Origin of the sequence: Azorhizobium sp. AG788 (assembly GCF_943371865.1) — a bacterium.
In the GTDB taxonomy this organism is placed as follows: Bacteria; Pseudomonadota; Alphaproteobacteria; order Rhizobiales; family Xanthobacteraceae; genus Azorhizobium.
The window spans coordinates 1-57,467 of the sequence record NZ_CALRWL010000001.1 but is presented as its reverse complement, the minus strand read 5'-3'; the positions used below and the strand labels follow the sequence as shown (position 1 = coordinate 57,467).

Annotated in this window: 51 protein-coding genes (1 of these 51 running past the window's edge); 15 read left to right on the top strand and 36 right to left on the bottom strand. The window is 66.9% G+C overall.

Annotated features, from left to right (window positions below; translation table 11 throughout):
* The 3 genes from AAG816_RS00255 to AAG816_RS00245 form a co-directional block, all read right to left on the bottom strand.
* Positions 1–499 carry the 5' end (the start) of a methyltransferase domain-containing protein gene (locus tag AAG816_RS00255; RefSeq protein WP_341987268.1) on the bottom strand. Its footprint begins 3,671 nt before the window's first position, so the window shows 499 of its 4,170 coding nt (coding positions 1–499); it begins with the start codon at positions 497–499; its stop codon lies beyond the left edge, outside the window.
* Positions 500–750: 251 nt separating this feature from the next.
* Positions 751–1,431: a sulfite oxidase-like oxidoreductase gene (locus AAG816_RS00250; RefSeq protein ID WP_341987267.1), complete on the bottom strand. Its 681-nt coding sequence runs from the start codon at positions 1,429–1,431 to the stop codon at positions 751–753.
* A gap of 203 nt (positions 1,432–1,634) precedes the next feature.
* Positions 1,635–2,642, bottom strand: coding sequence for an LLM class flavin-dependent oxidoreductase (locus AAG816_RS00245; protein ID WP_341987266.1), 1,008 nt, complete (start codon positions 2,640–2,642; stop codon positions 1,635–1,637).
* 388 nt (positions 2,643–3,030) lie between these two features.
* Here AAG816_RS00245 and atzF point away from each other — a divergent pair, with 388 nt between their 5' ends.
* Entirely contained in the window at positions 3,031–4,824 is a 1,794-nt protein-coding gene (gene atzF, locus AAG816_RS00240) for an allophanate hydrolase (protein ID WP_341987264.1), read from the top strand.
* 45 nt (positions 4,825–4,869) lie between these two features.
* On the opposite strand, the gene AAG816_RS00235 is transcribed toward atzF, so the two are convergent.
* The 14 genes from AAG816_RS00235 to AAG816_RS00170 form a co-directional block, all read right to left on the bottom strand.
* Positions 4,870–5,505 (bottom strand): GntR family transcriptional regulator, encoded by a 636-nt coding sequence (locus AAG816_RS00235; RefSeq protein ID WP_341987262.1) that lies wholly within the window; start codon positions 5,503–5,505, stop codon positions 4,870–4,872.
* Positions 5,506–5,699: 194 nt separating this feature from the next.
* Entirely contained in the window at positions 5,700–6,089 is a 390-nt protein-coding gene (hpxZ, locus tag AAG816_RS00230) for an oxalurate catabolism protein HpxZ (protein WP_341987260.1), read from the bottom strand.
* A gap of 8 nt (positions 6,090–6,097) precedes the next feature.
* Entirely contained in the window at positions 6,098–7,528 is a 1,431-nt protein-coding gene (locus AAG816_RS00225) for an AtzE family amidohydrolase (protein ID WP_341987258.1), read from the bottom strand.
* Positions 7,525–7,740: an AtzG-like protein gene (locus AAG816_RS00220; RefSeq protein WP_341987256.1), complete on the bottom strand. Its 216-nt coding sequence runs from the start codon at positions 7,738–7,740 to the stop codon at positions 7,525–7,527. The genes AAG816_RS00225 and AAG816_RS00220 overlap by 4 nt, the downstream gene beginning before the upstream one ends.
* Positions 7,741–7,748: 8 nt before the next feature.
* Positions 7,749–9,527 (bottom strand): ABC transporter ATP-binding protein, encoded by a 1,779-nt coding sequence (locus tag AAG816_RS00215; protein ID WP_341987254.1) that lies wholly within the window; start codon positions 9,525–9,527, stop codon positions 7,749–7,751.
* An 11-nt stretch (positions 9,528–9,538) separates the two neighbouring features.
* Positions 9,539–10,432: an ABC transporter permease gene (locus tag AAG816_RS00210; RefSeq protein WP_341987252.1), complete on the bottom strand. Its 894-nt coding sequence runs from the start codon at positions 10,430–10,432 to the stop codon at positions 9,539–9,541.
* Positions 10,429–11,442, bottom strand: a complete 1,014-nt coding sequence (locus AAG816_RS00205) for an ABC transporter permease (protein ID WP_341987250.1) — start codon at positions 11,440–11,442, stop codon at positions 10,429–10,431. The genes AAG816_RS00210 and AAG816_RS00205 overlap by 4 nt, the downstream gene beginning before the upstream one ends.
* Positions 11,443–11,626: 184 nt before the next feature.
* The gene (locus AAG816_RS00200; RefSeq protein WP_341987248.1) at positions 11,627–13,249 is read right to left on the bottom strand and encodes an ABC transporter substrate-binding protein; all 1,623 of its coding nucleotides are present in this window, start codon (positions 13,247–13,249) and stop codon (positions 11,627–11,629) included.
* Positions 13,250–13,588: 339 nt separating this feature from the next.
* Positions 13,589–14,434, bottom strand: coding sequence for a CDP-diacylglycerol--serine O-phosphatidyltransferase (pssA, locus tag AAG816_RS00195; RefSeq protein ID WP_341987247.1), 846 nt, complete (start codon positions 14,432–14,434; stop codon positions 13,589–13,591).
* 7 nt (positions 14,435–14,441) lie between these two features.
* Positions 14,442–15,143, bottom strand: a complete 702-nt coding sequence (locus tag AAG816_RS00190; protein ID WP_341987245.1) for a phosphatidylserine decarboxylase — start codon at positions 15,141–15,143, stop codon at positions 14,442–14,444.
* A gap of 152 nt (positions 15,144–15,295) precedes the next feature.
* Entirely contained in the window at positions 15,296–17,014 is a 1,719-nt protein-coding gene (locus tag AAG816_RS00185) for a hypothetical protein (protein WP_341987243.1), read from the bottom strand.
* A gap of 155 nt (positions 17,015–17,169) precedes the next feature.
* Entirely contained in the window at positions 17,170–19,149 is a 1,980-nt protein-coding gene (locus AAG816_RS00180) for an ABC transporter ATP-binding protein/permease (RefSeq protein WP_341987241.1), read from the bottom strand.
* A gap of 11 nt (positions 19,150–19,160) precedes the next feature.
* Positions 19,161–19,562 (bottom strand): metalloregulator ArsR/SmtB family transcription factor, encoded by a 402-nt coding sequence (locus AAG816_RS00175; RefSeq protein ID WP_341987240.1) that lies wholly within the window; start codon positions 19,560–19,562, stop codon positions 19,161–19,163.
* Positions 19,559–19,693: a hypothetical protein gene (locus AAG816_RS00170; protein WP_341987238.1), complete on the bottom strand. Its 135-nt coding sequence runs from the start codon at positions 19,691–19,693 to the stop codon at positions 19,559–19,561. The genes AAG816_RS00175 and AAG816_RS00170 overlap by 4 nt, the downstream gene beginning before the upstream one ends.
* Before the next feature lie 72 nt (positions 19,694–19,765).
* On the opposite strand from AAG816_RS00170, the gene AAG816_RS00165 reads away from it, so the two are divergent.
* Positions 19,766–20,377: a TIGR00730 family Rossman fold protein gene (locus AAG816_RS00165; protein ID WP_341987236.1), complete on the top strand. Its 612-nt coding sequence runs from the start codon at positions 19,766–19,768 to the stop codon at positions 20,375–20,377.
* A gap of 82 nt (positions 20,378–20,459) precedes the next feature.
* Here AAG816_RS00165 and kdgD read toward each other — a convergent pair whose 3' ends face one another.
* The 5 genes from kdgD to AAG816_RS00140 form a co-directional block, all read right to left on the bottom strand.
* A complete protein-coding gene (gene kdgD, locus AAG816_RS00160) occupies positions 20,460–21,407 on the bottom strand; it encodes a 5-dehydro-4-deoxyglucarate dehydratase (protein ID WP_341987234.1) in 948 nt (315 codons plus the stop codon).
* 128 nt (positions 21,408–21,535) lie between these two features.
* On the bottom strand, positions 21,536–22,429 hold the full coding sequence (locus AAG816_RS00155; protein ID WP_341987232.1) for a LysR family transcriptional regulator: 894 nt from the start codon (positions 22,427–22,429) through the stop codon (positions 21,536–21,538).
* A gap of 261 nt (positions 22,430–22,690) precedes the next feature.
* Entirely contained in the window at positions 22,691–24,190 is a 1,500-nt protein-coding gene (locus tag AAG816_RS00150) for a tripartite tricarboxylate transporter permease (protein WP_341987231.1), read from the bottom strand.
* Positions 24,191–24,260: 70 nt separating this feature from the next.
* Complete coding sequence (locus tag AAG816_RS00145) at positions 24,261–24,710, bottom strand: tripartite tricarboxylate transporter TctB family protein (RefSeq protein ID WP_341987229.1); 450 nt, start codon at positions 24,708–24,710, stop codon at positions 24,261–24,263.
* 7 nt (positions 24,711–24,717) lie between these two features.
* Positions 24,718–25,698 (bottom strand): tripartite tricarboxylate transporter substrate binding protein, encoded by a 981-nt coding sequence (locus tag AAG816_RS00140; RefSeq protein ID WP_341987227.1) that lies wholly within the window; start codon positions 25,696–25,698, stop codon positions 24,718–24,720.
* 305 nt (positions 25,699–26,003) lie between these two features.
* Between AAG816_RS00140 and AAG816_RS00135 the strand changes: the two genes are divergently transcribed.
* From AAG816_RS00135 to AAG816_RS00120, 4 genes are all read left to right on the top strand, one after another.
* Positions 26,004–27,197, top strand: coding sequence for a hypothetical protein (locus AAG816_RS00135; protein ID WP_341987226.1), 1,194 nt, complete (start codon positions 26,004–26,006; stop codon positions 27,195–27,197).
* Complete coding sequence (locus AAG816_RS00130; protein ID WP_341987225.1) at positions 27,194–27,895, top strand: hypothetical protein; 702 nt, start codon at positions 27,194–27,196, stop codon at positions 27,893–27,895. The genes AAG816_RS00135 and AAG816_RS00130 overlap by 4 nt, the downstream gene beginning before the upstream one ends.
* A 60-nt stretch (positions 27,896–27,955) precedes the next feature.
* The gene (locus tag AAG816_RS00125; RefSeq protein WP_341987223.1) at positions 27,956–28,687 is read left to right on the top strand and encodes a hypothetical protein; all 732 of its coding nucleotides are present in this window, start codon (positions 27,956–27,958) and stop codon (positions 28,685–28,687) included.
* Between the two features lie 72 nt (positions 28,688–28,759).
* Positions 28,760–29,458 (top strand): hypothetical protein, encoded by a 699-nt coding sequence (locus AAG816_RS00120; protein WP_341987221.1) that lies wholly within the window; start codon positions 28,760–28,762, stop codon positions 29,456–29,458.
* A 27-nt stretch (positions 29,459–29,485) separates the two neighbouring features.
* Here AAG816_RS00120 and cimA read toward each other — a convergent pair whose 3' ends face one another.
* The 3 genes from cimA to cysS are packed head-to-tail and all read right to left on the bottom strand — an operon-like array spanning position 29,486 to position 33,008.
* Entirely contained in the window at positions 29,486–31,111 is a 1,626-nt protein-coding gene (gene cimA, locus AAG816_RS00115) for a citramalate synthase (RefSeq protein WP_341987219.1), read from the bottom strand.
* Positions 31,108–31,617, bottom strand: coding sequence for a GNAT family N-acetyltransferase (locus AAG816_RS00110; RefSeq protein ID WP_341987217.1), 510 nt, complete (start codon positions 31,615–31,617; stop codon positions 31,108–31,110). The genes cimA and AAG816_RS00110 overlap by 4 nt, the downstream gene beginning before the upstream one ends.
* Positions 31,614–33,008 (bottom strand): cysteine--tRNA ligase, encoded by a 1,395-nt coding sequence (cysS, locus tag AAG816_RS00105; RefSeq protein ID WP_341987545.1) that lies wholly within the window; start codon positions 33,006–33,008, stop codon positions 31,614–31,616. The genes AAG816_RS00110 and cysS overlap by 4 nt, the downstream gene beginning before the upstream one ends.
* A 468-nt stretch (positions 33,009–33,476) precedes the next feature.
* Between cysS and AAG816_RS00100 the strand changes: the two genes are divergently transcribed.
* The gene (locus AAG816_RS00100) at positions 33,477–33,863 is read left to right on the top strand and encodes a hypothetical protein (protein WP_341987214.1); all 387 of its coding nucleotides are present in this window, start codon (positions 33,477–33,479) and stop codon (positions 33,861–33,863) included.
* Positions 33,864–33,929: 66 nt separating this feature from the next.
* Here AAG816_RS00100 and AAG816_RS00095 read toward each other — a convergent pair whose 3' ends face one another.
* Positions 33,930–34,469 carry a CreA family protein gene (locus tag AAG816_RS00095; RefSeq protein WP_341987211.1) on the bottom strand — a complete coding sequence of 180 codons (540 nt, stop codon included), beginning with the start codon at positions 34,467–34,469 and terminating at the stop codon, positions 33,930–33,932.
* A gap of 163 nt (positions 34,470–34,632) precedes the next feature.
* On the opposite strand from AAG816_RS00095, the gene AAG816_RS00090 reads away from it, so the two are divergent.
* Positions 34,633–35,730, top strand: coding sequence for a TRAP transporter substrate-binding protein (locus tag AAG816_RS00090; protein WP_341987210.1), 1,098 nt, complete (start codon positions 34,633–34,635; stop codon positions 35,728–35,730).
* Positions 35,731–35,851: 121 nt separating this feature from the next.
* On the top strand, positions 35,852–36,976 hold the full coding sequence (locus tag AAG816_RS00085; protein WP_341987209.1) for a DUF2865 domain-containing protein: 1,125 nt from the start codon (positions 35,852–35,854) through the stop codon (positions 36,974–36,976).
* A 60-nt stretch (positions 36,977–37,036) separates the two neighbouring features.
* Here the strand turns inward: AAG816_RS00085 and AAG816_RS00080 are convergent, their stop codons facing one another.
* From AAG816_RS00080 to AAG816_RS00070, 3 genes are all read right to left on the bottom strand, one after another.
* Positions 37,037–38,392 carry a glutamate--tRNA ligase gene (locus AAG816_RS00080; RefSeq protein WP_341987208.1) on the bottom strand — a complete coding sequence of 452 codons (1,356 nt, stop codon included), beginning with the start codon at positions 38,390–38,392 and terminating at the stop codon, positions 37,037–37,039.
* A gap of 131 nt (positions 38,393–38,523) precedes the next feature.
* A complete protein-coding gene (locus AAG816_RS00075; protein ID WP_341987205.1) occupies positions 38,524–39,381 on the bottom strand; it encodes an SH3 domain-containing protein in 858 nt (285 codons plus the stop codon).
* Between the two features lie 90 nt (positions 39,382–39,471).
* Positions 39,472–40,893 (bottom strand): short-chain fatty acyl-CoA regulator family protein, encoded by a 1,422-nt coding sequence (locus tag AAG816_RS00070; protein ID WP_341987203.1) that lies wholly within the window; start codon positions 40,891–40,893, stop codon positions 39,472–39,474.
* A gap of 293 nt (positions 40,894–41,186) precedes the next feature.
* On the opposite strand from AAG816_RS00070, the gene AAG816_RS00065 reads away from it, so the two are divergent.
* From AAG816_RS00065 to AAG816_RS00040, 6 genes are all read left to right on the top strand, one after another.
* Positions 41,187–42,719: an acyl-CoA carboxylase subunit beta gene (locus tag AAG816_RS00065; RefSeq protein WP_341987201.1), complete on the top strand. Its 1,533-nt coding sequence runs from the start codon at positions 41,187–41,189 to the stop codon at positions 42,717–42,719.
* 147 nt (positions 42,720–42,866) lie between these two features.
* Complete coding sequence (locus AAG816_RS00060) at positions 42,867–44,894, top strand: acetyl/propionyl/methylcrotonyl-CoA carboxylase subunit alpha (protein ID WP_341987199.1); 2,028 nt, start codon at positions 42,867–42,869, stop codon at positions 44,892–44,894.
* 18 nt (positions 44,895–44,912) lie between these two features.
* A complete protein-coding gene (locus AAG816_RS00055) occupies positions 44,913–46,763 on the top strand; it encodes a methylmalonyl-CoA mutase subunit beta (RefSeq protein WP_341987198.1) in 1,851 nt (616 codons plus the stop codon).
* Positions 46,764–46,820: 57 nt separating this feature from the next.
* A complete protein-coding gene (gene scpA, locus AAG816_RS00050; RefSeq protein ID WP_341987197.1) occupies positions 46,821–48,977 on the top strand; it encodes a methylmalonyl-CoA mutase in 2,157 nt (718 codons plus the stop codon).
* Positions 48,978–49,210: 233 nt separating this feature from the next.
* A complete protein-coding gene (locus AAG816_RS00045; protein ID WP_341987196.1) occupies positions 49,211–50,005 on the top strand; it encodes a methyltransferase domain-containing protein in 795 nt (264 codons plus the stop codon).
* Positions 50,006–50,076: 71 nt separating this feature from the next.
* The gene (locus tag AAG816_RS00040) at positions 50,077–50,973 is read left to right on the top strand and encodes an MBL fold metallo-hydrolase (protein WP_341987194.1); all 897 of its coding nucleotides are present in this window, start codon (positions 50,077–50,079) and stop codon (positions 50,971–50,973) included.
* Positions 50,974–50,979: 6 nt separating this feature from the next.
* Here AAG816_RS00040 and AAG816_RS00035 read toward each other — a convergent pair whose 3' ends face one another.
* The 7 genes from AAG816_RS00035 to AAG816_RS00005 form a co-directional block, all read right to left on the bottom strand.
* On the bottom strand, positions 50,980–52,134 hold the full coding sequence (locus tag AAG816_RS00035; RefSeq protein ID WP_341987193.1) for an MFS transporter: 1,155 nt from the start codon (positions 52,132–52,134) through the stop codon (positions 50,980–50,982).
* The gene (locus AAG816_RS00030) at positions 52,131–53,459 is read right to left on the bottom strand and encodes a protease (protein ID WP_341987191.1); all 1,329 of its coding nucleotides are present in this window, start codon (positions 53,457–53,459) and stop codon (positions 52,131–52,133) included. Before AAG816_RS00030 ends, AAG816_RS00035 begins: the two co-directional genes overlap by 4 nt.
* A gap of 221 nt (positions 53,460–53,680) precedes the next feature.
* Positions 53,681–54,328 (bottom strand): DUF938 domain-containing protein, encoded by a 648-nt coding sequence (locus AAG816_RS00025; RefSeq protein WP_341987190.1) that lies wholly within the window; start codon positions 54,326–54,328, stop codon positions 53,681–53,683.
* Positions 54,329–54,479: 151 nt separating this feature from the next.
* Positions 54,480–54,944 (bottom strand): chemotaxis protein CheD, encoded by a 465-nt coding sequence (locus AAG816_RS00020; protein ID WP_341987189.1) that lies wholly within the window; start codon positions 54,942–54,944, stop codon positions 54,480–54,482.
* Positions 54,945–54,994: 50 nt separating this feature from the next.
* Complete coding sequence (locus AAG816_RS00015) at positions 54,995–56,104, bottom strand: chemotaxis response regulator protein-glutamate methylesterase (protein WP_341987188.1); 1,110 nt, start codon at positions 56,102–56,104, stop codon at positions 54,995–54,997.
* Positions 56,101–56,958: a CheR family methyltransferase gene (locus AAG816_RS00010; RefSeq protein WP_341987187.1), complete on the bottom strand. Its 858-nt coding sequence runs from the start codon at positions 56,956–56,958 to the stop codon at positions 56,101–56,103. The genes AAG816_RS00015 and AAG816_RS00010 overlap by 4 nt, the downstream gene beginning before the upstream one ends.
* A gap of 155 nt (positions 56,959–57,113) precedes the next feature.
* Positions 57,114–57,467: methyl-accepting chemotaxis protein (locus AAG816_RS00005; protein ID WP_341987185.1), on the bottom strand; the 354-nt coding region annotated here is incomplete at its 5' end.

Sequence of the window (57,467 nt, the reverse complement as noted above, 5' to 3'; positions counted from 1 at the left end):
CGAGCAGTTCGGCAAATTCGCCCTGATCCAGTTCCTTGACGTGGAACTCGTTCGGGGCCTTGAACTGGTTGTAGACTTCGCGGCTCGGGGTCGAGACCACGAACAGACCGCCGGGCTTCAGGACGCGCCGCACTTCCGCGATCACCCGCTCCTGCCGGTCCACATGCTCGATCATCTCGAACGAGACCACCACGTCGAAGCTGGCGTCCGGAAACGGGAGATCGTGCGCGCTGCCGACCTTGAAGATCACTCGCCCGTCCACGCCGTGGCGCGCCTGCGCAGCGGCGACCGAATCCGCATCCACGTCGAGGCCCGTCACATGGCTGGCACGCTCGCCCAGCAGCCCGGTCCCGTAGCCCTCGCCGGAGCCGAGGTCGAGGACCCTCGCTCCCGATACGCATTCACGGCAGATGGCATAACGATGAAGGTGCTCGTAGGCGATCTGACCTTTCAGACCCGGCTCAAAGCGCTCCAATTGGTCCACGAGTACCTCGTTCATCGTCTTAATTGGCGCTTGGCTGGCGCGGGAAAATCAGTTGGCCACTCTTTATCCCAACAGGATTTTGTTTGCCACTGCCCTTCCTGCGACAGGCCCGCCCGGCCCCGTGGGCGCGTTCCAACCATCTACGGCGCACCGGAACGGCTCCAGAAACGCGAAACCCCGCCGTGGGAGCGGCGGGGCGACAGGGCGGGAGCCATGCCCCGCGCGCGCAGGCACGCGCGGGGCGAAAAGGGCCAGAGCGGCGGAGGCTATTCCTCGGAATAGCGCTCCTCGGCCCACGGGTCGCCGCGCTCGTGATACCCGCGCACCTCCCAGAAGCCGAGGCGATCAGCGGGGATGAACTCGATGCGCTTGAGCCACTTGGCGCTTTTCCAGAAATAGAGATGCGGGATCACCAGCCGCAGCGGCCCGCCATGGGCCGTGGACAGAGGCTGCCCCTGCCAGCTGTGGGCCAGGATCGCATCCTCGGCGGCGAAATCCGCAATGGGGACATTGGTGGTGTAGCCGTCATAGCTGTGCAGGGCGACGAAGCGCGCATCCATGCGTGGCTCCACCATGGCCATCAGGTCGCGGGTCAACAGGCCGTCCCAGCCATTGTCATAGCGTGACCAAGTGGTGACGCAGTGAATGTCTGTGACCAGGTGGGTTTGCGGCTGGCTCTGGAACGCCGCCCAATCCCAACTTGCGGGATGGTCCACCAGCCCGTCCACATCCAGCCGCCAGGTGTTCAGCGGCAGCTCCGGCTGGAGGCCGAGATCCAGCACCGGCCAGTCCTTCACCAGATGCTGGCCCGGTGGCAGGCGCTCGTCGCCCGCCCGCGTCACCCGGCCGGTGAGGAAGCGCCCTTCCTTGGCCCAGCGTTGCTTGGTGGCCGTGAGCTTGGTCTCCGGCGCCTCCGCAGGAGAAGGGGTGCGGGGGGTATCAGTCATCGAACGTCTCCGTGCGGGGGCGGGCCGCCTGACTTGTCGGACCAGGGGACGGAAAGCTAGCGGATAAAGCCGGATATGGGATTCCCAAAAGCCATGACAATCTTCGCCGTCCGGTGATCGCTTGGCCGGCTGAGCCTGATCACCGCGGAATGCAGGCCGGCGCTGAGGGTGGCACGCGAACGCGCACGCCCCCAGCGCAGGTCTCAGCAGAACGCCGGCTGCGCCATCGCCGCCACGTCGAGGCCGCTGAGGATTTCATAGGAGCGCAGGCGTGCCCCATGATCGAAGATGGCCGAGGCCACCATCAATTCGTCCGCCCCGGTCTCGGCGATCAGCGTCCTCAGACCACGGCGCACCGTCTCCGGGCCACCGACGATCGCCCGCCCCAGCATGCCGCGGACCTGAACCTTTTCCGAAGGGCTCCAATAGGTCTCGATGTCGTCGATGGGCGGCGGCAGCAGGCCCCGGGTCCCGCGGAACATGTGGGTGAAGCTCTGCTGGGTGGAGGTGAACAGGCGCTTGGCCTCTGCATCCGTCTCCGCCGCCACGACCGGGACCCCGACCATCGCATGGGGCTTTTGCAGTTGAGCCGAGGGCTCGAACCGCTCGCGATAGGTGGACAGTGCTGGGAGCAGCAGCTCCGGCGCGAAGTGCGAGGCGAAGGCATAGGGCAGGCCCAGCATGCCGGCCAGTTGCGCCCCATAGAGGCTGGAGCCGAGAATCCACAGCGGCACCTGAGATCCGGTGCCCGGCACGGCGCGGATGCGCTGATCCGGGCGGTCAGGGCCAAGCAGGGCCTGAACCTCCAGCACGTCCTGGGGGAAGGTGTCCGCGGCGGTGGGATTGCGGCGCAGGGCGCGCATGGTCATCTGGTCGGTGCCCGGCGCCCGGCCCATGCCGAGGTCGATCCGGCCCGGATACAGCGCATCCAAGGTGCCGAACTGCTCGGCGATCACCAACGGCGAATGGTTCGGCAGCATGATGCCGCCTGCCCCGACCCGAATGGTGCGGGTGCCGCCGGCCAGAAAGCCCACGACCACCGATGTGGCCGCGCTGGCAATGCCGATCATGTTGTGATGTTCGGCGACCCAAAATCGCGTGTAGCCCCAACCTTCCGCATGCTGGGCCAGATCAAGGCTGCGCAGCAGTGCATCGCGGGGCGTGCCGCCCTGGGGCACCGGGGCGAGGTCGAGGATGGAAAGTGACGTCATAAGCGATAATCCCGTGCCAACCCCGACAAGCTCTAGAGATCAGGTGCGTGGCACGGGATTACAAGATGGGGCGCCCGCAGCCCTGCGCGCCGCAGCATGCGTGGGAGGCACACCTCATCGCAGGCTGCGTCCCGCCCCGGCGGAGCAGCCGTCACGGACTGCGGCAATGTGCATGCAATAACGATTTATTAGATCATAAATTATGCATCTGATTATTTTTTACGCTTCTATTTTCCTCTGTCGGCGGATCCGCAGGGGCGCCCCATCGAGGCGATAAGTTTCAACCCATTGGCAATCCGTGACTTTCCCTCCTATGGGCCGCGCCGCGGTGGTTCAGCGCGACTGGCGCGGTTCCTGCTTAAGTCAGGCAAAGCCCTCAGGAGCCTTCATGGACACGATCGCCTCTCTTCTCGCAGCCCATCGCCGCGGCACCCGCAGCCCGAGCGAGACCGTGCGCGCCACCTACCGGCGCATCGCGGACCATGGCGACCCGGCGATCTTCATCACCTTGCGCCCCGAGGCCGATGTGCTGGCGGAGGCCGCCGCCCTTGAGAGCCAAGGCGCGGCGCACCTGCCGCTCTACGGCATCCCGGTGGCGGTGAAGGACAATATTGACCTGGCGGGCACGCCCACCACCGCCGCCTGCCCCGCCTTCGCCTATGAGCCGGCAGCGGACGCCGTCGCGGTCGCACGGCTGAAGGCGGCCGGTGCGCTGATCGTCGGCAAGACCAATCTGGACCAGTTCGCCACCGGCCTCGTAGGGGTGCGTTCGCCTTATGGCATCCCGCGCAACGCCTTCAAGCCCGACCTGGTGCCCGGCGGCTCGTCATCCGGCTCGGCAACCGCGGTCGCGGCGGGGATCGTTCCAGTGGCGCTGGGCACCGATACCGCTGGGTCGGGCCGGGTGCCGGCCATGTTGCAGAACATCGTGGGCCTCAAGCCCAGCCTCGGCCTGGTGCCGAACACCGGCCTCGTGCCCGCCTGCCGCAGCCTGGACTGCATCTCCGTGTTCGCCCTTACCGTCGATGACGCCATGGCGGTGCTAAGCGTGATCGCCGGCTTCGAGCCATCGGATGCCTATTCACGGCCCCTCCCCCTGGCGCCGCTGGCACCCATGCCTCCGGCCCCGGTGCTGGGCATCCTGCCGCCCGCGCAACGGGAGTTCTTCGGTGACGCCGATGCGGCGGAGGCCTATGAGGGCGCCCTCACCCGGCTGCGCAACCTGGGCGCCCGTCTGGTGGAGATCGATTTCGCCCCCTTCGCGGAAACCGCCCGCCTGCTCTATGAAGGCCCGTGGGTGGCCGAGCGCTGGATCGTGGCGGAAGACCTGCTGACGCGCGACCCCGACGCGGTCCATCCGGTGACCCGCACCATCACCGAAGCCGGGGCGACGCCCACGGCGGCGGATGCCTTCCGCGCCTTGTATCGGCTTCAGGCGCTGCGCGCCGCCGTCAAGCCCGTCCTGGCGGAGCTCGATGCCATCGTCGTGCCGACCGCGCCCACCGCCTATACGCTGGAGGCGGTGCTGGCGGACCCCATCCGGCTCAATTCCCGCCTCGGCACCTACACCAATTTCGTCAATCTGCTGGATCTGTGCGGCACCGCCGTGCCGGCGGCGATTGCCGCTACCGGCATCCCCTATGGCATCACCTTCCTCGCTCCCGCGGGAGCTGACGCCGCCGTGGCGGCCATCGCCCGCGCCTTCGCGGCGGACGCAGCCCTGCCGCTGGCGGCCAGCGGCGAAACCGTCGCCTTTCCGCCGCTCGCGACGGCGCCCGATCCCGATCGCCTGGATGTCTGCGTGTTCGGCGCCCATCTGTCGGGCCTGCCCCTCAACGGAGAGTTGCAGGCCTTTGGCGGCCGTTTTTCCGCCAACGTCACCACAGCCGCCCATTACCGGCTCTCGCTGCTGGCGGGCGAGACGCCGCGACCCGGCCTCGTGCGGGTCCGGCGCGACGGTGCGGCCATTGCCGGCGAGGTCTGGTCGCTGCCGTTGGATGGGGTCGGCCGCCTACTCGCCACCATTCCCGCGCCGCTGGGCCTCGGCTCGGTGGAACTGGCGGACGGCACACGGGTGGCGGGCTTTCTCGCCGAGGCGGGAGAGGTCGCCGATTGCCCGGACATCACCCGCTTCGGCGGCTTTCGGGCCTATCTGGAGAGCCTCAGCGCACCAGTCGCCTGATCACGGGGGGCGCCCGGTGCGGCGCCCTCCCCCCAGAGCGATGGCTCACACGCTCTCGGCGTAGCGCTCATAGGCGACCTCGACGGTGAGGATGTGGCTGCGCATGGTCGCGGCCGCCTCCCCCTTGTCGCCGCGCAGGATCGCCCGCACCACCGCATCATGCTCCGCATAGGACAGCGCCAGGCGCCCCAAGGTGCGGAACTGGGCGCGGCGGAACGGCTGCAAGCGCGCCCGCGTGGCCAGCGTGATCTCCGCCAGATAGGAATTGTGCGCACCGCCATACAGGAAGGTATGGAACCGCTCGTTGAGGAAGGTGTAGTGGGCCTCATCGCCCCGCCGCGTCAGGTCCGCCAGTTCGGCGTGGATGGCTTCCAACTGGCCGCGCTCGGCCTTGGTCATGTGGACGGCGCACAGGCCGGCGCACAGCGCCTCCAGTTCCGCCATCACGTCGAACATGCCCCGCAGCCGGTCCAGGGAGGGCTTGGCCACCAAGGCACTGCGGTGCGGGCGGGTTTCCACCAGGCCGGAGGCGGCCAGATCCCGGATCACCTCCCGCACCGGCGTGCGCGAGACCCCATAGCGCTTGGCCACCTCCATCTCCTCCAGCGCCGTGCCCGGCGCCAGGCGGCCACGCACGATGTCGTCGGCGATCTGGAGCCGTAGCTCCTCGGTGCGGGTCACGGCCCGGCTGGGGCCGCGGCGCCGGCGGAGGCGGGAAGACGGGGCGACCGTAACGGTCTCTGAACCTGGGATGGACATGGGACTTACAGAATTACCGGGATTCTCTGCCGGGGTGAAATCAAGCCGCCCGGGCGGCACGGCACCGGGCGGATCAGCACGGACGCCTCACCGTAAAACGGCGTCTGATCGGCGCGTCAGGCGATGGGATCGGGAATGACGCTCACATGGGCGGCGACCACCTTCCAGCCATTGGCGAACCGCACCCAGCTCTGCTGCTGCCGTCCGCTGCGGCCCGGCGCGCCCTCGCGGGTGAACACCGTGGAAGCGGTGGCGAAATCCCGCCCGAAGGTGGTGATCACCGTCCGGCCCAGGGTGCGCGCCAGCCCCTGGGCCGGCCGCGCCGACCGGAAAGCCCGGATCTCCGCAATGCCGTAGAGGTTTTCGCCGCCGCCATAGCGGATGGTTCTGGCGTCGTCCCAGAACAGATCGTCCAGGGTGTCCACGTCATTGGAGACCAGCGCCGCCTCATAGCGGGCGAAGGCGGCTTCCATTTCGGCCATCGCGACCGGATCGTTGATCTGCACGCTTGCTCCTACAATTGCGCCACCGGCGCGCGCACGGCGCCGCTGGCTTCCAGATGCCGCGCCACCCGCAAGGCCACATCCTCGCGCCAGGGCGGCGCGATCACCTGCACGCCGATGGGCAAGCCCTCATCCAGCCACACCGGCACCGCCGCCACCGGCAGGCCGATGAAGGAGATCGGCTGGGTATAAAGACCGAGGTTCGGCCGCACCAGCATCGTCTCCCCATCCAGCTCGAACGTGGTCTGCCCCAGGCGCGGGGCGCGGCAGGGGGTGGAGGGGGCCAGCAGCACATCCACGTCCCGGAACAGCGCCAGCATCTGCGCTTGAAAGTGACGCCGGAACCGCTGCGCGCCCGCCACCCAGGCGGCGGGAATGGCAAGGCCGGCGATCAGCCGGTCCCGCACCGCCGGGTCGAAATCCTGCGGCCGCTCGTGCAGGCGCCGGGCATGCAGGCTCGCGCCCTCGGCGGCGGTGATGATGTAGGCCGCCGCGCGGGCGCGGGCGGCATCGGGCACGTCTACGGTGCGTGTCACCCCGAGGGCTGCCGCCACATGGTCGACGGCGGCGAATGCCTCCGGCATTCCCTTGGTGCGGAAGTAGCCGCCGGCAACGGCGATGCGCAGATTGGAGATGCCCGCATCCAGCGTGCCCGCCACGGGCGCAACCGGGCGGTTCGCCTGCACGGGATCGTCGCCATCCAGGCCCAACATGGCGTCATAGGCCAGCGCCAGATCCGCCACGGTGCGGGCGAACGGCCCCAGATGATCCAGCGCCGAGACGAAGGGAAACGAGCGCGCCCGCGACAGGCGGCCATAGGTGGGCTTCAGCCCGAAGATGCCGCACAAAGACGACGGCACGCGGATGGAGCCGTTGGTGTCCGAGCCCAGGGCCAGCGGCACCAGCCCGGCGGCGATAGCCGCCCCCGAGCCGCCGGACGAGCCGCCGGTCATATGGTCCAGATGGTGCGGGTTGCGGGAGGCGCCGTCATGGACGTTCTCGCCGGTGAAATCATAGGCATATTCGCCCATGTTGAGACCGCCCACCAGCACCGCCCCGGCCGCCTCCAGTCTCTCCACCAGCGCCGCATCGCGGGGCGCGGGCGGCAATCCGCGGTTGATCTTCGACCCGGCGCGGGTGGAGAGCCCGGCAATGTCGAACAGATTCTTCACCGCGAACGGCACCCCGGCCAGCGGGCCGAGCGCTTCGCCCGCCGCGCGGCGGGCATCGAGCGCATCCGCCGCGGCGCGGGCGCGGGCGGCGGTCACATCGGTGAAGGCATTGACCTTGGGATCAACAGTGGCGATGCGGGCGAGCGTCGCCTCGGTGACGGCGCGGGCGCTGACCCGGCCTTCGGCGACCGCTGCGGCAATGTCGGAGGCCGGGGCGGTGGCGAGCACGGCCACGTCATCGATGGGGGCGGCGAGAGGGGATGCGCTCATGCCCGGAACACCGCGGCGGGATCGCACTCGTCGCCCAGATCCAGCGACAGCACCAGATGGGCGGCATCCGCGATGCTGCGCAGATAAGACAAGGCCTCGATGCGCCAGGCGTCTTCCAGCGGCACGCCGAAGGCGGCGACGCTGCCGGACAGCAAGGCCGCCAGGGCGTCGTCGCCGGCGGGGGGGACGGGATCGGACGGGTCTTGAGCCATGAGGATCCTCACACGGGCGGATGGGGAATGGCGGCGATCAGTTCGCGGGTATAGGCGTCCTTGGGCGCCTCCAGCACCTGCTCGGACGAGCCCTCCTCCACCACCCGCCCCTGACGCATGACGATGACGCGGTCGCACAAGAGCCGCACCACATGCAGATCGTGGGAGACGAACAGATAGCTCATGCCCAGCGTCTGCTTCAGTTCCTCCAGCAAGTTCAGAACCACCGCCTGCACCGACACGTCCAGCGCCGCCGTGGGCTCGTCCAGGATCACCAGATCGGGCTTCAATGCGATGGCGCGAGCGATGCCGACGCGGGCCTTCTGGCCGCCGGAGAGCTGGTGGGGAAAGCGATCCAGCAGGTCGGCCGGCAGGCCGACCATACCCGCCAGTTCCTCCACCTTGGCCCGCAGCGCACTGCCACCGCCGAACTTGCCCATGCCGCCCATGCGCAGCAACGGGTCGGCGATGGCGCGCTCCGCCGTGTAGCGCGGGTTCAGGCTTTCGGTGGGGTCCTGAAACACCATCTGGATGCGGCGGCGGATGGGGTGGTGGGCAAATTCCCGCGCCGGAATGGCGCCGATGTCGGTGCCGTCGAAGGTGATGCGCCCGGCAGTGGCATCGATCAGCCGCATGACGATGGTGGAAGTGGTGGATTTGCCACAGCCGCTCTCGCCCACCAGGCCGACGCTCTCGCCCTTCTTCACCTCGAAGGAGATGCCATCTACCGCGCGGAAGATGCTGTCCTCCGCCGGTGCCTTCTTGCCGAACAGGCCTGCCAGCATGGCGGTGGGCGCGCCCTGGCGGGGATATTCCTTCAGCAGATTCTCCACCTTGAGCAGCGGCTCACCGGCGGCAGCTTCCGCTGCCTGGGTGGCGATGGCGGCGGCGGAGCGCTCGGGGAGCTTGGCGGCTTCCTCCTCGGGCAGGAGATCGCGCAAGGTGATGCCGGGGCGGGGCGTCGCGCGCATCAATTTGCGGGTGTAGGGGTGCTGGGGATTGCGGAAGATCTGCTCCGCGGGGGCCGTCTCCACCACCTTGCCCTTCTGCATCACCATCACCGTGTCGCAATAGGTGGCGGCAAGCCCCAGATCATGGGTGATGAGCAAGGTGGACATGCCCCGCGCGCGGGTGAGTTCCGTCACCAGATCCATCACCGCCTTCTGGGTGGTGACGTCGAGACCGGTGGTGGGCTCGTCGGCGATTAGCAATTGCGGCCGGCAGGCCAAGGCCAGAGCGATGACGATGCGCTGGCACATGCCGCCCGACAGTTCGAACGGATAGGCGTGATAGCGTTCCTCCGGCCGGGCGATGCGCACCTGGTTGAGGATGTCGATCACCTTCTCCTTCACATTGCCCGGCTGGGCCTGGACGTGCTGGAGCAGGACGTCGCCGATCTGGTGGCCGACCTTGCGGATCGGGTTCAGGGCGGCGCGCGGGTTCTGGAAGATCATCGACATTTCGCGCCCGCGCAGGTCGCGCATTTCGCGCTCGGGGGCATGGGCCACGTCGATGCCCGAGAAGGAGATGGAGCCCTCCGCAATGCGCCCGGCGCGGTCGAGGATGCGCATCACCGTATAGGAGGTGACCGACTTGCCCGAGCCGCTCTCGCCGACGATGCCGAGGGTCTCGCCCTTGGCCACGGTGAGGTTGACCTTCTCCACCGCCGTCACCACACCGCGCCGGGTGGCGAATTCCACCGTAAGGTCGCGCACCTGCAACAGCGGGCCGTGCGCTTCCTCCGTGGGAGCGAGAGACGTGATCTCCGGATCAATGACGCCGTGCATGGGTGTCGTCCTCACGTGCGGCGCTGGGGATCGACGATGTCGCGCAGACCGTCACCCAGCAGGTTGAAGCAGAACACGGCGAACATCAGGGCCAGGCCCGGAAACAAGGCGATCCACCACTCGCCGGAGACGATGAAGGTCGCCCCTTCCGCCACCATGATCCCCCATTCGGAGGTGGGCGGGCGCACGCCGAGGCCGATGAAGGACAGGCCGGCGGCATTGAGGATGGCATAGCCCATGGTCAGCGACATCTGCACCATCATGATCGGCAGGATGTTGGGCAGGATCTGGGTGAGCAGGATGCGCCATTCGCTGTTGCCGGTGAGCCGGGCCGCCTGCACGAACCCCGCCTGCCGGCGGATGGCGGCTTCGGAGCGGGCGACGCGGGCATAGAGCGGGAAGTTGATGATGGCGGTGGCAATGACGATGTTGGTCACCGTATTGCCCAGCGCCGCCACGATGCCCATGGCCAGCACGAACAAGGGGAAGGCCATGATGGTATCGCAGATGCGCCCGACGATGCGGTCGGTCCAGCCGCCGAAGAAGCCCGCCGCGATGCCGGCGATGCCACCGGCGGCGAACACCAAAGCCACCGAGAATATGGCGATGGCCATGTCCAGGCGGGTGGCCACCACCACGCGGGAGAAGATGTCCCGGCCCAATTGATCGGTGCCGAACCAATGGGCGGCGGACGGCGGCTTCAGCGCCGCCATGGTGTCCGAGGCCAACGGGTCATAAGGCACGATGAACGGGCCGATGAGGGCCGCCAGCACCAGCACCAGCAGCATGAAGAAGGCGAGCCCGGTGACCGGATTGTCCGAGATCACATAGCGCGCGTGCTTGAGGGTGGCGGCAAGGCCGCTGGACGAATGCGAGCGGCGCTCGGGGGCGGTGGCGAGGGTCATGCTTCACTCCGCGCGCGCGGATCGATGACGCCATAAGCGAGATCAATCACCAGGTTGAGGGCAACGTAGAGAATGGCCATGGCCAGCACGAACCCCTGCACCGGCGCGAAATCGGAGGTGATGAGCGCCTCCACCGCATAGGAGCCGATGCCCGGCCAGGCGAACACCTTCTCCACCAGCACATTGGCGCCCAGCAGGAAGGAGAACACCATGCCCAGCGTGGTCACCACCGGCAGCATGGCGTTGCGGAAGGCATAGGTGAGGATCACCGTGCGGGAGGTGAGCCCGGCGGCGCGCGCCGTGCGCACGAATTCGGACGACAGCACCTGAAGCATGGAGGCGCGGGTGATGCGGGCGATGGGCGCCAAGGCGAAGATCGCCAGCGTCAGCGTCGGCACCACCAGCTGGGCGGCGGCGGCGCGGAAGGTTTCCAGATCTCCGGCGATCAGGCTGTCGATCAGATAGAAGCCGGTGACCGTATCGGGCGCGGTGAAGAACACATCGAGCCGCCCCAGCGGGGCCGGTGCCCAGCCCAGCTTGAAGTAGAACACATAGACCAGCAGCAGGCCGGTGAAGAACACCGGCAGCGACACCCCCGCCGTGGTAATCAGCCGGCAGGCATGGTCGATCCACGAACCCTGCTTCACCGCTGCCGCGATACCGAACGGCACCGCGATCAGCAAGGCGACGATCAGGCCAGACAAGGTCAGTTCGGCGGAGGCCGGCAGCCGGGTGGCGATCTCATGGGCCACCGACTGGCCGGTGGAGAGCGAACTGCCCAGATCGCCCTTGGCCAGGGCGGAGACATAATCCACGAACTGTACCGGCAGCGGTTTGTCGAGGCCGAGCTTGGTCTTGATCTCGGCAATGGCCTGCGGCGTGGCGGCCGGGCCGGCAAAATAGGCCGCCGTGTCGCCGGGCAGCACGCGCGTCAGCAGGAAGGTGACGATCACCACCCCGATGAGGCTCGGCACCGCGGTGGCGAGACGGCTCGCGATCAACTTCAGCACGGCACCCTCCTCCTGTTGTCCTCGACCTCTGGCCCTGACAGCCGTCGCGTGTGCCCGCTCCAGGGCACACGCCGATCACGCTGCGTGCAATTTCGCCCGTGGGGAGGCAGGGCCGGCGGGGAGATGCGCCCGCCGGCCCTGCCCGTCCCGCCGTTCCCCCGCAGGAACAGCAAGGTTCGTGCCGTCAGCCCTTGGCGAGGGCGCGGTAGTCCAGCCGGCGGTGGAACCAGTATTCGTAGCCGGTGACGTTCTTCTGCATGGCCACGTTCACATAAGGCTGGAACAGCGGCACCCGGGGCACATCCGCAAACGCCAGATCCACCATGCCGCGCACGTCGGTGTCATAGGCAGCCCTGTCGCCGCTGGCGGCGGCGGTGCGGGCGCCGTCGATGAACGTATCCATGGCGGCGGACTGATAGCTCGGGGTGTTGAAGACCGAATTGGAGCCGTGGTAGCACCAGAAAAAGAAGTATTCCGGATAGTCGAGCCAGCCCGAGAACACGTTGGTGAACAGCGGCAGCTCTTTCTTGTTCAGCTCCGTGCGCCAGTTGGCACCGGGGATCTTGTTGATGGTGGTCTTGATGCCGATCTGGGCCAGGCTCTCCTGAAGGAGAATGCACAGCGGCTCGTTGATGCCGGCAAAGCCCAGATCGAACGAGATGGTGGTCTCGAAGCCATTGGGATGACCGGCCTCGGCCAGCAGCGCCTTGGCCTTGGCGATGTCTGTGTCATATTTGGTGGCCTGCGGCCACGCCACCTGGGTCTTGGCATCGGCGGGGGCGCCGAACATGGGCTTGGCGAGGCCGAACAGCACCGCATCCATGATCTTCTGATAGGGAATGGCGTAGGCGATGGCCTGGCGCACCTTCGGATTATCGAACGGCGGCTTCTTCACATTCATGCCGATGTACTGGACGCCGTTGGAATAGGGCGTGGAGATGATGGTGAGCTTGCCATTCTCCTTCAGCTCGACGAAATCCTTGTTGGGCAAGTCGTAGGAGATGTCCGCATCGCCCCGCTCCAGCAGCGCCCGGCGGTTGCCGGCGGAGGGCACCATGCGCCAGATCACCCGCTTCACCTTGGGCAGCGGGCCGCCCTTCCAATTGTCGAAGCGCTCGAACACCACCTCGGTGCCCGGGGTCCATTTGGTCACCTTGTAGGCGCCGGAGCCCACGGTGTTCTGCTTGGTGTATTCGAGGCCCCAGGGGTCCTGGGCGGTGGCATTCTTCTTCACCAGTTCGGAATTGATCACGCAGGGCACGATCACCGCCAGATCGGGGATGGTGAGGCGGTCCTTGCGGATGAAGTCCACGCGGACGGTTCGGTCGTCCACCACCACGAACTGCTCCGGCTTCTCAAGCGATCCCGCCTTCATCTGGAAGGTGGGAAAGCCGCCCACGGAGACCGCCCGGTCCAGCGACCATTTCACGTCCTTGGCGGTGACCGGGGTGCCGTCCTGGAAGGTGGCATCCTTCTTCAGCTTGAACGTCACCGACATGTCGCCGATGCTCATGTCCTCGGCCAGTTCGCCTTCGAACTTGTCGCGATCGTAATAAGGGGTGCCGTTCACGTCCTTCATGGGGTGAGTGATGAGGCGGTCGTAGCAGTTCCAGCTGGCCTCATAGCCCGGCACGTTGGTGCCCACGCCGTGAATATCGAGATTGTTCGGCCCACTCTCGGAGACGATGAGCAAGGTCTCGTTGCGGGCCTGCGCCTGCGCCGACGAGAAAATGGCGGGCGCCGCCACGGCGGCTCCGGCCGCAGCGGCAGTGGCGGTGGTGGAGGTCAGGAACTCACGGCGATTCATGGGCAGGGTCCCGTTTCTGGCGAACTCCTGCTGAGCTATTCAAGCGCCGTGCCAATTGCATACTTGTTTTTAATTCTCTATATTTTTCATATAATTATGTGCATTTCCCTCCTCGAGAATGCCGCATTAGACCATCGTATATGCCTATATCTTAGGCGCTATCGTGTATTTGCATGCAAGTTGCGCGGGCACAGCGCTGCTGCGGCGGCATCGCCAACGTGTTCCCTGCCGCTCCGATGACCGGGAGACGATAGATCTCGCTGGAAAGATGGGTGTGCCGGCTCGAAGACCTGCCGTGCCCCGGCCGCCCAGGGGCGGCCGCGGCGCTCGGCGTCGAGATCAGGGCGCCGAGGGGGGCACCGGGTGCTGTGCCGCCGACGCGCCCGCGGCCACATGGTTCGCCAGCAGGCGGCGATAGCGCAGCGCCGAGAAGGGCAGCATGGCCAAATACAGCACGCTGCCCGCCGACAGCACCAGCCAGGGATAGCTGGCCAGCAGCCCGGCAAACACCGCAAACAGCACGAACAGGGGCAGCACCATGTCCCGCCGCACCCGCTTGCCCAAGGTCTTGCCGGACCAGGCCGGCACCTTGGAAATCATCAGCACGCCGATGGCGAGGCAGAAGACCAGCGCCAGCGGCGCGCTCAAGGCGCCGTGGGGCATGCCCAGCAGATCCAGATAGACCGGCAGCAACACGGTGATGGCCCCCGCCGGGGCTGGCACGCCGGTGAAGAAGTCCGCGGCAAAGGCCGGGCGGTCCGGATCGTCCAGCATCACATTGAAGCGGGCGAGACGCAGCGCCGCGCAGATGGCGAAGATCAGCGCCGCGATCCAGCCGATGGACCCAGCTTCGTCCAGGCCCCACAGATAGAGGATCAGGGCCGGCGCGCAGCCGAAGTTCACGAAGTCCGCCAGGCTGTCCAGTTCCGCGCCAAACTTCGAGGTTCCCTTCAGCGCCCGGGCCAGGCGCCCATCCACCCCATCCAGGATGGCGGCGAACACGATGGCCGCCAGCGCCAGTTCCAGCCGATGCTCGATGGCCATGCGCACGGCGGTGAGGCCGGAGCACAGGGCCAGCAGCGTGACCATGTTCGGCAGCAGCAGCCGCATGGGGATGCGCCCGAAGCGCGGCTGCGGCGGGGTCGGCGCGCCGTTGGGATCGAAGGGCTGGAACGGAGCGGTCATGGCGCCCTCACGAAACCCGGAACGCGATATCCCGCGCCGGCGGCGCGGCGAAATCAGCCAGCACGGTCTCGCCCGCGGTGGCCACCTGCCCAACCGAGACCAGCACACGGGTGCCGGCAGGCAGATAGACGTCCACCCGCGAACCGAAGCGGATCAGGCCGAAGCGCTCGCCGGGGCTCAATTCCTCGCCCTCATGCACGAAGCTCACGATGCGGCGCGCGATGAGGCCGGCGATCTGCACCACGCCCACCGGGCCATGGGCACCGCGGATGATGAGGCCGTTGCGCTCATTGTCCTCGCTCGCCTTGTCCAGGTCCGCATTCAGGAACAGGCCGGGCTTATAGGCGATCTTTTCGATCCGCCCGCCCATGGGCGCCCGGTTCACATGCACGTTGAATACATTCATGAAAATGGAGATGCGCAGCAGCGGCACGTCGGACAGGCCGAGTTCCCTAGGCGGCAGCGCGAGGCCGACCTGCGAAATGCGCCCGTCGGCCGGCGAGACCACCAGCCCGTCCCGCAGCGGCGTCACGCGCGGGGGATCGCGGAAGAACAGGGCGGTCCAGATGGCCAGCCCCACGGCGATCATGCCGAAGAAAGTTGACACCATGAACAGCCCGAGGGCGATCACCACCGCAATGCCGATGAAGGGATAGCCTTCCCGGTGAATCGGCACGAGGGAGTTTCGGATCGATGTTACGAGGGACACGCCTGTCTCCGAATGGGCGCCGCACGGCGGCCTGGGCTGAGGCACAGGTAGTCACCCCCTGCCCCCTCGTCAAATGACGATGCAAAATAGCCCGCACGGTGTTGCGTCGCGCGGAGCCGCCGCGGGCGGCCAGACCCCACGCCGGGCCGGCCTCACCTCACCAGGCGCGCCGGCACCAGGAATTTGGCATCGATTACCTCGATACCACACGCCTCGTGATAGGTGTGAATGCCCGTGGCCACGGCGCCGTGGAACGGCGGCACGTCGGCGGGGGTGATCTCCATCACTTTGTGCTCGCCATAGTCGTCCGCTGTCAGCACGTCGACTGCATTGAACTCTATGGCCCGGCCATAGGTGCCCGAGCAATCCTGGCTGGGACGATAGAGGACGCCGTCGCGGCGGAACAGAGGTCCCGCGCCGCGGGCGTTGCGCACGTCGTAGGACAACGGATTGCTGGGGTGCGCGCTCCACGGACCTGCCAAGTGCGTGGCCGTGAAGAGATGCAGGCTGGCGGCGCTGCTGCGGGGCACCACCAGCGTCGCGAACAGATACCAGATGCCGTCCTCATGCCACACGGTCGCATCCACGACCGAGCCGTGATGCAGCACGTGGCTCTTTTCCCAGCGCAGCGGAAACTCCAGGCACCGGTAGAGCGCCACTTCCTGGGCCTCGCTGCTTTCCGGCACCATGTAGATCTCGCCGTCATGGGCGAAGACCTGCGGATAGGACAGATGGGCGCCGGTGCTCAGGCACACCTGCGCCGGCCCGACCTCGTCGCCTTCGATCTTGGCCACCGCAATGACCGCCGGCGTGCCATCGTAGCTGTCCTGCTCGAAGAACACGTAAGCTGAACCCTGGTGCCAGATCAGGAACGGATCGGCATAGACCCGGCCGCGCGGCGAGGACACGAAGCGGAAGCCGGACAGATCCGCCGTACCATTCGGGGGATCGACCGCGAGCCGGGGCCGGTTTCCGCCGGGCGGCGTCACCCGCACCGCGATTTGCCAGTGCTCCACCTGCTGCGGTGACAGGCGAAGGCGCACTTTTCTCCAGATGGTGCGCAGCAGCCAGCCGAGCACCTCGATATTGGTGGGCGTGCGATAGATCGGGCGACGGCCCCGATAGAGGGCCGATGGCTGCGCGCCCGCCAGAACCGCCTCGAAGCCGCGCTCGTGCAGCGTCTTCAGCTTGGCGATGACGAAATGTGCGGACCCCCAGAACACCTGAATCCGGTTTCGCCGCAGGGAGATGCTAAGATCGGTGGCGAACAGGCCCTTTTCGAGCACGATCCCGCCATCCAGTTGCTCGTCGAGGATCTGCAACACCGCACCGGACAGGGGATTGCCCTCGGCCATCTCCCAGAATTGCGGCGGCGCGCCGCGATAGAATTCCGGGTCGCCGTGATGGTAGGACCAGATCCCGCAGCGGGCGGCGGTGAGGATCTCCCCCTTGAGGATGTTGAACCCGAACCGGAGCAGCACATCGAGCTTGTACGCGCGGATGGCTTCCACGTCGGCGGGGCGGAAGCGATGCACGAAGCCGAACTCGTCCGGCTTCACGGTCAAGCTCTCGATCCCCGCGAACGCCTGGCTGCAATCCACCATGCGCAGCGGATCTTGCTCTTCGTTGCGCGCGATCCAGGATTCAATCTTGGTATAAGCGGCGTAGCAGAAGCGCCGCCGCATGCTGCGGCTGCGAACCAGTTTCAGCAAGCGCTGCGGCCAGGACCGATGACGCGCAAAGTCCCGTTGTGCGCCCTCATGGCGGACAATGAGAACGATCTGGGCGAAGTTGCAGGCCTGGATATGCTCCACGACTGCCGCCGCTGCCGCTGTGGTGTAGTCCCCATCCACCAGCAAACCGATCCGCAACTTGGGTCGGTCGACCTTGGATTCAAGATACAGATTTTCTAGCACCCTGGAGGTCGCCCCATTTCCCCTGCGGCAAGCGATAGAATGGCGGCTCGAGAAGTGGTCCGCTACCCCCTTAGTCTAGATTTGTTGTTCCCCGTTTACACCCCCCCGACCTAGGCAACAATGGTTGGTTGATCCTCGCGATGAACCACCAGATGGCCTTCAGGGCGCGTCTCCGACGCATCCTCGATGGTGGATGCGCTTTCGGATGCGGCCAGCAGCTTCTGCCGCGCATCGTCCGCTTCCCGCTGGCGCTGCCACAGCGCCGCGTAAAGTCCGCCGCGAGCCAGCAGATCCCCATGACTGCCGCGCTCGGCCACAACGCCCTTCGCCAACACCAGGATCTCGTCCGCGTTGATGACGGTGGACAGGCGGTGGGCGATCACCAACGTGGTGCGCCCGCGCGACACGCTGTCCAGCGCATCCTGGATCTCCCCTTCCGTGTGGCTGTCCAAGGCCGAGGTGGCTTCGTCCAGCACGAGAATCGGCGGTGCCTTGAGAATGGTGCGGGCGATGGCCACCCGCTGCTTCTCGCCGCCGGAGAGCTTGAGGCCGCGCTCGCCCACCTCGGTCTTGTAGCCCTTGGGGGCAGATCGGATGAAGGTGTCGATCTGCGCCAGCCGGGCGGCGGCCTCCACCTGCTCATCACTGGCACCGGCGCGGCCATAGCGGATGTTGTAGGCGATGGTGTCGTTGAACAGCACGGTGTCCTGCGGCACCATGCCGATGGCCGCGCGCAGGCTGTCCTGCGTCACATCGCGAATGTCCTGCCCATCGATGGTGATGCGCCCGCCCTTCACGTCATAGAAGCGGAACAGCAGCCGGGAGATGGTGGACTTGCCCGCGCCCGACGGGCCGACGATGGCCACCGTGCGCCCGGCGGGAACCTCGAACGAGATGCCCTTGAGGATCTCCCGATCCGGATCATAGCCGAAGCGCACGTCTTCGAACCGCACCGTGCCGCCGCCCACCGCCAGCGCCACCGCGCCGGGCTTGTCCTCGATCTCCGGATCGCGCGCCAGCACCGCGAACATGGCCTCGATGTCGACGATGGCCTGCTTGATCTCGCGATAGATCATGCCGAGGAAATTGAGCGGCTGGTAGAGTTGGATCATCATGGCATTGACCATGACGAAGGCGCCGATGCTCTGGCGTCCCGCGCGCACGTCGAACGCGGCCATCACCATGGTGGCGGTGAGGCCGAGGGTGAAGATCACCGCTTGCCCGGCATTGAGCCAGGCCAGGGACGTGAAGGTGCGCACGGTCGCCTTCTCATAGCGGGCCACGCTCTTGTCGTAGCGCGCGCTTTCCCAGCGCTCGGCGCCGAAATATTTCACCGTCTCGTAGTTCAGCAGGCTGTCCACCGCCTTGGTGTTGGCCTCGGTGTCGCTCTCGTTCATGTCGCGGCGGATCTGGATCCGCCATTCGCTCGCCGCATAGGTGAACCATGTGTAGAGCGTGACCGTGACCGCCACCACCGCCACATAGCGCCAGTCGAAGGCGAACAGCAGCACCACCATCACCAGAACCATCTCGACGATGGTGGGTGCCAGTTGCAGCACCAGCATGCGCACGATGGTCTCGATGCCCTCCCGCGCCCGCTCCAGCACGCGGGTCAGCCCGCCGGTCTTGCGTTCCAGATGGAAGCGCAGCGACAAAGCGTGCATGTGCTCGAAGGTTTCCAGCGCCAGCTTGCGCACCGCATTGAGCGCCACTGCGGCAAAGATGCCGTCGCGCAACTGGGTGATGCCCGCCACCACGATGCGACTGAAGCCATAGGCCAGGGTCAGCAGCACCGGGGCCGCCAGCAGCCAGGCGAAGTCCGGCTCGTGCTGGCCATCGGGAATATGCGCCAGGGCGTCGGTGGCCCATTTGAAGATGAACGGCACGCCCATGGTGGCGAACTTGGCCAGGAACAGCAGCGCCGTGGTGGCGGCCACCCGGGCCTTGAGGTCTGCCCGGTCCGCGGGCCACAGATAGGGCCACAGTGCCGTAATGGTGCCGCCCAGCGCGCCCTTGGCGGAGGAGACCCCTTTGAACGAACGGCGCTTTGGAGACACCGCCGCCACCGGAGGTGTTGAAGAATCAGACATAAATACCCACTTCAGGAAGATGCGGCAGATTCCGGGACCGTCGCCGCAGGCGCGCATCCGCTTTCGCGGAGCCCGTCGAACAGCGCCTCGATATCTCCGCGCAAGGCCGCAAGAGCAGCCTTGTCGATGCAGTAGCACGGGCGCCCGCCCGCGGTGGTGACAGTGGTGCGGACCAGCCCCGCCTCGGCGAGGATCTTTATGTGTTGCGAGACCGTGGATTGCGCCAGGGGCAGGCCACGCACAATATCGCCGCACACACAGGTGTCCTGGCGCGCCAGGGTCTCCAGCACGGCGAGGCGCGCGGGATGGGCCAGGGCCCGCAATTGGCTGGCCAGGCGATCCCGGCCATCGAGCGTTGGGGAGGAGTCGATCTTCATCGCGCATCGTCGATAGACGATGAACGTGACATTCACAAGGCGGTCACCCACAAGGCGCTCACCGTCGCCAGCCCGGCGACCGTCGCCCGAGGCCGCAGGCCGCACGCGGCCTTGCGCGTCAGATGCCACTGCGCCGACGTCACGAAGGCGTCGCCGGTGGTCAGCATTTTTGAACGAAGCCGGTCCAATATCCTGACCGGATGGGAGTTTTGGTGAACACAGGCAACACAGCAGGAACCATGGCACGTATCGAAAGCGTCTGCGTCTATTGTGGGTCGTCCCCGGGGTTGGACCCCATTTTCGTCGCGCAGGCCCGCGCCTTCGGCGCCGAACTGGCCCGCAACGGCATCCGGCTCATCTATGGCGGCGGCGGACTGGGCCTGATGGGTGAAGTGGCCAGCGCGGCCGCCGCGGAAGGCGGAGCGGTCACCGGCATCATCCCGGAGTTTCTCGTCACCCGCGAAGGCAAATTCGGCGACGCCTCCGAAATGATCCTCACCGCCGACATGCATGAACGCAAGCGACTGATGTTCGAACGGGCCGATGCGTTCGTCGCGCTGCCGGGCGGGGTCGGCACGCTGGAAGAACTGGTGGAGCAGCTCACCTGGGCCCAGTTGGGCCAGCATCGCAAGCCGATCCTGGTGGCCAACATCGCCGGCTTCTGGGATCCGCTCCTCAGCCTGCTGGATCACATGCGTGCCAACGCCTTCATCCATGGCGCCAACCCGATCAACCTGCTGGTGGCGGACGACATGGCCGAGATCCTGCCCAAGCTGCAGGCGGCGGCGGCCAAGCTGCCGGAGCGCCTGTTGCACGGCCCCGAATCGGTCGAGGCCATTTCGCGCCTTTAGAGCGGTTGAGAGCGAAGCCGCTCGCCCGGGCGCGTCGTCAGGTGGGGGGCGCCGGATGGACCAGGCCCCACACGGCGCACGTTCACTCGGCCGCGGCGCGGGCCACGAACCCGCTGGAGCGCAGGGCAGCGACCAGGGCTGCCAGTTCGTCGGTCTCATCCGCCGCCAGATCGGTCAGCGGCGCGCGCACCGGCCCGGAATCGCGGCCGATCACCTTCATGCCCGCCTTGATGATGGAGACCGCATAGCCTTTCTTGCGATTGCGGATGGCGAGCAGCGGCAGGATGAAGGACTTCAGCCCCGCCGCCACCGCCTCGCGGTCGCGCCGACGCACGGCGGCGTAGAAGGCGGTGGAGAAGTCCGGCACGAAATTGAACACCGCCGAGGAATAGGTGGTCACCCCCATTTCCAGATAGGGCAGCGCGAACGTCTCGGCGGTGGGCAGGCCGCCCACATAAGTCAGCCGGTCGCCCAGCTTGGACTGCACCCGCACCATCAATTCGATGTCGCCCACGCCATCCTTGTAGCCCACCAGATTGGGGCAGCGATCCGCAAGGCGCGCCACGCTGTCCTCGGTGAGGATGGCATTGTCGCGATTGTAAACGATGACGCCAAGCTTGGTTGAGGCGCACACCGCCTCCACATGGGCCATGAGGCCCGCCTGCTCGGACTGCACCAGATAGGGCGGCAGCAGCAGCACGCCATCGGCTCCGGCCCGTTCGGCGGCGGCGGCCAGATCCTTGGCGATGGCGGTGCCATAGCCGGCACCGGCGATCACCGGCACCCGGCCGCGGGTTTCGTTGACGGCCACCGCGACCACTTTTTCCACTTCGGCCGGCGACAGCGAGAAGAACTCGCCGGTGCCCCCGGCGGCGAACAGGCCGGCGACGTCATAGCCGCACAGCCAGTCCATATTCTCGCGATAGCGCGCCTCGTTGAAGGAGAAGTCGGCATGGAACGGGGTGACCGGGAAGGACAGCAGGCCGGAACCGATCGCCTGGGCCATCTCACGCGGTGTCATCTTGCTCATGCGCCATCCTCCCGTACCATGCGGCGCCGTTGGTCCGGCGCGGTGCTGGTGGTGTTCTAACGCCCGATCGATGCCTGTTCAGATCAAACGCAGTATGAATTGATGCAATTTTGGCATCGAACATTTGCTTATGCCGCTTGCGGCAGGGCGCGGGCGATGTCCCGCAGGATGGGCAGCAGCGGATTGGGATTGTCGCGCCGCCAGCCGAGATAAAGCTCCACCGCGCGGGGCGCCCGCTCCGCCAGCGGACGCAGGACCACGCCGGTGGCATGGAGGTTCCGCGCCGCCTCCGGCACCAGGGCTAGGCCAAGGCCGGACCGCACCAGGGCGAGGATGGAATGCACCTGGGTCAGATGCAGCACCGGCCGGGGCAAGAAGCCGGCGCGCGAGAACAGTTCGGCCACCAGATCGTGGAAATAGCGCGCCTGATAGGGGTCATACATGATCAGGGGAACGTCGGCGAAATCGTTCAGGGCCAGGGTCTTACGTCCGGCGAGCGGATGGCCTTCCGGCACCGCCGCCAGCAATTGCTCCGACGCCACCCGGAAGAAGCCAAAGCCGGAGGCGGGAACCGGCGGACGCAGCAGCGCCGCGTCGATCTCCCCTGCCCCCAGCGCCTCGATCTGCTCGCCGCTGACCATCTCCTTCAAGGCCAAGTCCACATCGGGCAATTGCACCCGGCAGGCGGCCACCAGATCCGGCAGGAAGGAGTAAGCGGAGGCGGCGGTAAAGCCGATGCGGATGGAGCCGGCCTTGCCCGCCGCCACCCGCTTGGCCACCAGCGCCGCATTCTCCGCCAGTTTCAACAGATGGCGGGCTTCGGGCAGGAAGCTGCGGCCGGCGGGGGTGAGCGCCACCGAGCGGCTGGTGCGTTCGAACAGGCTCACATCCAGGATGCGCTCCAGAATCTGCACCTGCCGGCTCAAGGGCGGCTGGGTCATGTTCAGCCGTTCCGCCGCACGGCCGAAATGCAGTTCCTCCGCAACGGCCACAAAGCAGCGAAGCTGGTTGAGATCGAACATGCCGGTGCCCCTTGCCACCACCGATGATAGCCGGCCAGTCTTGGAACAAGCGCCCCCGTGTTTGCAAGCGCGGCCCTGGAGGCCGGGCCGCAAAGGCCCCCATCGGCCGTTCCCTCCACCGACAGGATCTTGCCCATTCCCGGCGGATCGACAGCCATGGCCGGGATCGTATTGATCCAGAACTCAAGATGAAGCGCGATCGAGCCCCATCGCCGCGCGACGACGCGCGCACGCGTTCCCCATGCGGCGGCGCGCCGGGGCCTATTCCACCAAGGCCTCCTTGCGCTTTCGCAATATGGTGGGAGACAGCAGCGCCAGCAGCAGGGCCGCCACCACTGCCAGGATCACCGCGCTGATGGGGCGGGTGAGGAAGACGGTGAAATCCCCGTCCGAGAGCAGCATGGCGCGGCGGAAATTCTCCTCCAGCTGCGGCCCCAGCACGAGGCCGAGCAGCAAGGGCGCCGGCTCCACGCCGACCTTGATGAAGAAATAGCCCACCACCGCGCACCCCAGCATCAGCCAGACGTTGAACAGCGAATTGGCGATGCCGTAGGTGCCGATGCAGCAGAACAGAACGATGGCGGGAAACAGCAGGCGATAGGGAATGCGCAGCATGGACACCCACACCCCCACCAGCGGCAGATTGATGATCAAGAGCATGAGGTTGCCCGTCCACATGCTGGCGATGACGCCCCACACCAGTTGCGGCTGCTCGGTCATGATCTGCGGGCCGGGCTGGATGCCCTGCATCATCAATGCGCCGATCATCAGCGCCATCAGCGCGTTGGAGGGAATGCCCAGGGTGAGCAGCGGAATGAAGCTGGTCTGCGCCCCGGCATTGTTGGCCGCTTCCGGCCCGGCGACGCCTTCGATGGCGCCCTTGCCGAAGCGAGACGGATCCTTGGCGATCTTCTTTTCCAGCGCATAGGCCGAGAAGGGCGGCAGCGCTGCCCCGCCGCCCGGCAGCACGCCGAGCACGGAGCCGATCAGCGTGCCGCGCACCATGGCCGGGAAGGCCGCCTTCATGTCCGCCATGCTGGGCACGAGGTCGCGCACCTTCTGGCTGACCACCTGGCGCACGGCGGGGCGCTCCAGATTGGCGATGATCTCGCCCAGGCCGAACAGGCCCATGGCCACCGGCACGAAATCGATGCCGTCCGCCAGTTCGGGCACGCCGAAATCCATCCGCGCCGCACCCGAGCTGATATCGATGCCGATCAGCCCCAGCAGCAGCCCCAGCAGCACCATGGCCAGGGATTTCGCCACCGAGCCGTGCGCGAGGATCACCGCCGCGAACAGGCCCAGCACCAGCAGGCTGAAATATTCCACCGCGGTGAATTTCATGGCCAGGGCCGCTAAGGGAATGCTCAGCAGCGCAATCACCACGGTGGCCACCGTGCCGGCAAAGAAGGAGGAGATGGCGGCGATGGCCAGCGCCGGCCCGGCACGGCCCTGCTTGGCCATCTCATGGCCATCGATGCAGGTGACCACCGAGGAGGTTTCCCCCGGCACATTCACCAGGATGGCGGTGGTGGAGCCACCGTATTGCGCCCCGTAGAAGATGCCCGCCAGCATGATCATGGCGGTCGCCGGCTCCAGGCCGAAGGTCAGCGGCAGCAGCAGCGCCACCGTGGGGATCGGCCCGATGCCCGGCAGCACGCCGATGGCGGTGCCGATCACCGCCCCGATGAGGCAGAACAGGAGATTGTTGAACTGGAGCGCGGTGGAGAAGCCGAGGACCAGATGATCGATCAATTCCATGGGGTTCTCATCGGTGGGATCGTCATCGGTTGGATCGTCATCAGGGCGTCGACGCCGCGCGCCGGCCGGCTCACCACGGCCACACCGGCACCGGCAGCGAGAGGAGCTTCACGAACAGCCCCACCGAGGCGGCACTGAGCGCGAGGCCGAACGCCAGGTTCTGCCACAGGCGCGCCTCCGGGCTGCCCATGCCCGCCACCACCACGGTGAGCACCGAGACGATGGCCAGTCCCAGGCTGGCCGCGCCGGCGGCAAACACAGCCACCCCGGCGCAGATGGCCACCAGCGGGCGCAGATGGACCTTGTCGATCCCCCGCCACGGCGCCAGTGCGCCGCGCACGAGAAAGAACAGACCGAACAGCAGCAGCGCCACGGCGATGGCGCGGGGCATGTAGCCTGGCCCCATGTCGGCGGCGGTTCCGCCCCGCAGGTGCCGGGTGAGCAGCAGCGCGCCCCCCGACACCGCGGCCAGGAACAGCCCGAACAGGACGTCGGGCAAATCGAGCCTGCGGCCGGTCATGGCGCGCTCACTCGCCCTTGATGCCGGCGTCACGGATGGCGGCGCCCCAGGTGGCGATGCTGGCGGTGAGCCAGGCCTTGAACGCCTCCGGCGTCTCGGCCCGCACCTCGCCGCCCTGCTCGCCGATCTTCTTGGCGATCTCCGGATCGGCGAGGATCTTGCGCAATTCCCCATTCAGCTTGGCGATGGTGGCGGGCGGCGTGCCGGCGGTGGTCAGCAGGCCCTGCCAGGTGCCGGCGTCTGCCGCCGGCAGGCCCGCTTCCTTGAAGGTGGGCAGGTCGGGCGCCGCCTTCAGGCGTTCCGCGCCGGTGACCGCCAGCCCGACGAGCTGCTTGTTGGTGACGAAGGGCAATGTGGCGGACGAGCCATTGATGATGACCGTGCTCTCGCCCGACACCACCGCACGGGAGGCGGCGGCGCCGCCCTTGTAGGGCACATTCTTCCATTCGATGCCCAGGGCCTTGGCGATCATCACCGCGGTGATGTGATTGACCGCGCCGACGCCGGAATTGGCCATGGCCAGCTTGCCGGGATTGGCCTTGGCATAGGCGATCAATTCGGGAACCGTGCGCGCGGGCACGCTGGGATTGATGGCCAGCACATAGGGGCCGAACATCACCATGGCCACGGGGGCGAGGTTCTTCTCCACGTCATAAGTGAGGTTGGGGAACAGGCTGGGCGCGGTGGCGAGCGAGCCCACATCCATCAGCAGCAGCGTGTGGCCATCGGGCTGGGCCTTGGCCACCGCATCGGCGCCCACATTGCCCGCGGCGCCGGGCTTGTTCTCCACCACCACTGCCTGGCCGATGGCCTCCGACAGCTTGGGCGCGATCAGACGGGCGAGAATATCCGACGTGCCGCCGGGGGCGAACGGCACGATGAGCCGCACCGGACGCGTGAACGTCTGGGCGTCGGCAAGGCTGGGGGCAAAAGCAAAGCACAGCGCGAGCACGGCTGGCGCAAGCGCCCTCTTCAGGCGTGACAGCATGGCGTTCCTCCGAACTTCATTGCGCGGCCTGCCTTTGGCATGGCCATCTTTTCAGGCGGACGTCTCGCCGCCTCGTCGCTCACGATAGAGGAGGCTCCGATGCGCAGTCAGCCCAGACACGGCATGGATCGATGCGTTTTTTGGATGAATGAACGCCACCAGCGCCGGATCTCCGGGGTTCTGCCGGACGGCACACCGCACCGGGGCGCAACGGCGCCCTGCCCCGTGCTGTGGCCAACTTATCTCCCTAGGAATTTTGTCTCCTACCCTTATGGCCGCGCATTTCGCGCCACCAGGAGGGTGTCATGCCGACGCGTTTCGATCCCCGCGCCGAGATCCAGCGCATACGCTGGGAATTTGCTTATATCGATCTCAAGCTGAAGCGGGAGCGGCTGCGGCTGGCGCTGCGCTATGACGAGAGCCAGCCCCGCGCCCCTGCGGGCAGCCCGAGCGGCGGCCAATGGGTGGGGAGCGGCGGTGGCGCGAGCGGCAACGGCGGCGGCGACGCCAGCCACCGGCGCGCGCCGCAAACCACCGTGCGCACCGACGGCACCCGCCAGGAGGTGCGGCAGAGCACCACCGCCGACAGCTCCTGGCTGGCGGTGGAGGACATCTATCGCCCCGACGGGTCTCTTGCCACGCAGACCGTCTACAATCGCGACACCAGCGTCATCGACTCGCAATTCGCCCCGGCCGACGGCAGCGTCCCCTGGGACAGCCGCCACACCATCTATGCCCCGGACGGACGCATCCTCACGGTGCAGAATGCCGGCCCGCTGCAGACCCTGTTCGACACCCATGGCCAGGCCATCAGCCAGAGCATCTGGCGCCCCGACGGCCCCGAACCGCAGGACTTGGTGCAGCCGGCGTTCGTGCCCGCCCTTGTGCTGGCGCCAGCAGCGGCCAAGGCGACGGTCGAGCTGGCACTCATCCTGTACGCCTGGATGGCTGCGCAAAAGCTACTGGATCAGAAGCCGGTCATCGCTTTCAAGGCGCGGGATTACGAGCGGGAGGAGCCGGACAATGCCGAATCGCTCGATCTAAACTTCGTTGGCTGGATGGCGCGAGACAAAGTAGAATTGGCATGCCCTCGCATGAGTGACGTCCAGACCATGACCAATGCCTCCTCAGAAGCCGCAGGAAGTCGTGACCTTTACAAGTCTGCCGCCAGCTATGGAACCGCTGTACATGTCACCCTTAAGAACAAGATTCTCGCAGACAAGGAATCTAGAAAGGAAAATGGCTTACCTGACACTCTTTTACCTGAAGAATCACTTTTGAAATCCAACGACGAAGGGAAGGGGAATTATGGAGAGAAAGGTACGATTAGAATTGATGTCCTGGAAGACGCAGGGAACGAAACAGTCTGTGTCTACGATATAAAAACTGGGGTGAGCGGCCTATTACCGGGTCGCAGCGCGGAAATTGCTGCGCACGTGACAAAATTCAATCGCAACGCGAAACGCATTATCGTCACAGAGGTGAGGCCATTTCAATGACGACGGCGAAACAGGTCCAAGCATTGATGAAGCCTCTTGTCGAAAGGCATTCAGACCTCGCCATCGTGGGCAGGTACGTGTTTCTGCATCCGATCCAACATTTCGTACGCGGGATTTACATCGACCGCAGCCTGGACAAGGACGCGTTCGATCCGGATTGGGGGGTCACCATGCTGTTCCGTCCAGGGAACAGCCTCGCGACCGCTTGGGAGACTTACATTTCCGCCCCTAAAGTCGGCGTCTGGAATATAAATCGCCCCACAACCCAGCAGGACATGATTAGACAAATTGAAGACAACGCTTTGCCAGTTCTGAGACAGATTACGACCATGGATGAATTCGTAGCCTTTGCATCGGATGAGCGCTTTCCTGGGCGATCGTGGAAAGCGTGGTCCCTCACCCGCCTTATCTTCCAGGCGGCACTTGGCGACCTCGATGCTGCCCGTGCCACCTGCGACAAGCTGTCGGAGCTCCGTTATATCCCACGCGACACAGCCAGCCGGGAGATTCACCTAACCATCATTGAGGGACTTGCACCGCTTCTGGAAAGAAATGATCGAACAGCCATCGGCAACCTCCTGCGTGCATGGGAGGCGGCCCGCGTCAAGAAACACAAGATGGAAAAATACTGGCAGCCGACGCCCTTCCCGCTGGAGCTTGAGGCGCCCGCGCAGGGCGCGCTCCCCTCCCGGCCCTGACATCGGCCTCGAGCGACGCGCCCTTAGACGGGCGCGCCGCTTTGCTGCAGTTTCTGGTGAATGGCAACCGCCGATGCCAAGGAGACCCGCGAAATGACTACCGCCGCTGAAGTCAAAACGATGGTTCAGCCTCTCCTGGAGCGCAACCCAGACCTGGCTTTTGCTGGACGCATGCTATTCGTGCGACCGGTAACACATATCGCCCGCGTTATAGAGATCACACGCAATACGGGACGCTTCGCATTTACACCCGTGTGGGGCAGTACATTTCTGTTTTTTCCGCGGGACGCCCCAGTGGTCCGCTGGACGTCCAGATTGTGGTATGATTCACTTGGTATCTGGAACACGACCCATCCGGATCACCAGCGGGCCTTGATAGAGACAGTTGAGGCCAACGCCCTCCCTGTGCTGCGGAAGATGCATACAATAGACGACTTCGTCGCCTTTGCGGACAGCGGACGGCCCTTCTTTGACCGCTGGGACACAGAGACGCTCCGCGGCCTCGTCGTGTGCGCAGCCAAGGGCGACAGGGAAGGCGCACAGAATGCCTCAGATTACCTTCTCAATTCGAAGAGGCCGCGTGAAGACGAAGGACTCGCCGAATTTCTCCTCATCACCGACAGCCTCTGCCCCCTTGTTGCCAAGTGGGACCGCGCGGGCATCGCGCGGCTCCTGCATGAATGGGAGGCCTTCTCGGTCAAAACCTTCAAGGTGGAGAAGTATTGGCAGCCGACGCCCTTCCCCATCGAGATGGACATGGCATTAGAATCTTCCTCTACCCCGCCTGTTTGAATCGCGAGGCTCCCACCGGCGTGCCCTCAGCCGGGCGCGCCGCTTTGCAGGAGTTGCGGTGAGGCCATTTCAATGACGATGGCAAAACAGGTCCAAACATTGATGAAGCCGCTCGTGGAGCGGCATCCAGATCTTGCTGTCGTTGGCAGGTATGTATTTCTGCAGCCGATCCACCATTTCGCGCGTGGCGTTTACGTCGGCCGTTGCCTGGACAAGGATGCCCTCAGTCCGGAGTGGAGGTTCAGCATGCTGTTCTATCCCGGACCTGGCCTCGGCAGTGCTTGGTCGGGCTACATCTATGGACGTCAAAGCGGCGTCTGGAAAATCAACGATCCAAATACACAACAGGAGCTCATCGGGCAAATAGAAGACATCGCTTTGCCGACTCTTCGGGCTAACTCGACCATGGAAGACTTGGCAGCCTTCGCGTCTGACGAGCGATTTCCCGGACGATCATGGACAAGCTGGTCGCTCATTCGCCTCGTCTTCCAATCGGCGCTTGGAGATTTGCAAGCCGCCCGAGCCACATGCACGACGCTGTCGGAACCCCGGCGCATTCCGCGCGATACCGCCAGCAGGGATATTCATCTCACCATCGTCCAGGGGCTTGCCCCGCTTCTCGACAGCAGCGATCGAGCCGCCATCGGCAGCCTACTGCGCACATGGGAGCTGAACCGCTTGAAGTTCCACAAGATGGATAAGTATTGGCAGCCGGCGCCCTTCCCTGTCGAGCGAGAGGCGCCCACGGGAACCCCGCCTCCCGCTCCCTGACGCCCGCCTGCCCCCACCGGCGCGCCCTCAGCCGGGCGCGCCGCTTTGCAGCAGTTTCCAGGTGATGGAATCCAGCAAAGCCTCGAACGAGGCGTCGATGATGTTCGGCGAGACCCCCACCGTGGTCCAGCGGGCGCCGGTCTCGTCGGTGCTCTCGATCAGAACCCGCGTCACCGCTTCGGTGCCGCCGTTCAAGATGCGCACCCGATAGTCGGTCAGCCGCAGGCCGGCGATGAAGGGCTGATACTTGCCCAGATCCTTGCGCAGGGCCACATCCAGCGCATTCACCGGGCCGTTGCCTTCGGCGGCGGAGATGAATTCCTCATCGCCCACCCGCACCTTGACGATGGCCTCGGCCACCGTGCCCATCTCGCCGCGGGCATTGTAGCGGCGCTCCACCTTCACGCTGAAGCGCTCCACGGTGAAATAGTCCGGCACCGTGTGCAGCATGCGCCGCGCCAGCAGGGCAAAGGAGGCGTCCGCTGCTTCATAGGCATAGCCCAAAGCCTCGCGGCCCTTCACCTCGTCCAGCAGCCTGGCCAGCCGCGGATCGGCCTTCTCCACCGGCACGCCGAGCCGTTCCAGCTCGGCGATCACATTGGACTTGCCGGCCTGATCGGACACCATCACCCGGCGGCGATTGCCCACGCGCTCGGGGGCCACATGCTCATAGGTGGTGGGGTCTTTCAGGATTGCCGAGGCGTGGATGCCAGCCTTGGTGGCGAAGGCGCTCTCGCCCACATAAGGCGCATGCCGGTCCGGTGAGCGGTTGAGCATTTCGTCCAGGGTGCGCGAGACACTGGCAATGTCCGCCAAGGCCGCGGGCGAAACCCCGGTCTCGAAGCGCTCGGCGAAATCGCCCTTCATCAGCAGAGTGGGGATCAGCGAGCACAGATTGGCATTGCCGCAGCGCTCGCCCAGGCCGTTCAGCGTGCCCTGGATCTGCCGCGCCCCGGCGCGCACGGCGGCCAGCGAATTGGCCACTGCCTGCTCGGTGTCGTTATGGGCATGGATGCCCACATGGTCGCCGGGCACGCGGGTGATCACCTGGCGCACGATGGCGTCCACCTCATGGGGCAGCGTGCCGCCATTGGTGTCGCACAGCACCACCCAGCGCGCGCCGGCCGCATAGGCGGCCTCGGCGCAGGCCAGCGCGAACTCGGGCTTCTCCTTGAAGCCGTCGAAGAAATGCTCGCAATCCACCAGCGCCTCGCGCCCGGCGGCCACGGCGGCGGCGACGCTCTCGCGGATGGAGGCGAGATTTTCCTCTTCCGTGGTCTCCAGCGCCACCCGCACCTGGAAGGCGGAGGCCTTGGCCACGAAGCAGATGGCGTCCGCTTCCGCCGCCAGCAGCGCGGCGACGCCGGGGTCGTTGGAGATGGAGCGGCCCGGCCGCTTGGTCATGCCGAAGGCGGTGAGCTTGCCCTTGGCGGGGCGACGCTCGGCGAACAACTGGCTGTCGGTCTGGTTGGCGCCGGGATAGCCGGCCTCCACATAGTCCACGCCCAGCCGGTCCAGCAGCGCGATCACGTTCAGCTTGTCGGCCAAGGTGAAATCGACGCCATTGGTCTGCGCCCCGTCGCGCAGCGTGGTGTCGAACAGATAGAGCCGCTCCCGCGCTGGCGTGGCGGGGGTGGGCGCGGACGGGCTCATGGGGTCGGCTCCCCGTCCACCAGCGACTTCTTCACGGTGGTGTTGGCGAGCCAGGCATTGTCCCGCTGCACGGTGTTGCGCTGCTGCGCCTCGTAGCCCCGCGCCTGGAAGAAGCCCAGCGCGGTGTCGCTGGCATCGGCGACGAGGCTCTTGCCGCCGCGCCCCTTCACCAGGGTCTCGGCGGCGTTGCACAGCAAGGTGCCCACCCCCTGCTCCGCCGCCAAGGGATGCACATAGAGCATGTCGATGGTCTTGTTGTCGGTCACCGAGACGAAGCCCACCGGCTCGCCATCGGCCACCGCCACCAGGGTGAGACCGGCGGCGAGTCGGGCGCCGAACGCGGCCTCGTCATCCGCCGCCGCCGCCCAGGCTTCCTGCTGGTCGGCGTCGTAATCCTCCTCCGTCAATTCGAAGATGGAGGCGCGGAACAGCATGGCCAATGCCGCCGTATCGGATGGCAGCAGCGGCCGCAGAGAGGCCTGCACGGGGGCTTCGTCGTCGCTCATCGTCCCAGTTCCCAGCTGGTGGTGCCGTCCTTGTTGTCCATCAGGATCACGCCCTGGGCGGCCAGTTGCTCGCGGATATGATCCGCCGCGGCGAAGTCGCGGGCCTTGCGCGCCGCGATGCGGGCGGCGATCAGCGCCTCGATGGCTTCCGGATCGACCGCAATGGCTTCCCGCTGGCGGGCCTTCCACTGGGTCTCGGTGAGCTGCAAGAGGCCCAGCAGGTTGGCCGCGCCCTTGAACCGGCGGCGCAGAGCGCTGGAGGTGTCCTCATGCTCGGCCACCTCCGCCAGATGATGAAGATGGGTGATGGCGCGGGGCGAGTTCAGATCGTCGCCCAGACGGTCGGCGATCTCGCTCTCGAATGGATTGTCCGGGCCGGTATCGGCTTCCACGTCGCCGACCACGCGATACCACTTGTCCAGGGTCTTGGCGGCAAAGCCGATGCCCTGGCGGGTCCAGTTGATGGGCTGGCGATAATGGGTGGAGAGCATGGCGAGGCGCAGCACTTCGCCCTCCCAGTCCGCCAGCAGTTCGCGGATGGTGACGAAGTTGCCGAGCGACTTCGACATCTTCTCGCCTTCCAGCAGCAGGAAGCCGTTGTGCATCCACACCTGGGCCATGCCGCCGGTGCCGAAGGCGCAGCGCGACTGGGCGATCTCGTTCTCATGGTGCGGGAACACCAGGTCGATGCCGCCACCATGAATGTCGAAGGTCTCGCCCAGATGGCGCCAGGACATGGCCGAGCACTCGATGTGCCAGCCCGGACGCCCCGGGGTCTCGATGCCGCACGGCGAAGGCCAGCCGGGCTGGTCGTCGCTGCTGGGCTTCCACAGCACGAAATCCATGGGATCGCGCTTGAACGGGGCGACATCCACGCGGGCGCCGTTGAGCATCTCGTCCAGCGGCCGACGGGAGAGCTGGCCATAGTCCGGCATGGAGGGCACGTCGAACAGCACGTGGTCCTCGGCCACATAGGCGTGGCCGGAGGCAACCAGGCGCTCGATCAGCGCCTGCATCTCGCGGATGTGCTCGGTGGCGCGCGGCTCTACGCTGGGCGGCAGGCAGCCGAGCGCGGCGGTGTCCTGGCGGAACCAGTCGTAGGTCTCTTCGGTCAGGTCGCGAATGGTGATGCCGCGATCGGCGGCGCGGGCGTTGATCTTGTCGTCCACGTCGGTGATGTTGCGCACATAGGTGACCGCATCGGCGCCATAGAGCCGCCGCAGCAGCCGGAACAGCACGTCGAACACGATCACCGGCCGCGCATTGCCGATATGGGCCAGATCATAGACCGTCGGTCCGCACACATAGAGGCGGACATTGGCGGGATCGAGCGGGCGGAAGGCATCCTTCGACCGCGTCAGCGTATTGTAGAGCCGCAGCTCCATGAGTATCCGCTCCCCTTTGGCACCGGTCCCGGATGGCGCAACATGCGTCCGGCGGCTGACGATGCCGTTTCCACGGCGTTCACAAACACACTCGGCCCGCTGGGGCGGTGCGTCCAATCTTCCTCGTCAGGGATGCAGCAAAGGACGGCCGCGGCCAGCTTGTCGAGCTAACCGCAAATAATCGGCATGGAAATGCCGCCAAATGATCCGTGGCCGTTCATGGCGCGGGACAATGGTTGGCGACCGGCCTTCCGTCAAGCCCTTTCACGTCTGCGTGGGAGGCACCGGGCTGACCATTGGTCAGGCTTGACCGGCGCGCAACCCCGGAGCTATGCCGTGCTGCATCGCACTGGCCGAGTCATCTGCCATGCTCGGTCACCGGGCAGCTCCCCGGTGCCGGAACCCGTTCTGCAGGTCCATTTTCGATTGCCCGCACGGCTTTCAGCCCCGGATCAAAGGTCGCGACCCAAATCCATGATGAGCTTCCCCTTCCGGACCCGCCAGGGGTCCCCCAGCTTCATGCCGCGCCCGCTCGGCCTGCGCCCGCTGCTTCTGGCCGCCGCGCTGGCGGGCGGCAGCGTGCCGGCTGCCGCCGAGACGCAGATCTTCCTGATCGAGAATTCCGACGGCTATGGCGTGGACACCTGCCTGGCGGACGGCGCCCCCTGTGGTGGCGAGGTGGCCAATGCCTGGTGCCGCACCCATGACTTTTCCCAGGCGCTGGACTATGGCCGCGTCGCGGTGACCGGAAGCACCGGCAGCAGCAGCACCGGCATGATGACCATTGCCGGCAATGCGAAGACCAAGGCCTGCACCGGCCGCGGTTGCGAGCCGGTGGTGGCCATCGCCTGTTCCCGCTGAGGCGGCACTCTCTCAGGGATTCTCCCCCGCCCTGCGGCGGGGGATGGTGCAGCCGGACGTTCGACCTTACTTCACGAAGTCGGCGCAGCGCGGCACGTCGCCGGACGCGCCCCACGGCATGATCGGCACCGTGGAGGTGGAGTTCTTCGGGCTGCCCTCGATCAACTTGTCCGAATAGACCAGATAGACCAATACGTTACGCTTGGTGTCGCAACCGCGCACGATCTGCATCTTCTTGAAGAACAGCGAGCGGCTCTGGCGGAACACCACGTCGCCCTGCTCGAACTTCTCCTTGATGCTGATCGGCCCCACTTGCCGGCAGGCCAGCGAGATGTCCGAGACTTCCTCAGCAAGGCCCACCATGCCCTTCACCCCACCCTTTTCCGGCACGGTGTAATGGCAGGCCACACCACCGACCACCGGGTCATCGATGCCATAGACCGCCAGCTTGTCGTCGGGGGTCATGAATTTCCACACCGTGGACTTCTTGAAGATGGGATCGGGCTCCTGCGAGGCCGCGTCCGCACAGGTCACCCCGAGACTCAGGGCCGCGGCGCAGGCCACCGCCAGAGCGGTACGCAGGGGGGCGAAGGTCGGCAAGGTCATGGCTGTGAACGTCCTCGACTGGGGCATATGACATATAGGTTGTCCTCGCGCCCGCGGTAGATGGCGCATCGCACCGGGGCGGTGGACAGACGACAATTATTGACGTCTCCCGCGCGGCATGACAGGTGTGCGGCAACAACAAACAAGACGCCCCGGAGACATCATGGATCGCCAACGCCGCCGGTTCCTCGGCGCATCTGCGACGGCCGCGCTCGCTTCGAGCGCCGTCGCCATGCCCGCCATCGCCCAGACCAGCCCGGAGATCAAGTGGCGACTGACGTCGTCCTTCCCGCGCTCGCTGGACACCATCTATGGCACGGCGCAGATCCTGGCCAAGCTGGTCTCCGACGCCACCGACGGCAAGTTCCAGATCCAGACCTTCCCGGCCGGCGAACTGGTGCCCGGCCTGCAGGCGCTGGATGCGGTCTCCACCGGCTCGGTGGAATGCGCCCAGACGGCGACCTATTTCTACATCGGCAAGGATCCCACCCTGGCGTTTGGCACCGGCGTGCCGTTCGGCTTCAATTCGCGCCAGCAGCACTCGTGGTGGTTTTTCGGCGGTGGATCGGAAATCATCAACGGCGTGCTGGAAAAGTACAAGGTCACCGCGATTCCCATGGGGAATTCCGGGTGCCAAATGGGCGGATTTTTCCGCAAGGAACTGAATTCGGTCGAGGACCTGAAGGGCCTGAAGTTCCGCATCGGCGGCATCGGTGGCCAGGTGCTGGCCAAGCTCGGCGTGGTGCCGCAGCAGATCGCCCCCGGCGACGTCTACCCCTCCCTGGAGCGCGGAACCCTTGATGCGGCTGAGTTCGTCGGCCCCTATGACGACGAGAAGCTCGGCCTGGTGAAGGTGGCGAAATATTATTACTATCCCGGCTGGTGGGAGGGCGGCGCCATGCTGCACCTGGTCATCAACCAGGAACAGTGGGACAAGCTGCCCAAGCACTATCAGGCTATCCTCTCCAACGCCTGCGAAGCCGCCAACAACTGGATGCTGGCCAAGTATGATGCGGTGAATCCGCCCGCCCTGCGCCGGCTGGTGCAGCAGGGGGCGGAACTGCGGGCCTTCCCCACCTCGATCCTTGAAGCCGGCTACCGTGCCTCGTTCGAGCTTTACAACGAGCTGGCGGCGCAGAATCCCGCCTTCAAGAAGGCGTACGACAGCATGATGGCCATGCGCGCCGAGCAGTTGGTGTGGTGGCAGATCGCGGAATATTCCTTCGACAGCTTCAACATCCGCATGCGCGGCCGCAGCTGACGATCACGAAGAATTTGCACGAAGAATTTCGTGCGGTGCAAACTTTGGTCATCGTTGGCGTGCCCCATGGCGTTATAAGCGCCCTCGAAAAATGGATGAGGCGCCGGCGCGCGGGATGAGAATGACATCAGTTCGGTGGTTTGGTCTGGTCCTGGCCGCCCTGGCCGCGGCACCCGTCGCGGCTCAGGCCCAGGCGCCGTCGTGCATGCAGTTGGAAGGGGCACTTGCGACCCTTGACCGGGGCGTGGACCCCGCCGCCCAGGCGCGCGCCGCCCAGGCGACGCAGATGCGCGGCACGCTGGATCAGTTGGTGGCCCAGGCCAAGGGTATGAATTGCGAAGCCCCGCGCGGCTTCTTCATCTTCCAGGGCCCGCCGCGACCGGCGCAGTGCGACCAGATCGACGACCAGATCTCCCGCCTGCGCGCCTCCATCGCCAGCCTTGACCGGGCCAATGGCGACAAGGAAGGCCAGCGCCGCCAGATCATCATGGCGCTGGCCCAGAACAATTGCGGCCCGCAATATCGCGCCGCGGCGCAGAATATCGTCGGCCCGCAGCCCTCGCGGCAGGCCGCCCGGCCGCGCAACTTCTTCGAGTCGCTCTTCGGCGGCGGCGCCGCGGTGAACAGCGAGCCGGAGGAAGCCCCCGGCATGGACGTGGCGCCCATGGACCTGCCGAAGTCCTCCACCTATCGCACCGTGTGCGTGCGGACCTGCGACGGCTTCTATTTCCCCATTTCCTACGCCACCATCCCGGCGAAATTCGCCTCCGATGATGCGCTCTGCCGGCGCCTGTGCCCGGCCACCGAGGCGCAGCTCTACACCTATCGCAATCCGGGCGAGGACATTCAGCAGGCGACCTCGGTCACCGGTAAGCCCTACATGTCGCTGCCCAGCGCACTGCTCTATCGCAAGCAACTGGTCACCACCTGCTCCTGCCGCGCGCCGGGCCAATCCTGGGCGCAGGCGCTGGCGGGGCTGGACGACCAGTCCACGCTGGAGAAGGGCGACATCCTGGTGACCGAGGAGCAGGCCAAGGCCATGTCGCAGCCGCGCCCCATGGGCGATCCGGCGGCCAAGGGCAAGACCGCCACCGCAAGCAAGCCTGCCGACAATACGGCGCTGGACCCGGTCTCCCCCACCGTGGCGGCGCCGCTGGCGCCGGCATCGGAGCAGCCCGGTCGGCGCGCCGTGCGCGTGATCGCGCCGTCCACCCCGGCCAATGCGGGCCAGAATACCGGACAATAAAGCGCGCGCGGACGCTGGCCCGGATACGCTCCGGGCCAGCATTTGTGGACGCGATGCGGCTTAAGCCGACGCTCCGTTGAGACGTGCCAACACGCGGGCGCGGCCCATGAGCGGCAGCAGGTTCGCCAGTTCGGGGCCGTTCTCCCGCCCGGTCAGGGCCAGGCGGATGGGGTGGAACAGGGCCTTGCCGCTGCGCCCGCCCACCGTCTTGGCCTGGGCGATCCAGGCCTTGTAGGTGCTTGCATCCCACGGCTCCGGCGGCAGCACCTCGGCCACGCTGGCCAGAAACGCCGTATCGGCCGGATCGATGGCCGGCGTCAGCGCGGCGCTGCACACCGCCCACCAGGGCGCGGCATCGGCGAAGGTTTCCAGATTGCCGCGGATGGCGCTCCAGAACGCCTCCCCGCCGGTTACTCCCGCCGCGACCAGCCGGGGTTCGGCGGCAGCAAACGGCATATGGTGCAGGGTTCGCGCCGTCAGGGCCGGCAGATCGTCGGGATCGAACCGGGCCGGGGCGCGGGAGATGCGCGCCAGATCGATCTTCTCCGCCAGCGCCTGCAGACTCTCCACCGGCACCACCGCCTCGGAGGTGCCCACCAGCACCGAGAGCGCCGCCACCGCCAAGGGCTCCTGGCCCGCCGCCCGCAAGGCGGTCAGCGAAAGATGCCCCAGCCGCTTGGACAGGCCCTCGCCATTGGGCAAGGTGAGCAGGTTGTGGTGGGCAAAGCGGGGCGCCACCCCGCCCAGCGCCGCGATCAGTTCGATCTGCACCGCCGTATTGGTCACATGGTCCTCGCCGCGCACCACGTCGGTGACGCCCATGTCCAGATCATCCACCACCGAGGGCAGCGTATATAGATAAGTGCCGTCGGCGCGCACGAGCACCGGATCGGACAGGCTGGTGGTGTCCACCTGCTGCGGACCGCGCACCCCGTCGACCCATGTCACCACGCGCTGATCCAGCTTGAACCGCCAATGGGGCGCCCGCCCCTCCGCTTCCAGCCGGGCGCGATCCTCGGCAGTCAGGGCCAGCGCGGCGCGGTCATAGACCGGGGGGAGCCCGCGGGCCCGCTGAAGGCCGCGCTTGAGGTCCAGTTCCGCCTCGGTCTCATAGGCGGGATAGAGCCGCCCCGCCGCCTTCAGGCGCTCGGCGGCGGCGGCATAGAGCGGCAGGCGCGCGGACTGATGTTCGACCCGGTCCGGCGGAATGCCCAGCCAGGCCAGATCGGCGCTGATGGCGTCGGCAAATTCCGTGCGCGAGCGGGCGGCATCGGTGTCGTCGAAGCGCAGGATGAAGGTGCCGCCCCCGCGCCGCGCCAGCAGCGCGTTCAACAGGGCCGTGCGGGCATTGCCCACATGGATCAGGCCGGTGGGGGACGGGGCGAAGCGGAAGACGGGGGCCGGTGCGTGCGACATGGCTTCGCCATAGCGCGCCCGCGCCGCCACGTCGATGGTCGATCACCCCGCCGCGCCGCCCCCGCGCCGCGGCGCCGTCCTCAAGAGGGGCGGCGCCTGACGGGAGAGAGGACGCGGGCGACCGCCTCAGATCACCGCCCGCTGGGCGGCGGCTGACTGCCGTCTGGCGGAGGACGCTGCCCGTTATATTGCGGACGGCCGCCCTGCGGCTGGCCCGGCGGCGGCCGATTCTGGCCCTGCGGCTGCCCTTGATAGACGGGACGGCCCGGCTGACCCGGCGGATGGCCGGGCTGGCCGTTCCACCCCGGCTGCCCCGGCGGACGACCGGGCTGGCCGTTCCACCCCGGCTGCCCCGGCGGACGACCCGGTTGGCCGTTCCACCCCGGCTGGCCCGGCGGAAAACCAGGCCGGCCCGGCTGGCCGTTCCATCCCGGCTGGCCGGGCGGATAGCCCGGTCGGCCGGGGCCGTTCCAGCCCGGATTGGGCGGATAGCCCGGACGGGGGCCGGGGTTATAGCCCGGCCGCCACCAGCCCGGCGGGCGCGGCCCCACGCCCGGAGGCGGCGGACCCCAGCCGGGACGCGGGCGGGGCTGGTAATATTGCCAGCGGCCATACTGGTTCCACCACGGCGCCCCGCGATAGTAATTGCCCCAGTAATTGCCGAAACTGAATCCCACCACCGGAATGCCGATCACCGGCGCATATTCCGGCACCAGCACCTGACGGCCCTGGTAGACGAAACCGAGATACTCCCCGAACACCCAGCCGCGGCTGCGCCCCCAGATCACATCGCACCAGGACTGGTTGTCGAGGCAGCCGACGATCTCCACCGGCTGTCCGCGGGGGATCACCGCAACCCGGGGATAGGCGGTGTCGGGGCCGGCGCGCATATTGACATTGCCGGTGGAAAAGCCGGGCGCGGCCATGGCCGCGCCGGTGCCGCAGAGGAGGCCGGCCACCAATCCCAGCGTACGCAAAATCACCCTCATGACGCCTCTCCCGGCCCACCAGCCGTATCTCGGAAGACCTTGATTTGCTTGTCGTTCAGGAGCGTGGCGGGATTACGTCACGTGACGCGGTCAGACGATCTCGAACGGAATGATGCCGCGCACCGCCGGATCGGTGCGGATGTCGCGGTCCAGCGGCGGGAAGGCGCGCAAATCGCAATCCCGGCGCGGGCAGATGCGGCAGGAAATCCCCAGCCGCGCCACCGGCGCCGCCTTCAGGTCCAGGCCATCGGCCTGCACCATCTGGTCCGCGAACGAGACTTCGCACCCCAGGCCCAAGGTATAGGCGCGGTCCGCCTGGCCATAGCGCAAGGTGGGGGCCGAGATGCCGCGGGCCAGGCACAGATAGCGCACCCCATCGGGCATCTCGCCCACCTGCACCAGGGTGCGCCCGCCCACATCGAACGCCTGATGCACATTCCACACTGGGCACGCCCCGCCATGGCGGGCGAACTGGAAGCGGGTGGCGCTGTGGCGCTTGGTGATGTTGCCGGCCCGATCCACCTTGGCAAAATAGAATGGCACGCCGCGGGCGCCGGGCCGCTGCAAGGTGGAGAGGCGATGGCACACCTGCTCCATGCTGGCGCCGGTCTCCAGCACCAGCCGGTCGAGATCATGGCGGCGGGCCTGGGCCAGAGCCAGGAAGCGGCGATAGGGCAGGATCAGCGCCCCGGCCACATAATTGAACAGGGCCAGCCGGCCGATCTCGCCGGCGGTCTGGCTGCGGAAGCCGGCGCTGGCCACCAGCCGATCCACCAGCGCGCGCTGCTCCAATTGGGCGATGGTGGCGGCGAGGCGAAACGCCCGCCCCTGCGGCGACAGGGTGCCGGACAGCACCAGCCGTTTGGCCCGCACATCCAGGACATAGAGCGGCGCCTGCGGATCCGCCGGTCCGATGTCCACGCTCAGCCGGTATTGCGACGCCAGATAGCCAGTGAAGGCCGCCGCCGGATCGCTGCCGGCCAGCACGCCCAGCCGCTCGGCCAGCGCTTCGGCGGCGCAGTCCAGTTCATCCACGTAATTGTCGATATAATGGAAATAGTCGCGCACCTCCTCATAGGGGATGAGCTTGGACTCGTCCGCGCCGCCGGTGCCGGTGGTGAGCATGTCGTCCAACGACGAGCGCCATTCGGCGGTGCGCCGCAGGGCCACATGCATGCGCAGGAAGGCATGAGCGAAGGCGGGCGAGAGATTGGCCACCGCCTTCATGTCCTGCACCCCCAGATCCAGGTCGCGGAACAGCGGGTCGGCGGCGGTCTCGCGCAGATCGGCGACGATGCGGTCGAGGTCGTCGGCGCCGAAGGTGGTGATGTCGACGCCGAAGGCGCGGGAGATGGCGATCAGCACCGGCGCGGTGAGCGGGCGCTGGTTGCTCTCGATCTGATTGATGTAGGACGGCGAGACCTGGAGGCGGGTGGCCAGCTCGGTCTGCTTGAGCCCCAGCTTCTCCCGCAGCCGGCGCACCGCATGGCCGGCAAACACCTTCTGGCGCATGGCTTCGCTTGCCTCTTCCTGTCTCGAATTGCCAATAATTTACAATTAGCAGATCAGATCTTTTACATCTTCAACATTGGCTTTGCACCTGCTAGCGAGAGATACCGAGGAACGCCAAAGAGGCAGGCACCCCGGCGCCACTGCCCGGCGCCGGGGTTGCCAAGCCCGCCCCGTGCGCGCCACCGACGCCGGCGGCGCGGCAATCTTTGCAATTGGTGGGATCAGCAGGCTTTTCCTCGGACGTTCGGCACCGCTACAGTGAAGGCCGGAGCGCGATCCGGCGGGGGAAGCACATGAAGGAAATCCTGGAAGAGCTTGAGAGCCGGCGCGGGGTTGCCCGGCTTGGCGGTGGCGAGAAGCGCATCGAGGCGCAGCACGCCCGCGGCAAGCTCACGGCGCGCGAGCGCATCGAGCTGCTGCTCGACCGCGGCTCGTTCGAGGAGTTCGACACCTTCGTGCAGCACCGCTGCATCGACTTCGGCATGGAAAACCAGAAGATCCCCGGCGACGGCGTGGTCACCGGCTGGGGCACGGTCAATGGCCGCCAGGTGTTCGTGTTCGCCAAGGACTTCACCGTCTTCGGCGGCTCGCTCTCCGAAGCCCATGCGCAGAAGATCACCAAGATCCAGGACCTGGCGCTGAAGACCCGCGCCCCCATCATCGGCCTGTTCGATGCCGGCGGCGCCCGCATCCAGGAAGGCGTGGCGGCGCTGGGCGGCTATGGCGAGGTGTTCAAGCGCAATGTCATCGCCTCCGGCGTGATCCCGCAGATCTCGCTGATCATGGGTCCGTGCGCCGGCGGCGATGTCTATTCGCCGGCCATGACCGATTTCATCTTCATGGTGCGCGACACCTCCTACATGTTCGTCACCGGCCCCGACGTGGTGAAGACGGTGACCAACGAGACCGTCACCGCCGAGGAACTGGGCGGGGCCAAGGTCCACACCACCAAGTCCTCGGTGGCGGACGGCGCCTATGAGAATGACGTGGAGATGCTGCTGCAGACCCGGCGGCTCATCGACTTTCTGCCGCTGAACAACAAGGTGGGCGTGCCGGAATGGCCCTCGTTCGATGATCCGCTGCGCATCGACGAGAGCCTGGACACGCTGGTCCCGGACAATCCCAACAAGCCCTACGACATCAAGGAACTGATCCTGAAGGTGGTCGACGAGGGCGATTTCTTCGAGATCCAGGGCGCCTATGCCCGCAACATGGTCACCGGCTTCGGCCGCATTGAGGGACGCACGGTGGGCTTCGTTGCCAACCAGCCCATGGTGCTGGCCGGCGTGCTGGATTCCGACGCCTCCCGCAAGGCCGCCCGTTTCGTGCGGTTCTGCGATGCGTTCGAGATTCCCATCGTCACCTTCGTGGACGTGCCGGGCTTCCTGCCGGGTACCGCGCAGGAATATGGCGGCCTGATCAAGCACGGCGCCAAATTGCTGTTCGCTTATTCCCAGGCCACGGTGCCGCTGGTCACGCTCATCACCCGCAAGGCGTTCGGCGGCGCCTATGACGTGATGGCCTCCAAGCATGTAGGCGGCGACGTCAATTATGCCTGGCCGACCGCGCAGATCGCGGTCATGGGCGCCAAGGGGGCGGTGGAGATCATCTTCCGCGCCGACATGGGCGATCCGGACAAGATCGCGGCCCAGACCAAGAATTACGAGCAGCGCTTCCTCTCGCCGTTCGTGGCGGCGGAGCGCGGCTATATCGACGAAGTCATCATGCCCCACTCCACGCGCCGGCGCCTCGCCCGCGCGCTCGCCATGCTGCGCTCCAAGAGCGTGGAGCAGCCGGCGAAGAAGCACGACAATTTGCCGCTCTAGCGGCCGTCAGGCCCGGGCTCAGGCCCGGGCATCCACGCGGCGCCTGACAGGCGACGCTGAGGGGGCGCCGCAGGAGGCCGGGACAGACCCGGCCCTGACGGCTTCCAGGGATGACATATGCGCCGCTGGCGCCGGGGACCGAACGCAATGTTCAAGAAGATCCTGATCGCGAACCGCGGCGAGATTGCCTGCCGCGTCATCAAGACCGCGCGCAAGATGGGCATCAAGACCGTGGCGGTCTATTCCGATGCGGACAAGGACGCCTTGCATGTGGAGATGGCGGACGAAGCCGTCCACATCGGCCCGCCCCAGGCGGCGCAGTCCTATCTGATCATCGAGAAGATCATCGAGGCCTGTAAGCAGACCGGCGCCGAGGCGGTGCATCCGGGCTACGGCTTCCTGTCCGAGCGCGCCGCCTTCCCGCGCGCGCTGGCGGAAGCGGGCATCGTGTTCATCGGCCCCAATCCCCATGCCATCGACGCCATGGGCGACAAGATCGAATCCAAGAAGGCTGCGGCGGCGGCCAATGTCTCCACAGTGCCCGGCTATCTGGGGGTGATCGAGACCGGCGCCCATGCCGCCGAGATCGCCGACGAGATCGGCTATCCGGTGATGATCAAGGCCTCCGCCGGCGGCGGCGGCAAGGGCATGCGCATCGCTTATTCCCGCGACGAGGTGCAGGACGGCTTCGACCGCGCCAAGTCCGAGGCGAAATCCTCGTTCGGCGATGACCGCGTGTTCGTGGAAAAGTTCATCGTCGAGCCGCGCCACATCGAGATCCAGGTGCTGGGCGACAAGCATGGCAACGTGCTCTATCTGGGCGAGCGCGAATGCTCCATCCAGCGCCGCAACCAGAAGGTGGTGGAGGAAGCCCCCTCGCCGCTGCTGGACGAAGCCACCCGCCAGAAGATGGGCGAGCAGGCGGTCGCGCTGGCCAAAGCGGTCGGCTACGACAGCGCCGGCACGGTGGAATTCGTCGCCGGCCAGGACAAGAGCTTCTACTTCCTGGAGATGAACACCCGCCTCCAGGTGGAGCATCCGGTCACCGAACTGATCACCGGCATCGATCTGGTGGAGCAGATGATCCGCGTCGCCGCCGGCGAGCCCCTCACCTTCACCCAAGGCGATGTGAAGCTGAACGGCTGGGCGGTGGAAAGCCGGGTCTATGCGGAAGACCCCTACCGCTCCTTCCTGCCCTCCACCGGCCGGCTGGTGCGCTATCGCCCGCCGGCGGAAGGCGTTCACGGCGGCATCACCGTACGCAACGACACCGGCGTCTATGAAGGCGGGGAAATCTCGCTGTTCTACGATCCCATGATCGCCAAGCTGGTGACCCATGCCCCCACGCGGGCCGAGGCCATCGCCGCCCAGGCGGATGCGCTGGATGCCTTCGCCATCGACGGCATCGGCCACAACATCCCGTTCCTCTCGGCCCTGATGGCGCATCCGCGCTGGAAGGAGGCGCGGCTCTCCACCGGCTTCATCGCCGAGGAATATCCCGATGGCTTCCACGCCCGCGCCCCGGACGGCGACACCGCCCACACTTTGTGCGCGGTGGCAGCGACCATCGACCATGTGCAGAATGCCCGCAAACGGCAGATCTCCGGCCAGATTTCCGGCAAGCCGGTGACCTTCGACCGCCGCCGCGTGGTGCAACTCACCGGCGAAGGCGGGGTGCAGCTCCAATCCGCCGAGATCGACGCCATCCCCGGCGGCTTCACCGTCACCCTGCTCACCTGGGGCGGGGAGGTGACCGACACCTATACGGTACTCACCACATGGGTGCCGGGCGAGCCGGTGTGGTCCGGCACCATGTCGGGGGAGAAGGTCTCGGTGCAGGTGCGCCCGATCCCCAATGGCGTCACGTTGGCCCATCGCGGCGTGGCGGTGCTGGCGCGGGTCTATACCGAGCGGGAGGCGGCGCTGGCGCTGCTGATGCCGGAGAAGGTGACCGGTGCCGGCGGCAAGGAACTGCTCTGCCCCATGCCGGGTCTGGTGGTGTCCATCGCCGTGGTGCCCGGCCAGGAGGTGAAGGCGGGCGAGGCGCTGGCGGTAGTGGAAGCCATGAAGATGGAAAACGTCCTGCGCGCCGAACGCGACGGCGTCATCAAGACCGTCCACGCCAAGGCCGGCGACAGCCTCGCTGTGGACGCGGTCATCCTGGAATTCGCCTGAGCGAACGGGAGAGCACAGATGGTGAGCGATCGCATGGATGCCCCCCTTCCCTTCGCCACCGATCTTGCGCCGGTCAGCCGGGAGGACTGGCTGAAGCTGGTGGACGGCGTGCTCAAGGGCGCGCCCTATGACAAGCGGCTGATCACCCGCACCGCCGAAGGGCTGGCGCTGGATGCGCTGCCCCCGCGCAAGGCCGAGGCCCAGCCCGTCGCCGGACGCGGCGCCGGCCTGCCGTGGATTGTCAGCGCCCGGGTGGACCAGCCGCAGCCGGATGCCGCCAATGCCCAGGCGCTGGAAGATCTGGACGGCGGCGCCTCGGGGCTGACCCTGGTGTTTGCCTCTTCGCCCTCCGCCCACGGCTTCGGCCTGCCCGACGGCACCCGGCTGGAGCAGGTGCTGGATGGGGTGATGCCGGACCTGATCGAGACCCGGCTGGAAAGCGGCGCCTTCAAGGGCCGCGAGGATGCCCTCGCCTTCGCCGAACTGCTGGACGTGCGCCAGCTCGACCCCGCCGGCCTGTCCGTCTCCTTCGGCCTCGATCCCTTGGCGGACATGGCTGCCATGGGCTCCGCCCCCATGCCGTGGCCGATGCTGTCGCACCGGGTGGCGGAGACCGCGTCCATCCTGAAGGCGCGCGGCTTTTCCGGGCCGCTGCTGCGGGCGGACGGCGCCGTGCACCATGCTGCGGGCGCCACCGATGCCCAGGAACTGGCCGCCGTGCTCTCAGCCGCCGTTGCCTATCTGCGGGCGCTGGAGGCGGGTGGCTTCACGCTCGAAGAGGCTGCCAGCCGCATTGATGTGGCGCTCACCGCCGACGTCAACCAGATCGCCACCATGGCCAAGTTCCGCGCCGTCCGCCTGCTGTGGGGCGCGGTGCTGCGGGAAAGCGGGCTCAAGCCCACCGCCCTGAAGGTCCACGCCACCACCGCCTGGCGCTCCCTGACCTGCCGCGATCCCTATGTGAACCTGCTGCGCGCCACGGTGGCCACCTTCGCCGCCGGAGTGGGCGGGGCGGACAGCATCACCGTGCTGCCCTTCACCCAGGCATTGGGCCTGCCGGACTCGTCCGCCCGGCGCCTCGCCCGCAACACCCAATTGATCCTGCTGGAAGAGAGCCAGTTGCACCGGGTAGCCGACCCGGCCGCCGGCGCCGGCGCCGTGGAGGCGCACACCGATGGGCTGGCCGCCGCCGCCTGGGATCTGTTCCGCACCCTCGAGGGCAAGGGTGGCCTCGCCGAAACCCTGGAACAGGGCTGGTGGCAAAGCCAGATCACCGAAGCCCGTGATCGCCGCGCCAAGGATCTGGCCAGTCGCAAGGAGCCGCTCACCGGCACCTCGGAATTCCCCATCCTGGTCCAGACCATGCCCGAGGTGCTGGCCCCGGCCCCGGCGCGGGAAAGCGCCGCAACCGACACGGCGCTGGCCCCTCACCGGCTGGCCGAGCCGTTCGAGGCCCTGCGCGATGCGGCGGAAGCCGCGGGCACGCCGCAGGTGTTCCTGGCGACGCTCGGCCCCATCGCCGCCTTCACCGACCGCGCCAGCTTCGCCAAGACCGTGTTCGAGGCCGGCGGCCTCTCGGTCACCGTGCCGGACGGGTTTGCTTCCCTGGATGATCTGGTGGCGTCGTTCGCCGTCTCCGGCACGCCGCTCGCCTGCATCGCCTCCTCCGACGAGCTCTATGCCAACGACGCCGCCGCCACCGCCACGGCGCTGAAAGCCGCCGGTGCTTCGGCGGTGTGGATCGCCGGCCGCGGCGGCGACCAGGAAGCCGCCTGGCGCGCGGCGGGTGTGGACGGCTTCGTCTATGCCGGCTGCGACGTGCTGGCCGCGCTTCAGGATGCACACCGACGCCTCGGGCTGGCCGCCTGACCCGGCCGATGCTGCCGCGGCTCGCGAGAGCTGTGGACTTACGTTAGGATGATCGCCATGAGCCGCTTGCCCGCCTTTGCCGACATCGCCTGGCGCGCCCCGGATCTCGCGCCGCCCGCCGACGCGCCGGCGGCCTGGATCACGCCGGAAGGCATTCCGGTGAAGGGCCTCTATGGCCCCGGCGATATCGCGGGCTTGAACTTCATCGACACCTATCCCGGCATCGCGCCGTTCCTGCGCGGCCCCTACCCCACCATGTTCGCCACCCAGCCCTGGACCATCCGGCAATATGCCGGCTTCTCCACGGCGGAGGATTCCAACGCCTTCTATCGCCGCAATCTGGCGGCGGGGCAGAAGGGCCTCTCGGTGGCGTTCGATCTGGCCACCCATCGCGGCTATGACTCGGACCATCCCCGCGTGGCGGGCGATGTGGGCATGGCCGGCGTCGCCATCGACAGCATCTACGACATGCGCACCCTGTTTTCCGGCATTCCGCTGGACCAGATGAGCGTGTCCATGACCATGAACGGCGCGGTGCTGCCGGTTCTGGCGCTGTTCATCGTGGCGGCGGAAGAACAGGGTGTGCCCCATGCCAAGCTCTCGGGCACGATCCAGAACGACATCCTCAAAGAATTCATGGTGCGGAACACCTATATCTATCCGCCCGCCCCCTCCATGCGCATCATCTCCGATATCTTCGCTTATACGTCGAAGGAGATGCCGCGCTATAATTCCATCTCCATTTCCGGCTATCACATGCAGGAAGCCGGAGCGACGCAGGATCTGGAGCTGGCCTATACGCTGGCGGACGGCGTCGAATATGTCCGCGCCGGCGCCAAGGCCGGCATGGATATCGATGCGTTTGCCCCGCGCCTGTCGTTCTTCTGGGCCATCGGCACCAATTTTTTCATGGAAGTGGCCAAGCTGCGCGCCGCGCGCCTGCTGTGGACCCGCCTGATGACCGATCTCGGCGCCAAGAACCCTAAATCCCTGCCCCTGCGCACCCACAGCCAGACCTCCGGCTGGAGCCTGACGGCGCAGGATGTGTTCAACAACGTCATCCGCACCATGGTGGAAGCCATGGCCGCCACCCAGGGCCACACCCAGTCGCTGCACACCAATGCGCTGGACGAGGCGCTTGCCCTACCCACGGACTTTTCCGCCCGCATCGCCCGCAACACCCAGATCCTGCTGCAGCAGGAGAGCGGCACCACCCGGCAGATCGACCCGTGGGGCGGCTCCTTCTTCGTGGAGAAGCTCACCGCCGATCTCGCCGCCAAGGCGTGGGCGCATATCCAGGAAGTGGAAGCGCTGGGCGGCATGGCCAAGGCCATCGAGGCCGGCATTCCCAAGCTGCGCATCGAGGAAGCCGCCGCCACCACCCAGGCCCGCATCGACGGCGGCGCCCAGACCGTGGTGGGCGTCAACAAATACAAGCCGCTGCGCGAGACCCCCATCGACGTGCTGAAGGTGGACAATTCCGCCGTGCGCGCGGCCCAGATCGAAAAGCTCCAGCGCCTGCGGGCCGAGCGCGATCCGGTGGCCACCACCGCCGCTCTGGAGGCGCTGACCACGAGCGCGGCCGGCGGCGGCAACCTCTTGGAACTGGCGGTGAATGCCGCCCGCGCCAAGGCGACCGTGGGCGAGATTTCCGATGCGTTGGAAAAGGTGTTCGGCCGCCACCGGGCGGAAGTGCGGGCCATTTCCGGTGTCTACAAGCGCGAGGCCGGCGGCATGAGCGACAAGGTAGAGCAGGTGCAGCGCCTCGCCGAGGCGTTCGAGCACAATGAAGGCCGCCGCCCGCGCATCCTGGTGGCCAAGGTGGGCCAGGACGGTCACGACCGCGGCCAGAAGGTAATCGCCTCCGCCTTCGCCGATCTGGGCTTCGACGTGGATATCGGCCCCTTGTTCGCCACCCCCGAGGAAGCCGCCCGGCAGGCGGTGGAGAATGACGTGCACATCGTCGGCATCTCCTCGCTGGCCGCCGGGCACCTGACCCTGGTGCCGGCGCTGAAGCAGGCGCTGGAGGCGGAAGGGCGCGGCGACATCATGGTGGTGGTGGGCGGCGTGGTGCCGCCGCAGGATTATGAGGCCCTCAAAGCCGCCGGCGCCGAAGCCATCTTCCCGCCCGGCACGGTGATCGCGGACGCCGCCCGCGACCTGCTGGCGAGCTTGGCCCATCGCCTCGGCCATAGCCAGGAAGCGGCGGAATAGTTGTTCGGAAGAGGGATTAAATTACCACCTACCGGATGAAATTACCGCCCACCGCCGGCAAAGACATTATTTTGCATTATGATTGCGATAAATACTTAAAAACGGATAGATTTTCCTGAAGTGCGATTTACATCGCATTAAATTATGGTGTGGGGCCATAAATGTCAGGAATATTGTGGTGCGCATCTATCCGAAGCCGGGCAGAGTATGACGCCTATGCAGAGCATGTGAATTTGTACGGCTATACCCGGTGTCAGATCGAGGATGAGATTGCCCCACCAGCGGGCGAGACGTCATGGCTGGACGGAGAATGCGCCGTCTGCGACCGCCAGACCCGGTTTCTGATCGATTATAATTACAGCGCCGCATCGCCTGACGGCAGGATCCGTCCGAACTACCGCGAACGGCTGGTCTGCGAGCATTGCCACCTCAATGCACGGCTGCGCGGCACCCTGCACTTCATGCGCGATCAGGCCAAGGCGGTGCCGGATGCCCGCATCTTTATCGCCGAGCAGGTGACCCCCTTCTTCAAGGAACTCACGGATCGTTTTACCCGCGTGACGGGGAGTGAATTTCTGCGCGACGGGACCGCGCCGGGTCGGACGAATGCCGCCGGCATCCGCCACGAGGATGCGACGGCCTTGACCTTCGCCGATGGCAGCCTGGATCTGATCCTGAGCTTTGAAGTTCTGGAGCACGTCCCGGATTATCTCACCGCACTGCGCGAGGCCTATCGCTGCCTCGCTCCCGGTGGTCGCTTTATCTTCACGGTTCCGTTCGCTCCCGCGTGCCATGAGCATCTGGAACGAGCCCGTCTGGTCGATGGCGAGATCGAACACATTCTCCCGCCAGAGTATCATGGCGATCCGGTATCGGAGGATGGCGCGCTCTGCTTCCGCTATTATGGCTGGGGGCTTCTCGACGAACTGCGGGAGATCGGCTTCCGGGACGCGCACAATTTCTTCTATTGGTCCCGAAAGCTTGGCTATATTGGCGGCGCGCCGTCCATCCTGATGGCCACCAAATGAGCTGATCCATCGGCATAGGGCCTTGGCCCTGGGTGCCGTACCTCGGACGCCGCTCAGGCGAAGGCTAAGCCATGCACCCATCGGCCATCGCCCCCCTGGGGTCCACCTTGCGCATTCTGCGCCCTGCGCCCCATGTCGTGGCCTTCTACGATGGCCGCCTGCCCGGCGTGCGGGCCTGGTCCGAAGCGCCCAACTGGCTGGACGACGGCGCCTACGCGCTGGGCATCTGCTCCTTTGCGGTGGTGGATGGCACGGAAGCGCTGGTCTACGACACCCACATCTCGCTTGCGCATGCGCGCATCATCCGCCGCACGCTGGAACAGGCCGGGGTCCGGCACATGCGGGTGGTGCTGAGCCATTGGCATGACGATCATGTGGCCGGAAATGGCGTGTTCGCCGATTGCGAGATCATCGCCAACCGGCTCACCGCCGAGATCCTGGCCGCCCACCGCGCGCAGATGGAAAGCGCCACCCCGCCCATTCGCCCGCTGATTTTGCCCAACCGCCTGTTCGAGGACCGGCTCACGCTAACGGTGGGATCGGTGCCGGTGGACCTGCGCCAGATGGACATCCACAGCCGGGACGGCACCGTGGCCCTGCTGCCGGGCGGCCTGCTGCTGGCCGGCGACACGCTGGAAGACCCCATCACTTATGTGGACGAGCCCGACCGCCTGCCCCAGCACCTGGAGGGCCTTGCGGAGATGGCGCGCTGGCCCCTGACCCGCATCCTGCCCAACCATGGCGCGGAGGCGGTGATCGCGGCGGGCGGCTATGGGCCGGAGCTGATCGGCGCGACGCAACGCTATGTGGCGGCCCTGCGGTTGGCCCGCACCGATCCCCGCACGGCGGTGCCGGATCTGCGAACCCTGATGGCCCCGCAGTTCGCCGCCGGCACGCTCGGCTATTTCGCGCCCTATGAGGCGGTTCACCGCGGCAATCTCGTCGCCGTGGGGGCGCTGACGGCGTAAGCGCCCCTACGCCTTGCGATAGATCGCGGCGCCGAGGGCGAACAGGCCGCAGGCGCCGGCCACGAAGAAGGCGATGCCATGCACATGGGCCTGCATGGCAAAGCCCGCCGCCAGCGGGCCAATCAATGCCCCCCCGCCCCAGGTGAAGCCCATCAACGCATAGATACCCACCAGGTCGCCGCCGGAAAACCGGCTGCCCACAATGGTCAGCATCAGCGTGTAGATGCCGACGAAGGCGCCGCCCCAGAAGAACAGCAAGGTATAGGTGAGGACGGGCGAACCCAGCACCAGCGGCCACAGCCCCGCCCCCACGGTAGCCAGCACGGCGCAGCCGATCACCAGCCGGCGGCGGTCGTACAGGTCGCCCAGCCAGCCGATGGGCAATTGCAGCACGATGGCGCCGATCATCATCACCGAGATCAATTGGGTGGCGTTCTCCTCGCCCCAACCCAGGCTCACCGCATAGAGGGCGAGGAAGGACAGGCCGGCGGTCTCCACGGCGGCATTCAGCACGGTGGCGCCGATGGCCACCGGGGCCAGCCGGAAGAAGCGCAGCGGGCTGCCCACGCTGGGCTTCTCGAACGCCGGGGCGACCACGAACGGCATCAGGATGAAGACGGCGGCGGACAGCGCGATGGCCCCGCCCACCAGATAGGGCAGCGCCCCATGGGTGCCGACCAGAGAGAGGATGGACGGACCCGCCGCCAGCCCGATGGACAGAGCGGCGGTGTAGATGGCCATGGAGCGGGCGCGGGTGTTCTCGGTGCTGAGCGCGTTGATCCAGGTCTCGGACAGCACGAACAGGGCCTCCGCCGACATGCCCAGCAGCACCCGCAGCGGGAACCACAGCCACACATTGTCCACCACGCCGAACGCCGCCAGCACTACCGCCGAGGCCACCAGCGACATCAGGATCAGCCGCCGCGGCCCCAGGCCCGCCACCAGGCGCGGCAGCAACAGCGCGGTGATGAGCACACCCACCGCATGCATGGCGGCATTGGTGCCGATCAGCGCATCGCTCAGGCCGCGCTGGGCCATGTCCAGGGCGATCAGTGGCGCGCTGAGGGAATAGGTCAGGCCGAACATCATCGCCGTGACGATGACCGCGGCGCGGGAGACCAGATCGGGACGGGCCACCAGGGCCGTGCGCAGAGCGTTCATGGGAGGGAGGTGCTCACGGTCCGCGCCGCGCGGATGCGGCGGAAGAAATCCATCGCCCGCACCGGCCAGGGCGTGCGGCCTTTGTCGACAATGCGCCGCAGGGCCAAGGCATAGTCGAGCACCATGCCCGGCGTCCAGCACATGGTCTGCGCCTGCGAGCGGATATAGCCCGCGGCCCACACGTCCGGGTTCAGCAGCAGCAGGAACAGGCGCAGCCAGGGAAAGCGGGTCTGCAAGACCCCTTCCAGCGCCGCATCCAGCCCCGCCGCCACCGCCACCGAACAGTTGCGGTTGGTCAAGTTGTAGGTCGCCTCCTGGCGGTAGCCGGCCCAATAGGCCCGCAGCCGCCGCAGGTTGAAATGGTGGAACTCCACCTTCTTGTCCGCCACGCGCCACAGCGCCGTTTCGGCCGCATAGGAGGGCTGGAACTGGCCGGGAATGTCATTCTCGGCCCCGGCCCGGAACGCCCGCACGAGCCGACCCTGCGGGTCCAGCTCCTGGGCGGGCCAATGGCTGATATAGACGTGCGGCAGGCATTCCAGCGCCGAATGCCCGGTGGAGAAGGCGCCGTTCACATCGATCGTGCCGAAATAGCGATCCACCACATAGCGGCGGGACGCCACCTCGGCGGAGCCGACCGGCGTCCAGACCCGCACGGTCATCACCCCCGCATCGATATCGCCCGGATCATCCTCCCCGAACAGCACCGGGGCGTTGTCGTACCAGTTGCGGGCGCCGAACACCGGCAGGGCCAGCAGCGCCACTTCGTCGGAGGAGGACCGCAGCAGGAAGGCGATGCGCATGAGGTTGGCGCTGGCCACCAGCAGCAACAGGCTGATGCACAGGGGAATGTCCGAGCCGTGCGGCAGCGGCCAATCGGCCACGATCAGCGCGGCCAGCACCAGTTCGAACACGCCCACCAGCACTGAGAGCAGCCAGCCCTGGAACCGCACCAGCAGCAGGGTGCCGAGCCGGAACAATCCATCGACCCCGAACGCCAGGGCGAACAGCCAGGAGAGCACGGCCTCGTTGCGCAGGGGCGTATCGAGGATCAGCCCGCCCAACAGCAGCAGGATCACCGCCTTGACCGCGCACACCACCCGGCCGGCACCGCTGGGGGAGGTGATGATGCCGATCCCGGACAGCAGACCTTCCACGACGAACACCAGCCCGAAAGCCTGGATGGCGATGGCGGTGGCCCCATCCACCAGATCGACGATCACCGCCAGCGCAAGGCCCATCAATGCCAGTCCAGCCACCGCCAGGGCCCACCACTGGCGCCGCAGGGCTTTCCCACCAATCAGCAGCAAAGCAATCTTGAACACGAAAAGCCCTTCTCGCCGATCCAGCCCCCGCTGGATGGTCGTCGTCCCGAACCGGACCGGATGCGCCGCGCGCGGGTCTGAAACCCGCATAAAGGCGCCGCGACCGGGTCGCTCCCGTCGCGCATTCGCCGTGTCTCTCCCTAGCGCGCCGGCGAGGCTTCTGTCGAGAGCGGCTTGCCGTGGCGTTCCAATTTTCCGCTGCCCTTGGACAGAACACCCATTCAGGAGGGTTGACGGAAGATGACCAAGAGATTGTTGGCGGGCATCTCCACCACCTGTTCCAGCGCGATCCCGTGCGCGGCGGCGCAGGCCGCCACCGCCTCCAGATCGCGCAGGCCCCAGCGCGGGTCGCGGCGGCGCAGATCGGCGTCGAACGCCTCATTGCTCGGCGCGGTGGGCACGCCCGCCCGGCGATAGGGACCGTAGAGAAACAGCCGGCCGCGCGGCGGCAGCAGCGCGCCCGCCCCGCGCATCAGCCCCTGCGTCGCCTCCCACGGGCTGATATGGATCATGTTGATGCACAAGATGGCGTCCGCCTGCGCCAGCGGCCAATCCAGGCTGGCGGCATCCAGCGCCAGCGGCGGGCGGATGGTGGCAAGCCCGGCCTCCGCCGCCCAGGCGGCGATGGAGGCGCGGGCCTGCGGCATGGGATCGGACGGCTGCCAGACCAGATGCGGTGTCGCGCGGGCGAAATGCGCCACATGCTCGCCGGTGCCGCTGGCGATCTCCAGCACCAGGCCGGAGGCGGGCAACAGCGGCCGCAGCACCTCCAGGATCACATCGCGATTGCGCGCCGCCGCCGGAGCGATCAGCCGCTCTCCCGGTCCCGTGGCGATCGCCGGCAGGGCGTCGGGGATGCGCTCGGCCATTCCACTGTCCTCCCCAAGGGTGCGGTGCGCAGGTCGCGGCCGCCGCACGCCGGCAAATGATTCGATCCAGAGTTTCCTCTTTAGAGACCGGCGGGCGAAGACCCAAGCGCACAGCTCTGCGGCGGCCCCAGCCGCCACACGCCGGGATGCCCTATGCGGGCCGCGCCCCGCCGGCCGGCACGTGGTGGGACATCACCGGCCGCACCAGCACCTCTCCGGTGGCGGTGACAAGCTTGATCAGCAGCCCGTTGCGGTCGCCGGTGCGCTGGGCGACGACCGGAATCTCGAGCTGGGCCAATTGCTCCAGCGCCGCAACCACATTGCGGGCGCCAACACTGCCGCCGCTGGCCATGCCGGGCAAGACTTCGGCGCCGCCGAACACCTTGGCCTCCAGCCGGGCGCGCGGCCCGCAGATCCGGCGCATGGCGGCAAGCAGCCGCGGGATTGCCACATCGCCATAGCGGGGGCTGGCCTCGCTCCCCTCGCGGGCGGGCAGCAGAAAGTGATTGATGCCGCTCACCCCACGGCCACGGTCGGTGATGCAAACCGAGACGCAGGATCCCAGCACGGTGGTCACGAGGCTCGGCTCAACGGCGCAGAAGAGGCGGCCCGGCATCAGAAACACATGGGCCAGTTCCCCGGACGCGCCCGCTCGGCCCGGGGCACTCACCATCGCCGGGCCAGGAGGATCTGCGATGCGATCTGCTGCAACGGCACCACCTTGTCGGCGGCGCCGAGCAGGATGGCTTCACGCGGCATGCCGAATACCACGGAGGTGGCCTCGTCCTGGGCGATGGTATGGGCGCCGGCAGTCTGCATCTCTTTCAGGCCCTGCGCCCCGTCATCGCCCATGCCGGTCATGATGATGCCCATGGCATTGGCCCCGGCATAGCGCGCGGCGGAGCGGAACAGCACATCCACGGAGGGCCGATGGCGCGAGACCAGCGGGCCGTCCTTCACCTCCACATAATAGCGCGCCCCGCTGCGCCGCAGCAAGGTATGGCGGTTGCCGGGCGCGATCAGCACCCGCCCGCGCCGCACCGTGTCGCCATCCTCGGCTTCCTTCACGTCCACGGCGCACAGGCCGTCCAGACGGCGGGCGAAGGCGGCGGTGAAATGCTCGGGCATGTGCTGGACGATGACCACGCCGGGACAATCATGGGGCAACGCCTCCAGCACCAGCCGGAGGCTCTCGGTGCCGCCGGTAGAGGCGCCGATGCATACGATCATCTCCGTGGTGCGGGCCATCGCCTCCTGCGTCAGCGACGCGCGCACGATGGGCGGGGGCAGCATGGCATCGGCGCTGAGCTTGGCCGTCGGCGCCGACCGGCTGGCGAGCGCGGGACGCCCCGCCCGCGGCACCAGCGAGAGGTCCGCCCGCGCCGCCGCCTTCACCGCGTCGCAGATGCGCACGCTGGATTCCAGCAGAAACGCCCGCGTCCCCACCTTCGGCTTGAGGATGATGTCGATGGCCCCCGCCTCCATCGCCTCGATCAAGGTCTGGGAGCCGTTTTCGGTGAGGCTGGAGCACATGACCACCGGGATCGGCCGCTGGGCCATGAGCTTGCGCAGGAAGGTGATGCCATCCATGCGCGGCATTTCCACATCCAGCGTGATGACGTCGGGCACTTCCTGCTGGATGCGCTTGGCGGCGACGAAGGGGTCGGATGCGGCGGCCAGAACCTCAATCCCGGGATCGGCGGACAGAATATCCGTCAGCGTCTGCCGCACCGAGGCGGAATCATCGATGATCAGGACGCGGACCCGACGCTTCATGGTGTGCCGATACGTTGAAAGACGGTGGTCGATACCGGGCGGAGCGGCAGGCCGAAGCCGTTCAGGGTCTCGGAATGGCCCATGAACAGGAAGCCGCCGGGCCGCAGGTGCTGGCATAGCCGGCTCAGAACCTTCTTCTGCGTGTCCTTGTCAAAATAGATCAGGATGTTCCGGCAGAAGATGGCGTGCATGTCCGCATCCAGGGGATAGGACGCTTCCATCAGATTGAGGCGGCCGAAGGCCACCATGCCCCGCAGCTCCGGCACCATGCGCACGCGATCGCGCGCGCCGGACTTGGCGCGCATGACATAGCGCCGCCGCAGCTCCACCGGCACGGGCGTGATCATGGCCTCGGGATAGATGCCCAGCCGGGCGGTCTCGATCACCTCGGTGCTGATGTCGGTGGCCAGGATCGAGGAGCGCAGCGCCGGCGCGGCACGGGCGAGTTCGCTCACCACCATGGCCAGGGTATAGGGCTCGGCGCCGATGGAGCACGCCGCGCTCCAGATCTTCAGCGGCACCTTGCTGGAGATCTCCCGTTGCTCCAGCAATTGCGGCACCGCCTGCTCGGCGAGGAAGCGGAAATGGTCCGGCTCGCGGAAGAAGTCGGTCTTGTTGGTGGAAACGGCGTCGATCAGGCTCACCGCCTCGCCGCCAAGTCCGTCCTGCTCGAACAGATAGCGGCAATAGTCCGTCAGGCTGCCCACGCCCAGCGCCCGCACCCGGCGCCGCAATCGCCCTTCCACCATGGACTTCTTGGCGGGGGGCATCTTGATGCCGCTATAGTCCTGAATGAACGCGGCCAGGCGCTGGAAATCGCGCGCGGACAGATTGTCGAGGGTTTCGAGCGCCATGGCTGTCAAGCTCAGGTCCGATCTGTCATGCGCCGGTCGATGCCGGATTGCGCGTGCGCGGGGAAAGCGCCCTCCCGGTCTGGCACATGCAAGACCGGGAGGGCGCCCATGGGGGTGCGCAGGAGACGCGTGGGTTGCGCCTCCTGCGTGATGGCTCAATAGCGTTCGAATTCCGCATCCCGGGCATCGCCGCCGCCGAGATCCAGAACCATCCCGGCATTGCGACCGTTCGCTCCCGCAGCTGCCCGCGGCTGAGCGGCGCGGACCGAGGTGACCACCGCGGGCTTGCGCACCTGCGTGCCGCCCCGTGCGGAGGGCTTCGGGCCGGTCGTGCGGGCCGAGGGCATGCGCGCCGGGCCAGCCGATGCGCCTGCGCCATCGATGCGGAAGTAGGCGATGCTGGCCTGGAGCTGCTCGGCCTGGGCCGCCAGTTCCTCGGAGGTCGCCGACATCTGCTCGGAGGCGCCCGCATTCTGCTGGATCACCTTGTCCAGCTGCTGGATCGCCTG

Excerpts from the sequence above, each read along its gene's own strand:
- AAG816_RS00250 (WP_341987267.1), bottom strand. The coding sequence starts at position 1,431 with ATGACTGATACCCCCCGCACCCCTTCTCCTGCGGAGGCGCCGGAGACC.
- AAG816_RS00245 (WP_341987266.1), bottom strand. The coding sequence starts at position 2,642 with ATGACGTCACTTTCCATCCTCGACCTCGCCCCGGTGCCCCAGGGCGGC.
- atzF (WP_341987264.1), top strand. The coding sequence starts at position 3,031 with ATGGACACGATCGCCTCTCTTCTCGCAGCCCATCGCCGCGGCACCCGC.
- AAG816_RS00225 (WP_341987258.1), bottom strand. The coding sequence starts at position 7,528 with ATGAGCGCATCCCCTCTCGCCGCCCCCATCGATGACGTGGCCGTGCTC.
- AAG816_RS00220 (WP_341987256.1), bottom strand. The coding sequence starts at position 7,740 with ATGGCTCAAGACCCGTCCGATCCCGTCCCCCCCGCCGGCGACGACGCC.
- AAG816_RS00215 (WP_341987254.1), bottom strand. The coding sequence starts at position 9,527 with ATGCACGGCGTCATTGATCCGGAGATCACGTCTCTCGCTCCCACGGAG.
- AAG816_RS00210 (WP_341987252.1), bottom strand. The coding sequence starts at position 10,432 with ATGACCCTCGCCACCGCCCCCGAGCGCCGCTCGCATTCGTCCAGCGGC.
- AAG816_RS00200 (WP_341987248.1), bottom strand. The coding sequence starts at position 13,249 with ATGAATCGCCGTGAGTTCCTGACCTCCACCACCGCCACTGCCGCTGCG.
- pssA (WP_341987247.1), bottom strand. The coding sequence starts at position 14,434 with ATGACCGCTCCGTTCCAGCCCTTCGATCCCAACGGCGCGCCGACCCCG.
- AAG816_RS00180 (WP_341987241.1), bottom strand. The coding sequence starts at position 19,149 with ATGTCTGATTCTTCAACACCTCCGGTGGCGGCGGTGTCTCCAAAGCGC.
- AAG816_RS00170 (WP_341987238.1), bottom strand. The coding sequence starts at position 19,693 with ATGCTGACCACCGGCGACGCCTTCGTGACGTCGGCGCAGTGGCATCTG.
- AAG816_RS00165 (WP_341987236.1), top strand. The coding sequence starts at position 19,766 with ATGGCACGTATCGAAAGCGTCTGCGTCTATTGTGGGTCGTCCCCGGGG.
- kdgD (WP_341987234.1), bottom strand. The coding sequence starts at position 21,407 with ATGAGCAAGATGACACCGCGTGAGATGGCCCAGGCGATCGGTTCCGGC.
- AAG816_RS00155 (WP_341987232.1), bottom strand. The coding sequence starts at position 22,429 with ATGTTCGATCTCAACCAGCTTCGCTGCTTTGTGGCCGTTGCGGAGGAA.
- AAG816_RS00150 (WP_341987231.1), bottom strand. The coding sequence starts at position 24,190 with ATGGAATTGATCGATCATCTGGTCCTCGGCTTCTCCACCGCGCTCCAG.
- AAG816_RS00145 (WP_341987229.1), bottom strand. The coding sequence starts at position 24,710 with ATGACCGGCCGCAGGCTCGATTTGCCCGACGTCCTGTTCGGGCTGTTC.
- AAG816_RS00140 (WP_341987227.1), bottom strand. The coding sequence starts at position 25,698 with ATGCTGTCACGCCTGAAGAGGGCGCTTGCGCCAGCCGTGCTCGCGCTG.
- AAG816_RS00135 (WP_341987226.1), top strand. The coding sequence starts at position 26,004 with ATGCCGACGCGTTTCGATCCCCGCGCCGAGATCCAGCGCATACGCTGG.
- AAG816_RS00130 (WP_341987225.1), top strand. The coding sequence starts at position 27,194 with ATGACGACGGCGAAACAGGTCCAAGCATTGATGAAGCCTCTTGTCGAA.
- AAG816_RS00125 (WP_341987223.1), top strand. The coding sequence starts at position 27,956 with ATGGCAACCGCCGATGCCAAGGAGACCCGCGAAATGACTACCGCCGCT.
- AAG816_RS00120 (WP_341987221.1), top strand. The coding sequence starts at position 28,760 with ATGACGATGGCAAAACAGGTCCAAACATTGATGAAGCCGCTCGTGGAG.
- cimA (WP_341987219.1), bottom strand. The coding sequence starts at position 31,111 with ATGAGCCCGTCCGCGCCCACCCCCGCCACGCCAGCGCGGGAGCGGCTC.
- AAG816_RS00110 (WP_341987217.1), bottom strand. The coding sequence starts at position 31,617 with ATGAGCGACGACGAAGCCCCCGTGCAGGCCTCTCTGCGGCCGCTGCTG.
- AAG816_RS00100 (WP_341987214.1), top strand. The coding sequence starts at position 33,477 with ATGATGAGCTTCCCCTTCCGGACCCGCCAGGGGTCCCCCAGCTTCATG.
- AAG816_RS00095 (WP_341987211.1), bottom strand. The coding sequence starts at position 34,469 with ATGACCTTGCCGACCTTCGCCCCCCTGCGTACCGCTCTGGCGGTGGCC.
- AAG816_RS00090 (WP_341987210.1), top strand. The coding sequence starts at position 34,633 with ATGGATCGCCAACGCCGCCGGTTCCTCGGCGCATCTGCGACGGCCGCG.
- AAG816_RS00085 (WP_341987209.1), top strand. The coding sequence starts at position 35,852 with ATGACATCAGTTCGGTGGTTTGGTCTGGTCCTGGCCGCCCTGGCCGCG.
- AAG816_RS00080 (WP_341987208.1), bottom strand. The coding sequence starts at position 38,392 with ATGTCGCACGCACCGGCCCCCGTCTTCCGCTTCGCCCCGTCCCCCACC.
- AAG816_RS00075 (WP_341987205.1), bottom strand. The coding sequence starts at position 39,381 with ATGAGGGTGATTTTGCGTACGCTGGGATTGGTGGCCGGCCTCCTCTGC.
- AAG816_RS00070 (WP_341987203.1), bottom strand. The coding sequence starts at position 40,893 with ATGCGCCAGAAGGTGTTTGCCGGCCATGCGGTGCGCCGGCTGCGGGAG.
- AAG816_RS00065 (WP_341987201.1), top strand. The coding sequence starts at position 41,187 with ATGAAGGAAATCCTGGAAGAGCTTGAGAGCCGGCGCGGGGTTGCCCGG.
- AAG816_RS00060 (WP_341987199.1), top strand. The coding sequence starts at position 42,867 with ATGTTCAAGAAGATCCTGATCGCGAACCGCGGCGAGATTGCCTGCCGC.
- AAG816_RS00055 (WP_341987198.1), top strand. The coding sequence starts at position 44,913 with ATGGTGAGCGATCGCATGGATGCCCCCCTTCCCTTCGCCACCGATCTT.
- scpA (WP_341987197.1), top strand. The coding sequence starts at position 46,821 with ATGAGCCGCTTGCCCGCCTTTGCCGACATCGCCTGGCGCGCCCCGGAT.
- AAG816_RS00040 (WP_341987194.1), top strand. The coding sequence starts at position 50,077 with ATGCACCCATCGGCCATCGCCCCCCTGGGGTCCACCTTGCGCATTCTG.
- AAG816_RS00035 (WP_341987193.1), bottom strand. The coding sequence starts at position 52,134 with ATGAACGCTCTGCGCACGGCCCTGGTGGCCCGTCCCGATCTGGTCTCC.
- AAG816_RS00025 (WP_341987190.1), bottom strand. The coding sequence starts at position 54,328 with ATGGCCGAGCGCATCCCCGACGCCCTGCCGGCGATCGCCACGGGACCG.
- AAG816_RS00020 (WP_341987189.1), bottom strand. The coding sequence starts at position 54,944 with ATGCCGGGCCGCCTCTTCTGCGCCGTTGAGCCGAGCCTCGTGACCACC.
- AAG816_RS00015 (WP_341987188.1), bottom strand. The coding sequence starts at position 56,104 with ATGAAGCGTCGGGTCCGCGTCCTGATCATCGATGATTCCGCCTCGGTG.
- AAG816_RS00010 (WP_341987187.1), bottom strand. The coding sequence starts at position 56,958 with ATGGCGCTCGAAACCCTCGACAATCTGTCCGCGCGCGATTTCCAGCGC.